Genomic DNA, 56,423 nt, shown 5'->3' with positions numbered 1-56,423 from the left:
AGTCTGGCATCGAGCACAATCAATTGACCGTCGACCCAGGCCGTCTGTGAAACTGCATATCGCTGTGTGACGGTGACGCTTTGTCGATCAAAATCTGCGCCTTCTCCCGCGTCGAGCGTCCAAGTGCGGTCAGGTTGATCGAGCGGCACCAGGGCAACTCGGTCTTCCAAAACCCCGACACGCGTGGCACCCGACAGTTGACGCACGGTAAATCGCGTACCCAGCGCCTGTATCCGGCCATGACGTGTCTCAACATACAGGGGGATGTCTGGACTTCGTTTTCCGCTGTGGATAAGTACTTCGCCCTGGCGAAGGCGGATCAAGCGCTCACGCGCGTCGAACATCACATCGATGGCTGTGTTGGTGTTGAGATCAACCTGAGTGCCATCCGCCAGTTCGATCCGTCGTCGTTTACCCACAGGCGTACGGTAGTCGGCCCATACGTTACCCACAGACGTATGTTGTTGAATATTCCAACCCAGATACCCGGTGCCGCCCAGTACCAGCATCCACTTGAGTACCTGGCGACGCTTTTGCGTGCTGGTTAATGCGCGGCGTGTGAAGTCCTGGGGCATGGCGCCGAGGCTGCGCTGCAATTGCTCCAACTGGTTCCACGCCGCCTGATGAGAGGGGTCGCCATTAAGCCATTGCTGCCAGGCCAGTCGGTCAGCGGGCGTCGGTGATTGCGCCTGGAACTGCACATACCAACGGGCGGCTGCCTCGAATGTCTTGCGATCGGGGGCGGGCATTACAGGCCGGCCATGATCAGTGAGCACTCGGTCAAGGCACGGATCATGTGCTTCTTCACGGTAGTCAATGACACCCGCATTTGATCGGCGATCTGTTGATAAGTCAGTCCTTCAATCTGCGAGAGCATGAAAATCCGTCGAGCACGTTCGCCCAAGCCGGATAACGCTTTATCCACAGCGATCAGAGTTTCGATAATGATCGCTTTGTCTTCTTCACTGATGGCAGTGGCTTCAGGACGCTCGGCCAGGGCTTGCCTATAAGCCTGCTCAATGGCGTGCCGGCGATAGCGATCAATCACCAAGCCTCTTGCGATGGTCGCCAGGTAATCCCGTGGTTCGAGGATTTGCACGGCATCGCGTCCGGCCAGAATACGCACGAACGTATCGTGGGCAACGTCGGCCGCATCGCAGGCGTTATGTAATTTTCCTTTGAGCCACCCGTGCAACCAAGAATGGTGTTGCTCATATATGTGCTGCACTGCTGCCGTGTGTGAAGAAGGGGACATAGGCGCGACGAAGTGGGTTAATGATAATCGCTATTATTAACTACCCCCGTGTCATCCCACAATAGATCTCTTGACGACCCATTTGAGCTCGCATTAAGCCTGACTCGGCGATTTTCTGTGGGTTAAGCCCTGTGAATAACTGTCCCTGTGCCCAGTTGATAACCACGCTTGAAACCTGAGTAAAAACCCGTCTGTGGATAACCAGCTGTTTAATCCACAGGCTTAAAGCACTTATCCAAGCCCCTCATCCGCACATGACCACAGACTTTTGAATCCGTGTACACGACGTATATAAAGGTCTGTAGCAATCTATCCACAGAAAAGCTACTCAGTAGAAATAAACATAAAAACAAAGATTTAATAAATTTCTCTCTTTTAATTTCTATTGTCCCTGATCCATCCACAGCTGGTTAAATTTTGTGCAAAGGGTTCTTTAGGAAGGGCTAAGTCCCTATACTTGCCGCCAAAGCTCTAAAACTCTTTCAACAAACAATTCCTGATTACCTACATAAGCAGGCACGAGGTGCGTGGTGGATTTCCCTTCCCGTTTTGAAGTGATCGTCATCGGCGGCGGTCATGCCGGTACCGAGGCAGCACTGGCGTCAGCACGCATGGGCGTAAAAACCCTGTTGCTGACGCATAACGTGGAAACCCTCGGCGCCATGAGTTGCAACCCTGCCATTGGTGGGATCGGCAAAAGCCACCTGGTCAAGGAAATCGATGCCCTGGGCGGCGTGATGGCCATGGCCACCGACAAGGGTGGTATCCAATTTCGGGTGCTCAACAGCCGTAAAGGCCCGGCCGTACGTGCCACTCGTGCACAAGCCGACCGTATTCTGTACAAGGCTGCCGTACGTGAAACCCTGGAAAACCAGCCGAACCTGTGGATATTTCAACAGGCCGCAGATGACCTGATCGTTGAACAGGACCAGGTACGCGGTGTTGTCACACAAATGGGCCTGCGCTTTTTCGCAGAATCCGTGGTGTTGACCACCGGCACCTTCCTTGGCGGACTTATCCACATCGGCATGCAGAACTATTCCGGCGGTCGCGCCGGGGACCCGCCGTCGATTGCCCTGGCACAACGTCTGCGTGAGTTGCCCCTGCGTGTCGGCCGTTTGAAAACCGGGACTCCGCCGCGAATCGACGGACGTTCCGTGGATTTCTCGGTGATGACAGAACAGGCCGGCGACACGCCGATTCCGATCATGTCCTTCATGGGTTCCAAGGAACAGCATCCGAAACAAGTCAGTTGCTGGATCACCCATACCAACGCCCGTACCCACGAAATCATTGCTGCGAACCTTGACCGTTCGCCGATGTATTCCGGGGTGATCGAAGGTATCGGTCCGCGTTATTGCCCCTCGATTGAAGACAAGATCCATCGCTTTGCCGACAAGGAAAGCCACCAGGTCTTCATCGAGCCGGAGGGGTTGACCACCCATGAGCTGTACCCGAACGGGATTTCCACTTCCCTGCCGTTCGACGTACAAATCCAGATCGTGCAATCGATTCGCGGTATGGAAAATGCCCACATCGTTCGCCCTGGCTACGCCATTGAGTACGATTACTTCGATCCACGTGACCTGAAATACAGCCTGGAAACCAAAGTGATCGGCGGCTTGTTCTTCGCCGGGCAAATCAATGGCACCACCGGTTACGAAGAAGCCGGCGCCCAGGGCTTGCTGGCCGGTACCAACGCCGCATTGCGCGCGCAGGGCAAAGACAGCTGGTGCCCGCGTCGCGATGAAGCGTACATCGGCGTGTTGGTCGATGACCTGATTACCCTGGGTACTCAGGAACCGTACCGGATGTTCACTTCCAGGGCGGAATACCGCCTGATCCTGCGCGAAGACAACGCCGATCTGCGCTTGACCGAAAAAGGTCGCGAGCTAGGTCTGGTCGATGACGCGCGTTGGGAAGCTTTCTGCAAAAAACGCGAGAGCATCACGCTCGAAGAGCAGCGTCTGAAAAGCACTTGGGTTCGCCCGGGCACTGAACAAGGTGACGCGATCGCCGAAAAATTCGGCACGCCGCTGACCCACGAATACAACTTGCTCAACCTGCTATCGCGTCCGGAAATCGATTACGCCGGCCTGGTCGAAGTGACGGGCCACGGCGCAGAAGATCCACAGGTCGCCGAGCAGGTCGAAATCAAGACCAAATACGCCGGTTACATTGACCGCCAGCAGGACGAGATCGCTCGCCTGCGCGCCAGTGAAAACACCAGGCTGCCTGCGGATATCGATTACACCGGGATCTCCGGCCTGTCGAAAGAAATTCAAAGCAAGCTGGGGATAACTCGGCCGGAAACCCTCGGGCAGGCTTCACGTATTCCCGGGGTCACTCCAGCGGCGATTTCGCTGTTGATGATTCATTTGAAAAAACGCGGCGCGGGCCGTCAGTTGGAGTAAAGCGCTTGAGTTCGTTGGTCACCTCGCAACACGCCGAAGAGTTATCCACAGGTGCGCGCCAGTTGGGCGTCGACCTGACCGAAGCCCAGCACGCGTTGCTGATGGGCTATCTTGCCCTGTTGATCAAATGGAACAAGGCTTACAACCTGACCGCAGTACGTGATCCAGACGAAATGGTTTCGCGTCATCTGCTCGACAGCTTGAGCGTGATGCCATTTATCGAAAACGGCCGCTGGTTGGATGTCGGCAGCGGCGGCGGCATGCCTGGCATTCCGCTGGCGATCCTGTTTCCGGAGTCGCAGGTGACCTGCCTGGACAGCAATGGCAAGAAAACCCGCTTCCTGACCCAGGTTAAACTTGAACTCAAGCTGGACAACCTCCAAGTTATCCACAGTCGCGTCGAAGCCTTCACGCCTGAGCAGCCCTTCAACGGAATTGTTTCCCGGGCGTTCAGCAGCATGGAGAACTTCAGTAACTGGACTCGCCACCTGGGCGACCACGACACCCGCTGGCTGGCAATGAAGGGCGTTCATCCAAGCGACGAGCTGTTAGCATTGCCGGCAGACTTCCACCTCGATAGCGAACACGCCTTGGCCGTACCTGGTTGCCAAGGCCAACGCCATCTGCTGATACTGCGCCGCACGGCATGATTGGGAACACAAGCAAGAATGGCTAAGGTATTCGCGATAGCGAACCAGAAAGGTGGCGTGGGTAAAACCACCACCTGCATCAACCTCGCAGCATCCCTGGTCGCGACCAAGCGCCGGGTGCTGTTGATCGATCTCGATCCACAGGGCAACGCCACCATGGGTAGCGGTGTGGATAAACACGGCCTGGAAAACTCGGTCTACGACTTGCTGATTGGCGAGTGCGACCTGGGCCAGGCCATGCACTACTCCGAGCACGGCGGTTATCAACTGTTGCCGGCCAACCGCGACCTGACTGCGGCGGAAGTGGTGCTGCTGGAAATGCAGATGAAGGAAAGCCGTCTGCGCAGCGCCCTGGCGCCCATTCGCGAGAATTACGATTACATCCTGATCGACTGCCCGCCGTCGCTGTCGATGCTCACGCTGAACGCCCTGGTTGCCGCCGATGGGGTGATTATCCCCATGCAGTGCGAGTATTTCGCGCTCGAAGGCTTGAGCGACCTTGTGGATAACATCAAGCGTATTGCCGAATTGCTCAACCCGAACCTCAAAGTCGAAGGCTTGCTGCGGACCATGTATGACCCGCGCCTGAGCCTGATGAACGATGTCTCTGCGCAACTCAAGGAGCATTTCGGCGACCAGCTTTACGACACGGTGATCCCACGCAACATCCGCCTGGCCGAAGCGCCAAGCTATGGCATGCCGGCGCTGGCCTACGACAAATCCTCCCGTGGCGCCATTGCCTACCTGGCGCTGGCCGGTGAGATGGTGCGTCGCCAACGTCGCAATTCACGCACCGCTGCAGCTCAGCCAACTTAAGGAATCCCCATGGCCGTCAAAAAAAGAGGTCTCGGACGTGGACTGGATGCACTTCTGAGTGGTCCGACCGTCACTTCGCTGGAAGAACAAGCGGTGCAGGCCGACGAGCGTGAGCTGCAGCACTTGCCGCTGGACCTGGTCCAGCGCGGCAAATACCAGCCGCGCCGGGACATGGACCCACAGGCACTGGAAGAGCTGGCCAACTCGATCAAGGCCCAGGGCGTGATGCAGCCGATCGTGGTGCGCCCGATTGGCGGTGGCCGCTTTGAAATCATCGCCGGCGAACGCCGCTGGCGCGCCAGTCAGCAGGCGGGCAAGGAAACCATCCCGGCGATGGTGCGCGACGTACCGGATGAAACTGCCATCGCCATGGCGCTGATCGAAAACATCCAGCGTGAAGACCTTAACCCGATCGAGGAAGCGATCGCGTTGCAACGCTTGCAGCAGGAATTTCAGCTGACCCAGCAGCAAGTGGCCGAGGCAGTGGGCAAGTCTCGCGTGACCGTGTCCAACTTGTTGCGCCTGATCGCGTTGCCGGAAGTCATCAAGACCATGTTGTCCCACGGCGACTTGGAAATGGGTCACGCCCGTGCCTTGCTCGGTTTGCCGGAAAATCAACAGGTTGAAGGGGCGCGACACGTTGTCGCACGCGGGCTTACCGTTCGTCAGACCGAAGCCCTGGTTCGCCAATGGTTAAGTGGCAAACCTGCGCCGGTCGAAACCGTCAAGGCTGATCCGGATATCGCACGCCTTGAGCAGCGCCTGGCCGAGCGCCTAGGCTCTGCGGTGCAAATTCGCCACGGCAAGAAAGGCAAAGGGCAATTGGTCATCGGATATAACTCCCTCGATGAGCTTCAAGGCGTCCTTGCCCACATCCGTTGAAACATTCGCAGAAACATTTGCTCATGTAGCGCGTGATCGGAAATCACTACCCGGCAGTTGAATAGGGGCTGAACCGCCCCTATACTCTGCGCGCATTTTGTCGGCACAAAGTATGCCAAGTTATTGATTTCCGGCAGCCGACCATTGAGGAGCAAGAGTGATGGAAACCCGCACGCCAAACACGTTGCCGTTCCATCGCTTGGCTGTTTTTCCGGTTTTATTGGCGCAACTTGTCGTTTTGCTGATCGCCGCATTGGCGCTTTGGTACTGGCATGGGGTCGTAGCCGGATATTCAGGACTCTGCGGAGGCCTGATAGCCTTGCTGCCCAATATGTATTTTGCTCACAGGGCCTTTCGGTTTTCCGGCGCCCGAGCAGCCCAGGCTATCGTCCGGTCCTTTTATGCCGGCGAGGCGGGGAAACTGATTTTGACGGCAGTGCTGTTCGCACTGACCTTTGCAGGTGTGAAGCCATTGGCGCCGCTGGCTGTATTCGGCGTCTTCGTGTTGACCCAATTGGTCAGCTGGTTCGCTCCCCTGCTAATGAAAACAAGACTTTCGAAACCTTAGGGCGTTTGAGGCAACCATGGCAGAAACAACCGCTTCGGGCTATATCCAGCACCACTTGCAGAACCTGACTTTCGGTCAGCTTCCCAACGGCGGCTGGGGCTTTGCCCACACCGCAGCAGAAGCCAAGGAAATGGGTTTCTGGGCCTTCCACCTGGATACTCTGGGATGGTCGGTCGCATTGGGTCTGATCTTCGTCCTGATTTTCCGCATGGCGGCAAAAAAGGCGACTTCCGGTCAGCCAGGTGCTTTGCAGAACTTCGTTGAAGTATTGGTCGAATTCGTCGATGGCAGCGTGAAAGACAGCTTCCATGGCCGTAGCCCGGTAATTGCACCGCTGGCACTGACCATCTTCGTCTGGGTGTTCCTGATGAACGCCGTCGACCTGATCCCGGTTGACTGGATTCCTCAGCTGGCCATCCTGATTTCCGGCGATGCGCACATCCCGTTCCGTGCCGTATCGACCACTGACCCGAACGCTACCCTGGGCATGGCCCTGTCCGTGTTCGCGTTGATCATTTTCTACAGCATCAAGGTCAAGGGCATCGGCGGTTTCATCGGCGAGCTCACCTTGCACCCGTTCGGCAGCAAGAACATCTTCGTTCAAGCCCTGCTGATCCCGGTGAACTTCCTGCTGGAATTCGTGACCCTGGTTGCCAAGCCGATTTCCCTGGCCTTGCGGCTGTTCGGCAACATGTATGCCGGCGAGCTGGTGTTCATTCTGATCGCTGTGATGTTCGGCAGCGGTCTGCTCTGGCTCAGCGGCCTGGGCATCGTTCTGCAGTGGGCGTGGGCTGTGTTCCACATCCTGATCATCACCCTGCAGGCCTTCATCTTCATGATGCTGACCATCGTCTATCTGTCGATGGCGCACGAAGAGAACCATTAAGACCAGTCTCGACTAGTCTGATGTCCTTCCCGGTCAAACGGGAAGGTGGCCCAACAGGGCTATGAAACGATTTGTTTTACCGCTTTAAAATCTAAAAAACCTAAACCATACGACGTAAAAGTCGGGAGGAAAGATGGAAACTGTAGTTGGTCTAACCGCTATCGCTGTTGCACTGTTGATCGGCCTGGGCGCCCTGGGTACTGCCATTGGTTTCGGCCTGCTGGGCGGCAAATTCCTGGAAGGCGCAGCGCGTCAGCCGGAAATGGTCCCAATGCTGCAAGTTAAAATGTTCATCGTTGCCGGCCTGCTCGACGCCGTGACCATGATCGGCGTTGGTATCGCACTGTTCTTCACCTTCGCGAACCCCTTCGTTGGTCAACTCGCTGGCTGATCACTCGACTTTTCGAGTGATTGGGGTGATGGACAACGAATGAGCGAGGTGTTGGCGTGAACATTAATGCAACCCTGATTGGCCAATCCGTTGCGTTCTTCATTTTTGTAGTGTTTTGCATGAAGTTCGTGTGGCCTCCGGTCATCGCGGCTTTGCACGAACGTCAGAAGAAGATCGCGGATGGTTTGGACGCTGCCAGCCGTGCAGCTCGCGACCTGGAGTTGGCCCACGAGAAAGTGGGTCAGCAACTGCGCGAAGCTAAAGCACAGGCAGCCGAGATCATTGAGCAAGCCAAGAAGCGCGGTAACCAGATCGTCGAAGAGGCTGTTGAAAAAGCCCGCGTCGAAGCTGACCGTGTGAAGGCTTCGGCTCATGCCGAGATCGAACAGGAACTGAACGGCGTCAAAGACGCGCTGCGTGCCCAACTGGGTGCTCTGGCGGTCGGCGGTGCTGAAAAGATCCTCGGTGCCACAATCGATCAAAACGCGCACGCGGAGCTGGTTAACAAACTGGCTGCTGAAATTTAAGCGAGGGCGATCATGGCAGAACTGACCACGTTGGCCCGACCTTACGCTAAGGCAGCCTTCGAGCACGCCCAGGCCCACCAGCAGCTGGCCTCTTGGTCAGCCATGCTCGGCCTGGCTGCAGCAGTGTCGCAAGACGACACCATGCAGCGCGTGCTCAAGGCCCCGCGCCTGACGAGCGCAGACAAGGCCGCCACTTTTATTGAAGTGTGCGGCGACAAGTTTGATGTGAAAGTGCAGAACTTCATTCACGTCATTGCCGAAAACGACCGTCTCCCGCTGTTGCCGGAGATTGCCGCTCTGTTCGACCTGTACAAGGCCGAAGCAGAGAAATCGGTAGACGTTGAAGTCACCAGTGCTTTTGCATTGAACCAAGAACAGCAAGACAAACTCGCCAAGGTTCTCAGTGCACGACTCAATCGGGAAGTGCGCCTGCAAGCTTCGGAGGACGCATCCCTGATTGGTGGTGTCGTTATCCGTGCCGGCGACCTGGTTATCGATGGCTCGATTCGCGGAAAAATCGCGAAACTTGCCGAAGCATTGAAATCTTGAGTTTGAAGGGGCAGCAGAGCAATGCAGCAACTCAATCCTTCCGAAATAAGTGAAATTATCAAGGGCCGCATCGACAAGCTCGATGTGACCTCCCAAGCCCGTAACGAAGGCACTGTCGTCAGCGTATCTGACGGCATCGTGCGGATTCACGGTCTGGCCGACGTCATGTACGGCGAGATGATCGAGTTTCCGGGCGGCGTCTACGGTATGGCCCTCAACCTGGAGCAAGACTCCGTAGGTGCCGTTGTATTGGGCGCATACACCAGTCTGGCCGAAGGCATGAGCGCCAAGTGCACCGGCCGCATCCTGGAGGTTCCGGTTGGTAAGGAACTGCTGGGTCGCGTAGTCGACGCACTGGGTAACCCTGTTGACGGTAAAGGTCCACTGGGCAACACCGAGACCGACGCGGTCGAGAAAGTTGCTCCAGGCGTGATCTGGCGTAAGTCGGTAGACCAGCCTGTACAGACTGGCTACAAGGCTGTCGATGCCATGATCCCAGTCGGCCGTGGCCAGCGTGAGCTGATCATCGGTGACCGTCAGATCGGTAAAACCGCTCTGGCCATCGACGCGATCATCAACCAGAAGAACAGCGGCATTTTCTGCGTCTACGTAGCCATTGGTCAGAAGCAATCGACCATCGCCAACGTGGTTCGCAAGCTGGAAGAAAACGGCGCCCTGGCCAACACGATCATCGTGGCTGCCAGTGCTTCGGAATCTCCTGCGCTGCAATTCCTGGCACCGTACTCCGGTTGCACCATGGGTGAATTCTTCCGCGACCGCGGTGAAGACGCGCTGATCGTTTATGACGATCTGTCCAAGCAAGCAGTGGCTTACCGCCAGATTTCCCTGCTGCTGCGCCGTCCACCAGGCCGTGAAGCCTACCCAGGCGACGTGTTCTATCTCCACTCCCGTCTGCTGGAGCGCGCATCCCGCGTTTCGGAAGAATACGTAGAGAAGTTCACCAATGGCGCAGTGACCGGCAAAACCGGTTCCCTGACCGCACTGCCGATCATCGAAACCCAGGCTGGCGACGTTTCCGCGTTCGTTCCGACCAACGTGATTTCCATCACCGACGGTCAGATCTTCCTGGAATCGGCCATGTTCAACTCCGGGATCCGTCCTGCTGTGAACGCCGGTGTTTCGGTATCCCGTGTGGGTGGTGCCGCTCAGACCAAGATCATCAAGAAGCTCTCCGGTGGTATCCGTACCGCTCTGGCTCAGTACCGTGAACTGGCGGCATTCGCCCAGTTCGCATCTGACCTGGACGAAGCGACCCGCAAGCAACTTGAGCATGGTCAGCGCGTTACCGAGCTGATGAAGCAGAAGCAATACGCCCCGATGTCGATCGCTGACATGGCGTTGTCGCTGTATGCCGCTGAGCGTGGGTTCCTGACCGACGTTGAAATCGCCAAGGTCGGCAGCTTTGAACAAGCGCTGATTGCTTACTTCAACCGCGATCACGCCGAATTGATGGCGAAGATCAACGTGAAGGGTGACTTCAATGACGATATCGACGCTGGCATGAAAGCCGGTATCGAGAAGTTCAAGGCCACCCAAACCTGGTAAGCCGCAGCGGGAGCCGCAAGGCTCCCGCTTGCTAACCTGATAGGTGTTACATGGCAGGCGCAAAAGAGATTCGCAGTAAGATTGCGAGCATCAAAAGCACGCAAAAGATTACCAGCGCCATGGAAAAAGTGGCGGTCAGCAAAATGCGCAAGGCACAAATGCGCATGGCTGCTAGCCGTCCTTATGCGGAGCGTATCCGCCAGGTAATTGGGCATCTGGCCAACGCCAACCCGGAATACCGCCACCCGTTCATGATCGAGCGCGCCGTCAAGCGTGTGGGTTATGTGGTAGTGAGCAGTGACCGTGGTTTGTGCGGTGGCCTGAATACCAACCTGTTCAAGGCCCTGGTCAAGGACATGGCGGTAAACCGCGAAAACGGCGTCGAGATCGATCTGTGTGTGGTGGGTAGCAAGGGTGCGGCCTTTTTCCGCAACTTCGGCGGTAACGTCGTAGCAGCTATCAGCCACCTGGGTGAAGAGCCGTCGATCAATGACTTGATCGGCAGTGTGAAGGTGATGCTGGATGCGTACCTGGAAGGCCGGATTGACCGCCTGTCCGTGGTATCCAACAAGTTCATCAACACCATGACCCAGCAGCCGACCGTGGAGCAATTGATTCCATTGGTGGCGACCCCGGATCAGGAACTCAAGCACCACTGGGACTACCTCTACGAACCAGACGCCAAAGAGCTGCTTGACGGCTTGATGGTGCGCTACGTGGAGTCGCAGGTGTACCAGGCGGTGGTCGAGAACAACGCAGCTGAACAAGCGGCGCGGATGATCGCGATGAAAAACGCTACCGATAACGCCGGTGATCTGATCAGCGATTTGCAGCTGATCTACAACAAGGCGCGTCAGGCTGCGATCACCCAAGAGATCTCGGAAATCGTCGGCGGCGCTGCCGCGGTTTAACGGTTCAAATATTCAGAGGATCCAGCTATGAGTAGCGGACGTATCGTTCAAATCATCGGCGCCGTTATCGACGTGGAATTTCCACGCGACAGCGTACCGAGCATCTACAACGCGCTGAAAGTACAAGGCGCGGACACTACCCTGGAAGTTCAGCAACAGCTGGGCGACGGCGTAGTTCGTACCATTGCGATGGGTTCCACCGAAGGCTTGAAGCGCGGTCTGGACGTTATCGACTCTGGCGCAGCCATCTCCGTACCGGTCGGTAAAGCGACCCTGGGCCGGATCATGGACGTACTGGGCAACCCGATCGACGAAGCTGGCCCGATCGATACCGAAGAGCGCTGGGGCATTCACCGCGCAGCACCTTCGTTCGCAGAACAAGCGGGCGGCAACGACCTGCTGGAAACCGGCATCAAGGTTATCGACCTGGTTTGCCCGTTCGCCAAGGGCGGTAAAGTCGGTCTGTTCGGTGGTGCCGGTGTAGGCAAGACCGTAAACATGATGGAACTGATCCGTAACATCGCCATCGAGCACAGCGGTTATTCCGTGTTCGCCGGTGTGGGTGAGCGTACCCGTGAGGGTAACGACTTCTACCACGAGATGAAGGACTCCAACGTTCTGGACAAAGTGGCACTGGTTTACGGTCAGATGAACGAGCCGCCGGGAAACCGTCTGCGCGTAGCTCTGACTGGCCTGACCATGGCCGAGAAGTTCCGTGACGAAGGTAACGACGTTCTGCTGTTCGTCGACAACATCTACCGTTACACCCTGGCCGGTACTGAAGTATCCGCACTGCTGGGCCGTATGCCTTCGGCAGTGGGTTACCAGCCGACCCTGGCTGAAGAGATGGGCGTTCTGCAGGAACGTATCACTTCCACCAAGGAAGGTTCGATCACCTCGATCCAAGCGGTATACGTACCTGCGGATGACTTGACCGACCCGTCGCCAGCCACCACCTTCGCCCACTTGGACGCCACCGTCGTTCTGTCCCGTGACATCGCTTCCCTGGGTATCTACCCGGCGGTCGATCCACTCGACTCGACGTCGCGCCAGCTGGACCCGAACGTGATCGGCCAGGAGCACTACGACACCGCTCGCGGCGTTCAGTACGTGCTGCAGCGTTACAAAGAACTGAAGGACATCATTGCGATCCTGGGTATGGACGAGCTGTCGGAAGCCGACAAGCAGTTGGTAAACCGTGCTCGTAAGATCCAGCGTTTCTTGTCGCAGCCGTTCTTCGTGGCTGAAGTCTTCACCGGTGCCTCGGGTAAATACGTTTCCCTGAAAGACACCATTGCTGGCTTCAAAGGCATCCTCAACGGTGACTACGACCACCTGCCAGAACAAGCGTTCTACATGGTCGGCGGCATCGAAGAAGCGATCGAGAAAGCCAAGAAACTGTAATCCTGGCGCCCGGAAACGGGCGCTCATCAGGTTGAGGCAATCAGATGGCTATGACAGTCCATTGCGATATCGTCAGCGCGGAAGGGGAAATCTTCTCCGGTCTGGTCGAGTTTGTAACAGCGCACGGTGATCTGGGTGATCTTGGTATCGCCATGGGTCACGCTCCGCTGATTACCAGCTTGAAGCCAGGTCCGATCACACTGACCAAGCAAGGCGGGGAACGTGAGGTGTTTTACATCTCCGGTGGTTTCCTCGAGGTTCAGCCGAACATGGTCAAGGTACTTGCCGACACCGTGCAACGTGCTGGCGACCTGGATGAAGCCTCCGCTCAGGAAGCCGTCAAGGCTGCCGAGAAGGCGCTGAACGAAAAAGGTGCAGACTTCGACTACAGCGCTGCTGCAGTCCGTCTGGCCGAAGCCGCAGCCCAGCTGCGCACGCTCCAGCAGATCCGCAAGAAGTAAGCGGCCTGGCCGTTACGCTTCACGCGTGATTGATTAAAAAGGGTAGCCTCGGCTACCCTTTTTCTTTTATTGCAAAATACTTCTTTGGTCTGAAGCCGGACCGCCCAGGATTGGTAGCCATTCATGTCTCTTGAAATCGTAATTCTCGCCGCAGGACAGGGCACCCGCATGCGTTCAGCCCTGCCCAAGGTGCTGCACCCGGTCGCCGGCAATTCCATGCTAGGTCATGTTATCCACAGCGCCCGGCAGTTGGACCCGCAACGCATTCACGTCGTCATCGGGCACGGTGCCGACGTGGTACGTGAACGTCTGGCTGCAGACGACCTGAATTTCGTATTGCAGGACAAGCAACTGGGCACCGGCCACGCCACTGCGCAGGCGGTGCCGTTTATTACCGCTGATACCGTGCTGATTCTGTACGGTGACGTGCCGCTGATCGAAGTGGAAACCCTGCAGCGCCTGCTCAAGCATGTGGTGCCAGGCCAGATGGGCCTGCTCACCGTTGAGCTGGACGACCCCACCGGCTACGGACGCATCGTGCGCAACGTCGACGGTAAGGTCGCCGCGATCGTCGAACACAAGGACGCCAGCGAAGCCCAGCGTGCCATTACCGAAGGCAATACCGGCATTCTCGCCGTGCCGGCCGACAAGCTGGGCGACTGGATGAGCCGCCTGTCCAACAACAACGCCCAAGGCGAGTACTACCTCACTGATGTCATCGAGATGGCGGTCAGTGATGGCCTGGCGGTCGCCACTGAGCAGCCCCACGACCCGATGGAAGTGCAGGGCGCCAACGACCGCAAGCAGCTGGCAGAGCTTGAGCGCCACTACCAACTGCGCGAAGGCCGCCGCCTGATGGCCCAGGGCGTTACCCTGCGTGATCCGGCGCGTTTCGACGTGCGGGGTGAAGTGACGGTGGGCCGTGACGTGCTGATCGATATCAACGTGATCCTGGAAGGTCGCGTGATCATTGAAGACGACGTGGTGATTGGTCCGAACTGCGTGATCAAGGACAGCACCTTGCGCAAAGGCGTAGTGGTCAAGGCCAACAGCCATATCGACGGTGCGGTGATGGGCGAGGGCAGCGATGCCGGGCCGTTTGCGCGGTTGCGTCCGGGAACGGTGATGGGCGCCCGGGCGCACGTCGGCAATTTCGTCGAGCTGAAAAACGCGAAAATGGGCGACGAGGCGAAGGCCGGCCACCTGGCTTACCTCGGTGATGCGGTGATCGGTGCTCGCAGCAACATTGGCGCCGGTGCAATTACCTGCAACTACGACGGCGCCAACAAATACCAGACGACGATTGGTGAAGACGTATTCATCGGCTCCAACAACTCGCTGGTTGCTCCTGTGACCATCGGTGATGGTTCCAATACCGCAGCGGGCTCAACCATCAACCAGGATGTGGATAAGTCGCAACTGGCCGTAGCCCGTGCGCGCCAGCGCAACATCGACGGCTGGAAACGCCCGCTCAAAATCAAAAAGACCTGATCTATCCACGCCCTTGGCAGCAACAAAACTCCAATGTGGGAGGGGGCTTGCCCCGATAGCGGTGGGTCAGTCAATAAAGGGCTGACTGATAAACCGCTATCGGGGGCAAGCCCCCTCCCACATTTGCCTGCGTTATTTCAAAAATAATGATCGTCACCGCTTGACGATCTTTCGCCAATAGGTTTTGATTGCCTTCGTTATCTTTCGAAACGAAACTTATCAACACCATGTCGAAACGAAATACCCCCCAACGTCGCCACAACATCCTTACCTTGCTCAATGAACAGGGCGAAGTGAGCGTGGACGAATTGGCCAAGCGTTTCGAAACCTCGGAAGTGACCATCCGCAAGGACTTGGCCGCCCTCGAAAGTAATGGCCTGCTGCTGCGCCGCTACGGTGGCGCGATCACCATGCCTCAGGAACTGGTGGGCGACGCGGCGCAACCGGTCTCGGCCTATAAGCGTGCGATTGCCCGCGCCGCCGTGGTGCGCCTGCGTGAACACGCGCGCATCATCATCGACAGCGGCAGCACCACCGCCGCGATGATCCCCGAACTGGGCCATCAACCCGGCCTGGTGGTCATGACCAATTCCCTGAACGTGGCCCGCGCCTTGAGCGAGCTGGAGCATGAACCGGTGCTGCTGATGACCGGCGGCACCTGGGATCCGCATTCGGACTCGTTCCAGGGCCAGGTCGCCGAGCAGGTGCTGCGTTCCTACGATTTTGATCAACTGTTCATCGGTGCCGACGGCATCGATTTGCAGCGCGGTACCACCACCTTCAACGAATTGCTGGGCCTGAGCCGTGTCATGGCCGAGGTCGCCCGTGAAGTCGTGGTGATGGTCGAATCCGACAAGATCGGCCGCAAAATTCCCAACCTGGAACTGCCCTGGAGCAGCGTCCATACCCTTATCACCGATGATCGCCTGCCGCCTGAGGCCCGCGACCAGATCCAAGCCCGCGGCATTACGCTGATATGCGCGGCAGTCATCTAGGAGAAACACCATGTGTGGAATTGTTGGCGCAGTCGCCGAACGTAACGTAACCGCCATCCTCATCGAAGGCCTCAAGCGCCTGGAATACCGTGGCTATGACAGCGCCGGTGTGGCGGTCTTCACCAACGCCGGGAAGCTGGAGCGTATGCGCCGTCCGGGCAAGGTCAGCGAGTTGGACCAGGCCCTGGCCGGTGAGCCATTGGTGGGCCGCCTGGGCATCGCCCACACCCGTTGGGCTACTCACGGTGCGCCGTGCGAGCGTAACGCTCACCCGCACTTTTCGGGCGACCTGGCCGTGGTGCACAACGGCATCATCGAAAACCACGAAGTGCTGCGCGAACAACTCAAGGGCCTGGGCTACGTGTTCACTTCGGACACCGACACCGAAGTCATCGCCCACTTGCTCAACCACAAGCTCAAGGACCACAGCGACCTGACCACCGCCCTCAAGGCCACGGTCAAGGAACTGCACGGCGCCTACGGCCTGGCCGTGATCAGCGCGAGCCAGCCTGACCGCCTGGTTGCCGCGCGCAGTGGCAGCCCGTTGGTGATCGGCCTGGGCCTGGGCGAGAACTTCCTCGCTTCCGACCAACTGGCCCTGCGCCAGGTGACCGACCGCTTCATGTACCTGGAAGAAGGCGATATCGCCGACATCCGCCGTGAAAGCGTGCAGATCTGGGACGTCAACGGTCAGTCCGTCGAGCGCGAGGCCGTGCAATACCGCGACGGCGCCGAAGCCGCCGACAAGGGCGAGTTCCGCCACTTCATGCTCAAGGAAATCCACGAGCAGCCTTCGGTGGTACAGCGCACCCTCGAAGGTCGCCTGAGCCAGAACCAGGTGCTGGTCAACGCCTTCGGCCCACAAGCCGCCGAGCTGTTCGCCAAAGTGCGCAACGTGCAGATCGTCGCCTGCGGCACCAGCTACCACGCCGGCATGGTTGCGCGTTACTGGCTCGAAGAACTGGCCGGCATCCCGTGCCAGGTCGAAGTCGCCAGCGAGTTCCGCTACCGCAAGGTGGTGGTGCAGCCCGACACCCTGTTCGTGACCATCTCCCAGTCCGGCGAAACCGCCGACACCCTGGCCGCCCTGCGCAACGCCAAGGAGCTGGGCTTCCTCGGCAGCCTGGCGATCTGCAACGTCAGCATCAGCTCCCTGGTACGTGAATCGGACCTCACCCTGCTGACCCAGGCCGGTCGTGAAATCGGCGTCGCCTCGACCAAAGCCTTCACCACCCAACTGGTCGGCCTGTTGCTGCTGACCCTGTCCCTCGGTCAAGTACGCGGCACCCTCGCCGAAGGCGTTGAGGCCACCCTGGTGGAAGAACTGCGCCGCCTGCCGACCCGCCTGGGCGAAGCCCTGGCCATGGACGGCACCGTGGAAAAAGTCGCCGAACTGTTCGCCGACAAGAACCACACCCTGTTCCTCGGCCGTGGCGCGCAATACCCGGTGGCGATGGAAGGTTCGCTGAAACTCAAGGAAATCTCGTACATCCACGCCGAAGCCTACCCGGCCGGGGAGCTGAAACACGGCCCATTGGCCCTGGTGGATGACGACATGCCCGTGGTCACCGTGGCGCCGAACAACGAACTGCTGGAGAAGCTCAAGTCCAACCTGCAGGAAGTGCGCGCCCGTGGCGGCCAACTGATCGTGTTTGCCGACGAAAAGGCCGGCATGACCAACGGTGAAGGCACTCACGTGATCAACATGCCGCACATCCATGACACGCTGTCGCCGATCCTCTACACCATCCCGCTGCAATTGTTGTCCTACTACGTCGCCGTGCTCAAGGGCACCGACGTTGACCAGCCGCGCAACCTGGCGAAGTCGGTGACGGTGGAGTAAGCCTGACTGGCGTACCCAAAAGGGGCTGTTTTCAACAGCCCCTTTTTACGTTTCGTGGATGATCGCTCCCACGCGGAGCGTGGGAACGATCAAAGGAAGCTGGCTGATGCAAAATCCCACTGTCTACGCACGTCTGCACAATCGTCGGTTTGTGGTCGCCAACAACACTCAAGGGCTGTCAGGCACCGGCACCGTGTTTCACTACCTGGTCGAAGGTGACGCGATTTCGAGCACTTATCAGGGCGGCCGGATTCGCCTGGGCACTCAAGTCGGACGGGTGACCGGTCCAGATACCATCGAGCTGCTGTATCAGTGCATGACCCTGGAAGGGGAACTGCTTGCTGGCTGGTCACGTGGGACGGTAGGCGTGGATCACGCTGGGCGCACGACGTTGAGTTTCGTCTGGGGCTGGCTATCGGGTGCGACAGGAGGCGGAGAGTCTAGCTATGTCGAAATCACTGCTTAAAGAGCCCGTAGTTCAGGGCTAGGCTGCACCGCATTTACTGTAGGAGCGAGCTTGCTCGCGAAAAACCTGAGAACGCCACCTGGCAACAATCTTTGCGCGTTACGCCCTCGCCAGCAAGCGCGCTCCTACGACGCTATGCGCCCACGTCTGCTGAAGCAATGCAGTTCAACGACCGGTCTACCATCACCTTCGCCATTTCAACCAGATAACCGGCTGCCTGCCGGGAATCGAGTAACTGCTCAGCGCAGTGAAGCAGATCGGAGGCGTAGGCCAAGGCATCCTCGAAGCTGAGTTCAGGATGGGTGATGAAAAAGGATGCGGTGGAGCGGGAAGTAACTATTTGCTCCAACTTTAGAAAAAAGAACTGGTAGCATTGCGGCCTCTATTTACAGCGGCTCGAATTTAATTGCCACGGGCCCAGGCTATCAGCATATGACCAAGGGCGGTTTAGGACCACGGACAAATGCCAGCCGTAAGCTTCTTGTCGCGAAGCTCGGCCGCACTTTGACGGGGAAGTATACCCTGGGGCGCTGCAAATCAGAATCATGCCAAACTCGACACCTTAGCGTGGCGATTTATGTGTTGGTTTAACAGCAGACCTATGCCGCTTAAGACGATGAAACTCAGTGCCAGGGTAATTTGCAAGTTGTTGGTGCTGAGGTTGACTAGGGCACTGATCAATCCGCCTGAGATAAAAATTAGAGTATTGCCTGCCGAGGCCGAGGCACCAGCGTTATCCGGGAATAGCTCCATAGCTTTGGACGTGGCTGCAGGCCGCGTTATGGTAGTGCCTGCTGTACAGATAATCATTGGGACCAGCATGGTGAAGACGGACAGGCCAAATTGGCTCCGTAATAGAAGCATCACTAACCCCGCAACGAAAATCAGTAATAGTCCTATAACAATTTGTGTACCCGCCTCCAGATGCTTATTCATTACGCCTGCAAGGACACCGCCAGTCACATAGGCTGCTCCGTACAATAACAGCGTCTGAGAAAACTCATAGCTACTTAGTTGCAACTGCTCCATGAATATTAGGGGCGATATGACGATGAATGAGAAATGGCAAGCAAAAACAATTGCAGCGATTAGCCAGTAGGCCACGAAACTGAAGTTACTGCAGATTCGTCGGTAGGCTCTCAAGATACTGATACGCGGCCCCGTGTTATTGATAGGCAGGTTTTCCAACGATACTAGAGCCTTCACGAATACCAAAGCGGCAATCACTGCGAAGACATAGAAACTACCTTGCCAATCCATCAGCTCCTGCAACAGGCTTCCGGCCAGGGGGGAGACCGAAATGAAGATTCCACTGGCCGTTACCATGAGAATTCGTAAACGATCCCGCTCTTTGCCGATAAATAGATCCTGAACCAATGCCTGGGACAGTACGAAACAGCCACACCCTACTGCCTGGATCACACGGAATAGCAAAAAATACTCATAGTTCGTGGCCCATACGCAACCCAAGGCGCCAGCCATGGATACTGCCATGCCAGCCAGTAACAACGTTTTACGGCCGAGTATGTCCGACAAAGGGCCAATCAGTAGCTGAGATAACGAGATACCGATGGCAAAGAAGCTGATCGACAAGGCAATCTCGGACGTTGTGGTGCTGAAGTGCTGCGATAACGAAGGAAACGAAGGCAGAAGCACGTCCACCGGAAACACGCCCAGCATGACCATCGCCATCAATAGTACGATGGCACCGACTTTCCTGGCCTTGACAACGGAATGATCCTTTATTTCAAGCATCAATGAGTCCTGATTGGCTGAATAATTCCCGATGAGCTTGCAACTCAAAGAAACCGGCGCGCGTCATCGCTTGAAGCGTGCCCATGGCAATAGAGCGTGCTCGCTGTGTGCGTACATCCAGTGCCTGTAGTGCTTGGACTATCCTGGTGGCTTCGAACAAAGGGATGCCGACGCTCGTTAGGCTAGCGCTCAACCAAGGCTCGTCCACTTCAGCAAAGATAAAAATAATTTTAATCAATAGGCTTGCGGAGTGTTCTTGCTGGACAAGGGATAACTTCGGCCATAGGTAATGGAACACTTCGGAAAAATAGCGACTATGTCGGGCTTCATCTTCCAGATGCTCTCGAAACATCTGATATACCGTAGAGATTAGCGTGTCACCGGTTATGCTCAATAACTCCTTGGCGATGATAGTTTCAGAGACAAAGCCGAAAAAAAACCAAGCCAGTGGACGATGTTCGTCCAAAGTCGCGTCCATCAACTCGAGTAGCAGAGTGATACGTTTAGGTGGATCCTCCCAGGTTGGCATGTCATAAAAATGCGCCACCTGTTCCGCGATCTTAAAGGAGAAAAGGGCGTGATAACCCTCGTCAGTGTAAAGCTGCAAGGCCGTGAGTTTCATCGCTTGAGGCAAATCAATTCCCAGCTCTTCATGAATCAGAGTCTCAACCGAGCGGTTAACGATCTTATGCTCCAGGATCGTCGTATATCGGAGAAAATAGACTAGATGATTCGCAGCCAATCGATGCTGGATATGCTCACCCGACTTCTGGATAGTGTTGTCGTTGAAGTATGGAATAAAGGCTGGAGGAAACCATTTCCTGGTCTGTAATTGCAGAAGAATCTCCGCATCAGCTGGAAGCAAGAAGGTACTATTCTTACTGCGTACGGCCGAACGGTTGTCCCAATCACCCAGTGTATATTGGCGGATCTCGTTAGATGCAAAGACGAATGTATTTGTAACTGACATTATTACCCTCGCTCTCGACTCTCTATCAAGGCCCTGAGTTCCTTGCATTGCACCTGCCCATCGCCATAACCGCCGCCTACGAAGAACAGCGGTTGTTCTGCAGACTCTTCCAAGCCTAATAACAGCTCAACTCGCTCATCACTCAACGCGCCAGTCAACCAGGTAGCCAACCCTAGCGCAGTTGCAACGAGCTGAAAGGTTTGAGAGATATGTCCGGCTTCGACGTAAGCCATGCGGTAGGCACGCGAGTGCTCGTATTTCCACCATAATTTGTCAAAACGTGACGTTATGAACAGTCCCATAGGAAGTTCGTTGATAAAGTGTTGTCCGGCGAGCAGTAATCCCAAAGGCTCGTTGGGAAGCGGGTGAACTTGCCTTAAAGCATGAAGGTCTGGGTGGTAGTAATAGATACCGGGCTCCAGCCCCAATATCCTGGCAGCATAGACGTAGCCTTCGCATGCATTCAGCCCGCCACCGGAAGGGCTGCTGCGTCTCGCCCTGAGTGTTTCAGGAATTGTGTCGTCGGCTCCGGCTTCGCGCTCTTTGAGGTAACCTAAGGACAGGTAGAGCAGTGAGCTTAAGTCGTCCAGAGTAACGGCCTGGTCTGAAAACGAACGCGACGTTTTTCGGTCGAGCAGAGAGGTTGTAAGGGGCTAGTTTGCTTTTCCGAATTGGGTGCCGGTAGCGAGATCAACCCCTCATGGGAGTGCTTGGCAAAACGGTCTATCGGTGCAGGGGTATCAAGGACTTGTTCACAGTGATCTAAGTATAGAGAAGCCCACTCGTGAATATCGTTCGGTAGTTGTTCGATGGGCAGATTTTTAGTCCCAATATGAAAAATTTTCGAAAGATCGTCCCACCCCCATTCATTCTGCGGGGATATATCTGTGAGTAACAGTCCGGCGGCGAGAAATGCCGCATCCATTTCGCTTGTACTATCGAATCTAGAAGGGTCTTCAACAAGCTGTATAAAACGAGTGGAATACGCTAAGTCAAGTTCAAACTGAGTGTGATTTTTGTAATCCCAAATGACGATGAACGGTGTGCGAGCCAGCATGAAAACATTCGGATTTATTAGCATTTTTTAACTCTGCGCCAAGTTAATGATGAGACTGGGTAGCCGGCACTCCCCAGCTCATCAACTACTCAGCTCAGCAATCAGCGGGATTTGGCCGCTGCGAGGCAAGCCAAGTTAGCGATTTTTTTCGATTCCAGAGAAATAGATTTCATAGGTATTACTCCTAATTTTGAGTGAGTGTCACTTTTCTAAGTGACGTTGAAAGGCTAGCCCAAAAGAAAAACAAGTAAAATTAAAAAATCAAGATCAAATGTAAGACATCGTTTCTGGCATGTAGGAGATTACCGATTATCTATATTTTGCCGTGGCCGATGAGCACATCAACTTGCTCTGCCATGCCGCAAAAGTGAAGGGTCAGAAACGGAGAATCCCGCTGCTAGGCGGATTCTCCGCTTTCAATTGCATGCGTTCGACGGGGCAGGACGCTGTTACCTGACACAGGGCCATCTGACGTTCATCAGGAGCGGGGGCGATCCGACACCCCTGTAACCACCCTGTGGTTCACGTCTAGGCACAGATGAACAGTAGTCAGTCCATATGTTGAGGCCGGTGCCGAATTGCCCCATGTGCCGACGCAAGACTGATCCACCTCCAAATCGGCACAAACCCACCATATGCAATCCTCGGTGAGGTAGGCCTCACGTTAACTGCGCTGCTCACGCTGGCCGTAACGCTACAGCTGTGAAAGAAATCCCATGAGCGGTTCATCCATGTTCTTGTCGATGCAACCTAAGGCGTGTGAGTTTTTCGCGAGCAAGAGCTAGGCGCCCCCTCGCTCCTACAAAAAGCCTTAACTGAACTGGCATTAGGGCAAGCCCCCTCCCACAGTTTGATCTTCATTGGTTTTGAGAAAGGGGAAGGCTCAGGTCCACCAGTAGCGCACGAGGTGGAAGAAAATCGGCGCCGCAAAGCATACCGAGTCCAGCCTATCCAGCATGCCGCCGTGCCCTTCGATCATGTGTCCCCAGTCTTTCACCCCGCGATCTCGCTTGATCGCAGACATCACGATGCCGCCGGCAAAGCCCAGCAGGTTGATCAGCAGCGCGATCAGGAACGACTGCCACGGGTTGAACGGCGTGGTCCACCACAGCGCCGCACCGATCAGGGATGACAGCAGGATCCCGCCGACAAAGCCTTCCACGGTTTTCGACGGCGACAGGTTGGGCGCGATCTTGTGTTTGCCGAACAGCTTGCCGCACACGTATTGCAGCACGTCCGACAGTTGCACCACGATCACCAGGTAGGCGATCAGCAGCAGGTTGCGGCCTTCATAGCCGGGGATGTCCAGCGTCAGCAGCGCCGGAACGAACGACACGCAGAACACCGCGATCATCAGGCCCCATTGCACCTTCGATGCGCGCTCCAGGAAGTGGGTACTGTCGCCGCCCAGGGAGGCGAGGATCGGCAGCAGCAGGAACACGTAGACCGGAATGAAGATCGAGAACAGTCCATACCAATCGGCATAGATCAGCACGTATTGCAGCGGCAAGGCCAGGTAGAACGCCGCTACCAGGGCCGGGTAGTCGCTGCGCCGGGTCGGGGTGAGGGTGAGGAATTCGCGCAGGGCGTAGAACGACACCGCGTAAAACAGCAGGATCACAGCGCCAGTGCCGAGCCAGAAAGCGATACCGATCACGACCACCATCACCCACCAGGCGTTGATGCGGGCGTTGAGGTTATCGATCACCGCGTTGGGACTGCCACGGGTGCGCAGCTTGAGGGTCAGGCCGATCAGTGAGGCGGTGACCAGGATCGCGCCGATCCCGCCGAATAACATCAGGGTTTGGCTATCCATCTCAGGAGTGCTCCGGGGCGAGGGCGAGCAGGGCGTTGCGAGTGCGGGCAAGGAACGCGGTTTTGTCTTCGCCTTCTTCCAATTGCAAGGGAGCGCCGAAGCTGGTTGTGCATAAGAGTGGTAGCGGCAGCACACGCCCCTTGGGCATGACGCGGTTGAGATTGGCTATCCACACCGGAATCAGTTCGGCCTGTGGATAACTGTTTGCCAAGTGATACAAGCCGCTTTTGAACGGCAGCAAGCCGTCTTCCAGATTGCGCGTCCCTTCGGGAAAGATAATCAGCGAGTCGCCGCCTTCCAGCGCGGCGAGCATTGGCTGCAAAGGGTTATCCACAGGCTCCTTGCGCTCGCGGTCGATCAGCACGCCGTTGAACACGCGGTTGATGATGTAGCGACGCAGTGCGCTTTTATTCCAGTAATCGCTGCCGGCCACAGGGCGCGTGAATTTACGCAGGTTCTGCGGCAGCGACGCCCACACCAGCACGAAGTCGCCGTGGCTGCTGTGATTGGCGAAATAGATGCGTTGCACCGGCACCGGCGCGCAACCCAGCCACAGGCTGCGGGCGCCAGTGACGGTGCGGGCCATGGAGGTAATCAGCGTGGCGACCACGGGTTCGAACATGGGAATTCCTTATCCGGCGAAAGGTAGCCAGGGGCTGGCGAGGATGACGCCCAGGGTCAGCAGCGCTTGCGCGCCGAGCAACCAGGCCTGTTTGCGCAACAGTTTAAGGGCGCCGCGACGGCGTTCGACCCAAGGCCGGCCTGCGCGCCTGGCCGATTGCAGGCCAAGGGTTTGCAGGGCCTGGTCAAGGTCCGGGGTGCGCTGGGTGTCGCGGGCCAGCAGGGCGAACAAATCGGCATCGAATGCTACGCGCAGTGCCCAGTATTTTTGTAACAGGCCCAGAATGATCATCCACAACGCCAGCAGCAGACAGATCGTCGAAACACTCGCCATCAGCAACTGGGCCAGGCCGAACAGCACACCGACCAGTGTCAGGCCTGTGGATAACTGGTCCAGCGAACGGCCACGCCGCAGCAGGCTGGCGACCACTTGCAGTTCCATGTCAGCGGGCATGGGACAAACCCTCCAAAGCCAAGCGATGCGCGGGATGCAGGACCACGCGTGTCCGTGCTGTACGAATAATAGCCAGCGCTTGATCGACCGTCGCCGCGCGCCCGCTGTGCAACAGCCAGGCTGCGATGGCCGTTGCGCTGCGCGAATAGCCCAGGGCGCAGCACACCAGCACCGGGCCGTCTGCGCGCAAGCGCTCGATGGCCTGGGCCGCTTGCAGGCATTCGGCGGAGGTTGGCGTGATCAAGTCCAGAACAGGAATGCAGTGATAACGGCGGCCCTGTGGATCAATCGGCAATTCGGCGCAGAGATCGACGATCGCTTTGAATGATTGTTGCTCCCTGGCCGCAGGAATGCGCCCCAGCCAGACGTTATCCACAATCCGGTCGGGTTGTGGATGGCCGCATGTCCACAGCCGCGAATTGATCCAGGCGGCGGCCAGATAGGGTGCGTACAGCCAACGCGCTGCAGGCGTCAGCTGGCCATCGTTGCGTTTCTGAAAGCCCTCCGCACCCAGCAGCCAGTAGTTGGTCGCGACCAGACCAAGGGATACCGCCGACCATAGCAGCCATAACCCCCAACCGCCCAAGGCAAGCGCCAGGGTCAGCAGCGCCAGCGCGCCGAGGCCGTAGCGCGCACCCAGCCAGCCGCGTTTCGCGTCGTGCGTCAGTCGGGCACTGAGCAGTGGGCTGGCGTGTTCCACCGGCCATAACCACACACACAACCAGCCGGCGAGGGCGCCTGTGGGTAAGTCGATAAAGTGATGTTGATAAGTGGTCAGTACGGAAATGCCGATCAGCGCAAACCAGCCGTGCACTGCCCAGCGCCAGAAACCCTGGGTATGTCGCTGGTACATGACCCACAGGATCACCAGCAGCGCGATATGCAGTGAGGGCGCCTGGTTGAAGGGCTTGTCGAAGCCGGCCAATACCGCAAACAACCAGCCGAACACGCCGTCCAGTTCCGGCCGTTCGAAAGTGAAGCGCAGTGGCCAGATCAGGAAGCAACTGACGGCAATCACTTGGGCCGTCAGCAGGCGCAGGGCGTGCTGCCTGAGTTCGTGGCGGGTGCTCGGCAGCAGCAGGGAAAAACCGTAGAGCAGGTCGATGGACCAATAAGGCACGATGGTCCAGGCCCAGAACGGCATATGGGTTTCCCAGCCGAACACCAGCGTGCCCACATCGCTGCGCTGGGTGGTGACCCAAGTGGCGAGGCCGTAGGTGCTGAAAAACAGCGGCGCCAACAGCAGCAGCCAAAGCAGCGCTGGTTTGAATAAGCCGGGTTCGCGCATGCTCAGATCTTCTGCGCCAGGGACACGGTGAAAATGCCCCACTCATCCACACGCTGAGTGATCTTGCGAAAGCCCGCAGCCGCCACCAGTTGGTCCATTTCCGCCTGGCTGCGCCGACGCATCACCCAGGCCTGGCCCTGGCGGTGGCTGGTCAAGGCGCGGGCGATCAGTTCCAGCTGCGGGTGCCACGGTTGGCCGGTGTAGACCAGATAACCACCGGGCTCCACCGCTTCGGCCAGACCCGCCAACGAACCGCCGACCATGGCGTTATCGGCAAACAATTCATAGAGCCCGGACACCACCGCCAGCGTTGGCTTGGGCTCCAGCGCCGCCAGGCTCGCCCGGTCAAACGCATCGCCTTTGATGAACTGGGCGATATCTCCCAGGCCTTTTTCACGGATCAATGCAGCACCGTCGCGCACGTTGATGTCGCTGTAGTCGCGCAGCAGGATCGATTCCGGCAGCGGCGAGACACCCTGCAAGGCTTCGAGAATGTAACGGCCGTGGCCGGCGGCGATATCGACGATACGCACGTCGCGGTCGTCCGCGCGCAACCGGGCCATGGCCAGGCGCAGCAGTTCTTCGACGTTCAGTTTGCGCTGACGAATGCCGCGCCAGCCGATGGAATTCAGGTAGTTGGTGTCGATCATCCGCCCCAGCGCGCCTTTGCCGGTAGGGGTATTGCGGTACACGTAATCCAGGGTGCTGCCGGAATCGAAACCGGTGTCGAAGCCCAGTTTCACCCCGTCGGACAGGTTCTTGCCCAGACCCATGCTGGCGCGCGTCATGCGCCAGTACAGATCGCGCAGGGAATTGCGCGGCAGGGGTGCGGCGAGAGCTTCGGATTCGGCGCAGGTGGCGCCCAGTTTGTCGGCGTCCAGCAGGCTGGCGCGGTCCAGCGGCTGCGCGAAGTTCTGCAGGATAAAGCGCCTGGCGCTGCTGACGGCCACGGCGCGGTCACGTTCGCCGAGGGTGTCATGGAAGAAACCGGGGAGCACATGCAGCTCTTTTTTCAGGCTGCCGAGACGCTCGAAAAACTGCTGCTGGGGTTTACGGTGCACCACGAAGTCGGAGCCGGAGATCAGCAATTGGGTCGGCACCTGAATGGCCTGGGCGTCGGCTACAACCCGGTCGGCCGCTTCGTACAGGCCCAGCAGCACATTCACCGAAATGGCCTTGGTGATCAGCGGATCGCTGTCGTAGGACGCCACGCGCTCCGGGTCATGGCTGAGGAACTTGGCCTTGACGTAGCTGTTGACGAAAAAGTTGCCGCGAAACTTTTGCATCAGGGCCAGGCCCGGGCGTGCGAAAGGCACGTAAAGCTTGACCTTGAAGGCCGGGGAGGCGAGTACCAGGGCACGGATCTTCGGTGCGTAATCATGCACCCAGGTGGCCGCGATCACCGCGCCGACGCTTTGGGCGATAACGGCGAGGTTTTCCTCTTCGATAGCGTAGGTGGCGCCTATGTGGTCGCAGAAGGTCTGCACGTCGCGGGCGCTGGTGGCAAAGCTGGGGCTGTCGCCGCGCTCGCCGGGGGACTGGCCGTGGCCACGGGCGTCCCAGGCGAAGTAGTCGAAGTCGGGCAGGCCCAGTTCATCCACCAAGTGCGCGATTCGCCCTGAGTGCTCATGACCGCGATGGAACAACACAATGGCCTTGCGCGGCTCGGCGTCTGCCGTGGCCGGCCAGTGCCGGTAAAAAAGCTCGACGCCGTCATGGGTGCTGAAGGTGTGCTGTTGCTGTTCGCGCATCGCAAAAATCCTTATGCAATCGGTGAGGTTGCTGATTGTTCCTTGAGACCCTGACGTACCCGGTTGACCAGGGTGTAGGCGAGCAGGGCGGCGACCAGCCACATCGCGCCTTCAACCCACCCGGCGCCGAGCCAGCCCAGCGCCACGCCGGTGGCCAGCACGCCGAGTACGAACGCCCGGTCACTCTTGCCCATCGGCCCGTCATAGCGGCGCGATGCGCCCACCATCGGCCCCAGCACGCCGGCGTATTCGCTGAATACCGCGAGCAACGTCACCAGCAGCACGGGCGCCAGGCTCACGCCGGGGATCAGCGCAAACGGCAGGATCAACGCGCTGTCGGCGATCACATCGCACAGCTCGTTGAGGTAGGCGCCCAGGCGTGATTGCTGGCCGAATTCCCGCGCGAGCATGCCGTCGATGGCGTTGAGGGCCATGCGCACGATCATCCACAGCGGGATCAGTGCAAACAGCCACAGATGCTGGGCGAAGCTGGCGATCAGCAGGCCCACCAGCACGGAAATGACGCCGGCCAGCACGGTGATCTGGTTGGCGGTGGTGCCGTTGTCATACAGGCGTTGCACGAGGGGGCGCAGCAGGTTCTGGAAACGCGGTTTGAGCTGATAAATGGAGATCATGGGGGGTGATGCTTCCTTGTCCGTGGACCCGCGAAAAACTGTACTGGAGTGTGCCGATTAATTGCAGGGCGCACCAGTGATGTCACGTGTTTATGGGGGTTTAGTCACGGTCTCGAGAAAGCGCAGATTCAAATGTGGGAGGGGGCTTGCCCCCGATAGCGGTGTGTCAGTCAACACATGTATTACAGATGCATGGCCATCGGGGGCAAGCCCCCTCCCACAAGGATTGGCGGCGTGGCCAAAAGCGAACAAAAATTTCACGCCGTGTGTTATATCGTAACGAATTATGTACAAGCGAGCGTTGAGTGGATGCAAGTGGATCTAGAAACTGACGGCGCTTCGGTTGAAGGGCTGCCGCGTTTTCAGCAGGGGTTGTTCCATGCCCGTCGTTTGAGGCAAGCCGGTATCAGCCTGACAGCCCTGGCGGTCACCGGTTGGGTATTGGCGCTATTTGTCGCGCTGTTTGCACCGGTATCGATCTGGCCGGTGGTGCTGATCAATTGCTCATCGGCCCTGTTCGTGCTGGTTGCCGGGTTGCAGTCGGCGTGGTGGGTTGCCGATTGGCGTGCCCAGGCACTGGAAGAGCCGGCAGTTGATGCGCCGGTCGCAGAGACGGGCCGCTACGCTCGCCTTGTCGAGCGCATAAGCGATCAGATTGGCGCGCCGGTGTTGTGGTTGTGCGGCTGGTCACTGTTGGCGCTGATCAGCATCATCGAGTTCTGGAACCTGACGCTACCCGCCGCAGCTGTCGGTCAGTCCGCCAGCATCGGCGCGGCGCTGGGACTGGCGCTGGCGTTCGGTTTGCTGGTGTTCGAGCGGCGCCTGGCCCAGCAAACGCCTGCGCAGTGGCCTGAAGCCTCGCCCCTGGCGCAGTTGTGCCGCGTGGCGATCGGTTGCCTGCTGATCAGCTCGATATGCCTGCTGTTCGCCGGTGCCGAGTCGGTGTGGCCGTTGCGTCTGGCAGTGCTGATCGGCCTGCTGCCCGCGCTGGTGGCGCTGGAGTTTCTGCTGCGCGGCGTGCTGTCGCTGTTCAGCCCGCGCCAGCCGCTTCTGGAACCGCGCCTGATCGCGCAAAGCTTTGTCGCCGGCCTGCTGCGCTGGCCACCGCAACCCTTGCTGGCCTTGCAGCATGAACTGCATAACCGCTTCGGCATCGACCTGCGCCAGATTTGGGCGTTTACCTACATGCGTCGCGCATTCCTGCCGGTGCTGCTGGTGGTGCTGGCGGTCGGCTGGGCGCTGACGGGCGTGCATGAAGTGCCGCTGCACGGCCGTGGAATTTATGAACGTTTCGGCAAACCGGTAGAGGTGTTCGGCCCGGGCCTGCACGCCGGGTTGCCCTGGCCGCTGGGCCGCGTGTTGAACGTGGAGAACGGCGTGGTGCATGAGCTGGCGACCAGCGTCAGCGAAACGGCCGCACCTGAGTCGGCCAGCGCCGAAGGCCCGGCGCCGCTGATCGCCAATCGCTTGTGGGACGCCAGCCATGTGAACGACAAATCCCAGGTCATCGCCAGCAGCAGCGGCGACAAGCAGAGCTTCCAGATCGTCAATATGGACGTGCGGTTCGTCTATCGCATCGGCCTGACGGACCAGGCCGCGCTGGCCGCCACCTACCACAGCGCCGATGTGCCGAGCCTGATTCGCAGCACCGCCAGCCGTATCCTGGTGCATGAGTTCGCCTCGCGCACCCTCGACGAATTGCTCGGCGAACAACGCACCAGCCTCGCCGACGAGATCGGTCGCACCGTACAAGCGGACCTGAATGCACTCGACAGCGGTGTGGAAATCCTCGCCACCGTCGTTGAAGCGATCCACCCGCCGGCCGGCGCCGCCAACGCCTACCACGGCGTGCAGGCCGCGCAGATCGGTGCGCAGGCATTGATCGCGCGCGAGCGCGGCGCGGCCAGTGAGCAGACCAACCAGGCGTTGCTGCAGGCCAGCACGGCCCGCGACCAGGCCCAGGCCACCGCCCGCGAAGTGAATGCCGGTGCCCAGGCGGCGAACCTGCGCTTTGTTGCCGAGCAAAAAGCCTATGCCACGGCAGGCCGAGCCTTCGTGCTGGAGCAGTACCTGGGCCAGCTCAGCCAGGGCCTGGCCCACGCCAAACTGCTTATTCTGGATCATCGCTTGGGCGCCGACAGTGCGCCGACGATCGATCTGCGTTCTTTTACCTTGCCGGCCGATCCCTCGACGCCGCGTAAAGCCGTTCAATAAGGAGTCTGTCTGTTGAGCGCTCATTCTCACGATCACGGTCATCATCATCACGGCCATCACCACCATCACGGCGATGAACAGGCGGCCGGGCCTTTCCCCTGGCGGCGCATGGCCTGGGCTGTACTGCTTGTGCTGTTCGCCATCGCGGCGGCGAGCCTGGTGCAGGTGCGTTCCGGCGAGGCCACGGTGATAACCCGGTTCGGCAACCCGGTGCGGGTGCTGCTGGAGCCGGGCCTGGGCTGGCGCTGGCCGGCGCCGTTCGAAGCGGCGATTCCGGTGGACCTGCGCCTGCGCACCACCTCCAGCGGGTTGCAGGATGTGGGCACCCGCGATGGCCTGCGCATCATCGTGCAGGCCTACGTGGCGTGGCAGGTGCAGGGCGATACCGACAATGTGCAGCGCTTCATGCGCGCGGTGCAGAACCAGCCGGATGAAGCGGCGCGGCAGATCCGTACCTTCGTCGGCTCGGCGCTGGAGACCACGGCGGCCAGTTTTGACCTGTCCAGCCTGATAAACACCGACGCCAGCCAGGTGCGCATCGCCGAGTTCGAAGCCCAACTGCGCCGGCAGATCGATCAACAATTGCTCGCCACCTATGGCGTACGCGTGGCCCAGGTCGGCATCGAACGGCTGACGTTGCCGTCGGTAACCCTCACCGCCACGGTCGACCGCATGCGTGCCGAACGTGAAACCATCGCCACCGAGCGCACTGCCGTGGGCAAGCGCGAGGCGGCGCAGATCCGCTCGGCGGCCGAGCGTGATGCGCGAATCGTACAAGCCGAGGCCACGGTCAAGGCCGCTGATATCGAAGCGCAATCGCGGGTCGAGGCGGCGCAGATCTACGGACGTGCCTACGCGGGCAACCCGCAGCTGTACAACCTGCTGCGCTCGCTGGATACCCTGGGTACCGTGGTGACGCCAAGTACCAGGATCATCCTGCGCACCGATGCCGCCCCGTTCCGCGCGCTGGTGGATGGACCGAAGGATGTTCAGCCATGAGTGAGCGTGACAGCCCGGACAGCCCCTGGATCCAGGCCGGGCGCCTGACGTTCCTGGCGCTGTACGCAGTCACCGTCTTGGCGGCGTTGGCCTGGGCGTTTTCCAACGTGCGCCAGATCGACCCGCAGAACCGCGCCATGGTGCTGCACTTCGGCGCCCTGGACCGCATTCAGAATGCCGGGCTGCTGCTGGCATGGCCGCAACCGTTCGAGCAGGTGGTGTTGTTGCCGGCGGCGGACCGGGTGATCGAGCGTCGGGTGGAGAACCTGTTGCGTTCGGATGTGGCGGTGCAGGCGGACCGCGTGGCCAGTTTCGCCACACCCTTGAGCGATACGCTGGCCGGCTCCGGCTATCTGCTGACCGGTGATGCCGGGATCGTGCAACTGGATGTGCGAGCCTTCTACAAGGTCACCGAACCCTATGCCTTTGTATTGCAGGGCGAGCATGTGCTGCCCGCGCTGGACCGCCTGGTGACGCGCAGCGCGGTTGCCCTGGCGGCGGCGCGGGACCTGGACACTATCTTAGTGGCGCGCCCTGAATTGATCGGCACTGACAACGGCGCCGCCGAGCGCCGCGAACGGCTGCGTGGTGATTTGGTGCAAGGCATCAATCAGCGTCTGGCGCAGTTGACCGCCAGCGGCCTGGGGCTGGGCATCGAAGTGACCCGGGTCGATGTGCAATCGAGCCTGCCGGGCCCGGCGGTGAACGCGTTCAACGCGGTACTCACCGCCAGCCAGCAAGCCGACAAAGCGGTGGCCAACGCGCGCACCGATGCGCAAAAGCTCACCCAGACCGCCAACCAGGAAGCCGACCGCCAGGTGCAGGTCGCCCATGCCCAGGCCAGTGAGCGTCTGGCCAATGCCCAGGCGCAGACCGCCACCGTCGCCGGCCTGGCGCAAGTGAAAGACCCGGGCCTGTTGCTGCGTCTGTACCGTGAGCGCCTGCCGAAGATTCTGGGCCAGGCCGGCTCGGTGACCACGGTCGATCCCAAAGACGACGCCCGTTTGATTCTCCAGGGAGCCGAGCAATGAGCGCACCCATGCTGACCACCGCCGAACAGCGCAGCGCCGCCCGGCAATTGACCTTGGCCATGCTGGCCCTGGGCTTGCTTCTACTGGGCCTGGTGTGGCGCTGGCTGGCGGCGGACCAGAGCGGGGTCAGCCAGTTGCTGCTCGGCGTCGCCTCGCTGCTGGTGGCCGTGCCGGTGATGCGTTCGGCCTGGTACAGCCTGCGCTATCCGAGCCTGCATGGCATCACCGACCAATTGATCGCGCTGGCGATGATGGGCGCCTGGGCCACGGGCGATCTGCTGACCGCGGCCTTGCTGCCGATCATCATGATCTTCGGGCATGTGCTTGAAGAGCGCAGTGTCATCGGTTCACAGGAAGCGATCCATGCGCTGGGCAAGCTCACCCGCAGCCATGCGCGCCGGGTGCAGGCTGACGGCAGCATAGTGGAAGTGGATAACGGCACCCTGAACACCGGTGATGTAGTCGAAGTGCGCGCCGGCGACCGCGTGCCGGCCGATGGCGTGGTGCTGTCGGGCCAGGCCAGCCTGGACACCGCGCCGATCACCGGTGAGTCGGTGCCCCTGGAGGCCAGTGTGGGCGTACAGGTATTCGGCGGTGCGATCAACCTGGACGGCCTGCTGCGCCTTGAAGTGACGCGCACGGGCAATGAGTCGACCCTGGGCAAGGTCATTGCGCTGATGCAGAACGCCGAGCGTGCCAAACCGCCGATCACACGGTTGCTGGAGCGCTACGCCGGTAGCTATATGGTGCTGGTGCTGTTGCTGGCGGCGGTCACTTGGTTTGTCACTCATGACGCCCAGGCGATGCTTGCCGTGCTGGTGGCGGCGTGTCCGTGTGCGTTGGTGTTGTCGGCGCCGGCGACCGCGATTGCCGGAATCGCGGTCGCCGCGCGCCATGGCATCCTGATTCGCAGCTCGGCGTTTCTGGAAGAGTTGGCGGACCTCACCTCGCTGGTTGTCGACAAGACCGGCACCCTGACCTTCGGTACCTTGCGTCTGCAGTCCATCCAAACCGCTTCGACCGATCGCCAGGCGTTGCTCAACCTGGCGGCCAGCCTCGGATCGGCCAGCAGCCATCCGGTCAGTCGCGCACTGGCGGGGTTGGCGACACAGGAACAGTTGCTGGCGCTGAGCGATATTCGCGAGCGCCAGGGGCTCGGTGTGGTTGCGCACACGCAGCAGGGCGAAGCGGCGCTGGGCCGTCCCGAACTGTTCGAGCAACTGAATATCGGCACCACCTCTGTACCTGACCACGACGGCCCGATTGCCGGGCTGGCGCTGGACGGGCAATTCCTGGCCTGGTTGCTGCTGGCCGATAGCGTCAAGCCGGAAGCGCGTCAGGCCCTGCAGGAGCTGCGCGATCTGGGGCTGGGACGCCAACTGCTGCTTACCGGCGACCGCCAAAGCGTGGCCGACAGCCTGGCCGAGAATGTAGGCATCGGTGAGGTCCAGGCCCAGGCGCTGCCGGAAGACAAACTCAACCGTGTGCTGGGGGAGATCGGCAGCGGTTTCCGGCCGATGGTGGTGGGGGATGGGATCAACGATTCTCTGGCACTCAAAGCCGGCGTGGTCGGCGTGGCGATGGGCGCGGGCGGTGCCGATATCGCGCTGGCCTCGGCCGATGTGGTGCTGATCGGCAGCGACCTGCGTCGCCTGGGTACGTGCGTGCGCTTGAGTCGCCAATGCCGGCGCACCTTGCAGGTCAACGTGGTCATCGGCCTGGGCTGGACGCTGGCCATCGTGGTGTTTGCCGCCTTCGGCTGGCTGGGCGCCGCCGGGGCCATGATTGCCGCAGTGCTGCATAACCTCAGCACCTTACTGGTACTCGGTAACGCCGGGCGCCTGCTGCGCTTTCAGGAGCCGCTGTTAAAGCTTGACGAATAATTCCAGAAATTTTTGTAGAAGGCTGTAACGCGAAAAGGGCGCCTCACTCTAGTGGTGTGTCGAGACTGGGCAATCCGTCCAGACCGACACCACCACTTGAGGACTACACAATGAATATCAAAAACGCCGTTTCCGGTGCTGCCCTGGCGATTGCTGCCGCTTCCCTGTTTGCCGGCGTCGCCACCCAGGTACAGGCCGCCGACGCGCCGGTTCATTGCTACGGCGTCACCTCCTGCAAAGGCATGAACGACTGCAAAACCGCTGAAAACGCCTGCAAAGGCCAGGCGGTCTGCAAGGGGCACGGCTTCAAGGCCATGACCAAGGCTGAGTGCGACAAGGCCGGTGGCAAAGTCGGCGAGTAACCGACACGTGAGAGCAGCCCGCAGCGGCCATCGCGCCGCTGCGGACACTCCCAGGAGCGCATGATGACCCGTTCTTTCCCCTCCCTGGGTTACGGCCTGGGTTTACGCAACGAATACTATGAGCAGATCCTTGCCCAATCCCCTGCGGTGGATTGGTTCGAAGTGATCTCCGAGAACTATCTGGTGCAGGGCGGCAAAGCCTTGTACTACCTGGACGCGATAGCCGAACGCTACCCTCTGGTGATGCACGGTGTGTCGCTGTCGATCGGCGGCCCCCATGCCATCGATACCGATTACCTCAAGCACATCCGGCAGCTTGCCGCGCGCATCCAGCCGGCATGGATTTCCGATCACCTGTGCTGGAGCCGTGGCAGCGCACACCAGCTGCATGACCTGCTGCCCCTGCCTTACACCGAGGAAAGCCTGTACCACGTGGCCAGTCGCGTGCGTCAGGTACAAGACGTACTGCAACGCCCGCTGGTGCTGGAAAACGTTTCCAGCTACGTACGCTCCAAGGCGGATGAATTCACCGAGTGGCAGTTTCTCAATGCGTTGACGCACCTGACGGGATGCCAGCTGCTGCTCGACGTGAACAATGTCTACGTCAGCTCGCGCAACCACGGGTTCGATGCCTGGGAGTTCATTCGCAACCTGCCGCCTGAGAGCATTCGCCAGCTGCATCTGGCGGGGCACGTGGATTACGGCGACTACGTGGTCGATACCCATGATCACCCGGTGTGCGACCCGGTGTGGGCGCTCTATCAGCGCACGCTGGAACATCTGGGGCCGGTGTCGACGTTGCTGGAACGCGACGATCACTTTCCGCCATTCGAAGAGCTGCTGGCCGAATTGAGCAAGGCCCGGGAACTGGGTGCCGCTGCGTTGGCCGGGAGGTCGCAATGCGCCTGATCGATTGGCAACTGGCCTTCGAGGCACATCTGTTGTCTGAAACGCTCACCGCCGCCGATGGTTTTGCCGCGACCTTGCTCGGCGGTCCGACGCTGGGTGTGGAAACGGGCCTGGCGATCTATCACAACGCTTATCTTTCCCGCTTGCAGGAAGTGCTGCGCCATGACTTCGCCGCCATCCGCTATTGGTTGGGTGACGAAGAATTTGCCGCGTTGAGCCAGGCCTATATCCGTCGTTACCCATCGGACCATTACAGCCTGCGTTGGCTGGGTGAGCGTTTTGCGGTGTTTATCCTCGAGTATCTGGAAGCCGCACAAAGTGCTCCGCTGGTTGAACTGGCGCAATTGGAGTGGGCGTTCACCCTGGCATTCGACGCGCCCGCGGGCGAGCCGTTGACCCTTGATCACATGGCGCAACTGGCGCCTGAGCACTGGCCGCAGTTGCGCGTGTCGCTGGCACCTTCGGCGCAACATGTGCTGTGCCGTTTCAATACCGTGGATATCTGGCGGTCCAGCAAGGATGAATCGAACTTTCCCGGCAGCCAGACGCTGGATGTGGCGCGAGTCTGTCTGGTGTGGCGCCATCAGAACCTATGCCAGTACCGCAGCCTCGAACCGGATGAGGCACGTGCCCTGTCAGGCATGACGACCACCGGCTGGAACTTTTCAGAACTGTGCCTCAAGTTGGCAGTCACTTATGGAGAGGGTGCGCCACTGCAAGCGGCCACATGGTTGAAACAGTGGATCCAGGACGGGTTGCTCGAGCGTCGGGCTTGATGGCAGGCAGTTATTTAATCGATAGCTTCCTACTTTATTTGGGATGATCTACCCTCGCACCAGACGTCTGAAATAAGGGGGGACTACTCATGCTCGCGCAACTTCCACCGGCCTTACAGAATCTTCAGCTACCGCTGCGTCTGCGACTCTGGGACGGCCATGAATTCAACCTGGGCCCTGAGCCCAGTGTGACCATTGTGGTGAAGGACCCCACGGTCGTCACACAGCTGACCCATCCCACGCTCGATTCACTGGGCGAAGCCTTCGTCGAGGGCAAGCTGGAGCTGGAGGGCTCCATTGCCGAGGTGATCAGGGTATGTGACGAGTTGAGTCACGCTTTGATCGAAGACGACGACGGACCTCGTCCGGTGCGCTCGATCCACGACAAGGCGACCGACGCGGCGGCCATCTCCTACCATTACGACCTGTCCAACGAGTTCTACCAGCTATGGCTGGACCAGGACATGGCCTATTCCTGCGGCTATTTCGAAACCGGCAGCGAGTCCATCGACCAGGCCCAGCAAGACAAATTTCGCCACCTGTGCCGCAAATTGCGGCTGCAGCCCGGTGAGTACCTGCTCGATGTAGGCTGCGGCTGGGGCGGGCTTGCGCGGTTTGCGGCGCGGGAGTTCGGGGTCAGGGTGTTCGGGATTACCCTGAGCAAGGAACAACTGGCCCTGGCCAAGGAGCGGGTCAGAGCCGAAGGTCTGGAAGAGCAGGTCGACCTGCAACTGCTCGACTATCGCGACCTGCCCCAGGACGGCCGTTTCGACAAGGTGGTGAGCGTGGGCATGTTTGAACATGTCGGCCACGCCAACCTGGCGCAATACTGCCGGATTCTGTTTGGCGCCGTGCGCGAAGGCGGCTTGGTGATGAACCATGGCATTACCGCCAAACATACCGACGGTCGTCCGGTGGGCCGTGGCGCCGGGGAATTTATCGAGCGCTATGTCTTCCCCAACGGTGAGCTGCCGCACCTGGCGATGATGACGGCGCAAATCAGCGAAGCCGGGTTGGAAGTGGTGGATGTCGAAAGCCTGCGCCTGCACTACGCCCGCACGCTGGACCACTGGAGCGAGCGCCTGGAGGACAACCTCGAAGCGGCCGCGAAGATGGTACCGGAGCACGCGTTGCGTATCTGGCGCCTGTACCTGGCCGGTTGCGCCTATGCGTTCGCCCGGGGCTGGATCAACCTGCACCAGATCCTGGCGGTGAAAGCCCATGCCGATGGCAGCCATGAACTGCCGTGGACGCGGGAAGATATCTACCGCTAAGAACACCGCAGATCAAAATGTGGGAGGGGGCTTGCCCCCGATAGCGGTGTATCAGTAACCCATTGGTTGGCTGACACACCGTAATCGGGGGCAAGCCCCCTCCCACATTTTAAAGAATGGGTGAAATCAAGCGTGCCACCCGCATGCCCAGTTGTTGCAGGCGCCGGGTTTCGCGGCTTTCTTCCTGGCTGACTTCATGGGCCTGGGCGAAGTCGTCCAGCAGCATTTGCTCCACCTCTTTGGCGAAGGCTTCGTCGACCGTCAGCAACATCACTTCGAAATTCAGCCGGAACGAACGGTTGTCCATATTCGCGCTGCCGATGGCGCTGATTTCGCTGTCAACCAATACCACCTTTTGGTGCAGGAACCCTGGGGTGTAGCGAAACACCCGCACGCCGGCGCGTACCGCTTCGATGGCATAGAGGCTGGAGGCGGCGTACACGATGCGGTGGTCGGGTCGCGAGGGCAGCAGCACGCGCACATCCACGCCGCGCAGGACGGCCAGGCGCAGGGCGGCGAACACCGCTTCGTCAGGGATGAAATACGGGCTGGTGATCCACACGCGTTCGGTCGCGGCGTGAATGGCCTCGACGAAAAACAGCGAGCAGGTTTCATACGGGTCCGCCGGCCCGCTGGCGAGCAACTGGCAGAGCACGCCGTCTTCCGGATAAGCGTCCGGCAGGATCAGCGGCGGCAATGCCCGCGCGGCCCAGAACCAGTCCTCGGCGAAGGATTCCTGCAAGCACGCTACCACCGGGCCGGTGACCTGCACGTGAGTATCGCGCCAGGGTGACAACGGCGGCTTTTTGCCCAAGTACTCATCGCCCACATTGTGCCCGCCGACAAACCCGGTGACGCCGTCCACCACCACGATTTTGCGATGATTACGAAAGTTGACCTGGAAGCGGTTCAACCAGCCACTGCGGGTGGCGAAGGCCTTGACCTTCACCCCGGCGTCGCGCAGCGATTGCACGTAGCCATGGGGCAGGGCGTGGCTGCCGATGCGGTCGTAGAGCACGTAGATGTCCACACCTTCGGCTGCTTTTGCCGTGATTAACCGGTGCAATTGGCGCCCGAGGTCATCGTCATGAATGATGAAAAACTGGAACAGCACGGCGGTTTTCGCGTTGCCGATGGCCTCGAAGATGGCGCTGAAGGTGGCGTCGCCATTGACCAGCAACTGCACCTGGTTATTGGCCAGGCAAGGCATGCGGCCTAATTTGGGCATGGCGCGCAAGGAGGCATAGGCACTTGAGTTGCGCGCGGCGAGCGCTTCCTCCACCCACGGGCGCCAGTTCAGCTCGGCGATTGCCCGGTGCATTTCCTGGTTGGCCTGGCGGCGCGCCTGGATGTAGGCGTCGAAGGTGCTGCGCCCGAAAATCAGGTAGGGAATCAGCGTGAGATAGGGCATGAACATCAGCGACAAGGCCCAGGCAATCGAGCCTTGGGCGGTCCTGACGGTCAGTACCGCGTGGATCGCGGCGAGGCTCCCGAAAAAATGCAGCGTGGCAATGAAGTAGGCGAGCAGGTGCGGGCCAAAAAAATCCATGAACGACATCACTCCGGGCAGTCCAGTGCGTAACAGACCATGTTCCACAACGAATGTCGCTATTTTATTTGCCGTGCAACACTGGCGCCTTTGCGGCGTCTAACGCCGACAATTGCCCAGGAGTTACCCGATGAATGCTCGTCTGCTGTGTTTGTCCATGGTTGTTGGTTTGTCGCTGCCGGTGGCGGCGCAGGCGCAGATGCTGGCGCCGGGTTTGTGGGAATTGACCACCAGCAATATGAAAGTCGATAACCAGGACCTGCCCGACCTGTCGCTGATCCTCGGTCAGCTCAAGCAACAGATGACCCCTGAACAGCGCGCCATGCTCGAAAAGCAGGGCATCACCATGGCCGGTAAAGGCGTGCAGGTGTGCCTGACGCCGGCCCAAGTCGCTTCCGATTCCATCCCCCTGACCGACCCGCAATCGGGCTGCAAACAGCAAGTGACCGACAAGACCGGCAACCAGTGGAAATTCCGTTTCAGTTGCCCTAAAGCCCAAGGCACGGGCGTGGCGACGTTCCAGAGCCAGAAAGAATTCACCACCACCGTCAACGGTACATTCAATGCCACCGGCATCCAGCAAAAGGGCAGCCTGGATACTCACGCCCAGTGGCTGGGTAACGATTGCGGCACCGTCAAACCTCGCGCCTGACCCAGCCGGGCATTGCCAATCAACACCCGGCTCCTGCTTCAGAACTCGTTTTGCAGGGCTTTGTAACCGCGCACCAGGTCGACATTGGTGCGCGCCACGTCTTCGGAAAACTCCGAGGCGCTGACGCTCACCGGTGGGAATTGCGACAGGTCGGTAGTGGGCCCGATGCGGGTGGTGGAGGGTACATAGAAGGCAGCGGGCAGGTCGCGGCCGTCCACCACCGAGTTATGCCGCACCACGCAACCGTCGCCCACGGCGCAGTTGAACAGCACGCTGTTGAAACCGATGAACACGCGGTCGCCGACGGTGCAGGGGCCATGGACGATGGAGCGGTGCGCAATCGAGGTGAACTCGCCGATGGTCACGGCGGCACCGGATTTGGAGTGAATCACCACGCCGTCCTGGATATTGGAATTGGCGCCGATGGTGATCGGGTCCATGGCGCCGCAGGCGTCGACTTCGTCGGCGCGGATCACGGCGTAGGGACCCACAAACACGTTTTCGCCGATGATGACCTTGCCGCAGATGATCGCGGTTTTGTCGACGTAGGCCGATTCGGCAATCACCGGCAGGTCGCCGGAAGGGTTCTTGCGAATCATGGTTTGCTCAGCGCCGCGCACAAGGTGTTGAGGTTGTATTCGAACAGCCCGATAAAGGTACTGGCCGGCCCTTCTGTGGCGAGGGCGTCGGAGTACAGCGTGCCGCCGATCTGTGCGCCGCTTTCGTCGGCAATCTGCTTGAGCAGGCGTGAGTCCTTGATGTTTTCCATGAACACGGCCTTGACCTTGTCCTTGCGGATCTGGGTGATCAACGCGGCCACTTCGGCGGCCGATGGTTCACGCTCGGTGGACAGGCCCTGGGGCGCGAGGAACTGGATACCGTAGGCCTGGCCCAGGTAACCGAAGGCGTCATGGGAGGTGACGATACGGCGGTTACCGGCAGGCAGTGCGCCGAACTTGACCTTGGCTTCGGCCAGCAGGCGGTGGATGTCCTTCAGGTAGGCCTGGCTGTTGCGCAGGTAGTCAGCCTGGTTGGCCGGGTCGGCGGCTACCAGCGCTTTGGTGATGTTGTTGACGTAGATTTCGGCGTTGGCCAGGTTGTGCCAGGCGTGCGGGTCGGGGATGGTTTCGCCGTCCTCGTCCATGGTGTGGGAAATCACGCCCTTGCTGGCGGTGACTACCGTGGCCTGGGTTTCAGTGCTGGCCACCAGGCGGTCCAGCCATGGCTCGAAGCCCAGGCCGTTCTTGATGATGAGCTTGGCCTTGAGCAGCGCCTTGGCATCGTCCGGCGTGGGTTCGTAGGTGTGGGCGTCGGCGTCCGGGCCGACCATGTTGCTGATCTGAATATGGTCGCCACCGATCTGATGGGTGATGTCATCCAGGATACTGAAGCTGGTGACCACCTGGAGTTTGTCGGCGGCCTGGGCCATCGAGAGCGGCAGCAGCAGACTGAACAGCACGAGTAGAGCGCGCATCGGAAAACACCTCATTGGGAGGACAGCAAGGGCGGGCGGCGCAGCAAGCCGTGCACCGGACCGAAGACCACGGACAACAAATACCCGCCGCCCGCCACCAGCACGATGGCCGGGCCGCTGGGCAGTGAGTAGTAGAACGACAACAGCAGACCCAGCCACACCGACAGGCATCCCAGCACGGCCGATACCGCAATCAACACCGGCAGGCGCCGGCTCCAGAAGCGTGAAGCGATGGCCGGCAGCATCATCAAACCCACCACCATCAAGGCGCCGATGGCCTGGAAACCGATCACCAGGTTCAGCACTACCAGGGTCAGGAACAATCCGTGGGCAAGCGGGCCCAGGCGGCTGACGGTTTGCAGGAACAGCGGGTCGAGGGTATCGAGCAGCAGCGGTTTGTAGATCAGCGCCATGGCAATCAGGCTGAAGCCGGTGACCCACAGCATGCCGGTGAGGGTGGTTTCATCCACCGCCAGCGCCGAGCCGAACAGCAGGTGCAGCAGGTCCAGGCGCTTGCCGGCGATACCAAGGATCAACACCCCGGCGGCAAGGGAGATGGGGTAGATGGCCGCGAGGCTGGCGTCTTCGCGCAAGCCGGTACGGCGGGTGATCCACGCGGACAGCCCCGCCATGCTCAGCCCTGCGCCGAGGCCGCCGATGGTCAGCGCGGGCAGGCTCAGCCCGGCGAACCAGAAGCCAAGGGCGGCGCCGGGCAGAATGCCGTGGGCCACCGCATCACCGATCAGGCTCATGCGCCGCAGGATCAGGAACACCCCGAGCGGCGCGGTGCTGCAGGCCAGCACCAGGCCCCCGATCAGCGCGCGGCGCATGAATACGAAATCGACAAAGGGCATCCACAAGTGGGCGGCAAAATGCATCAGGCCACCTGCAACTGCGGTTGTGGGCGGATCAACGTTTTACTCGATCCCAGCGCGCAGCCCGTGCTTTTGATGTGCAGCACCTGTTGTGTGTGATGGCGCACCGACGCCAAGTCATGACAGACCACCATCAGCGTGCAGCCTTCGTCATGCCAGGCATGGATGTGTTTCCAGCACAGCGCCTGGCCTTCTTCGTCGAGGGCGGCGTGGGGTTCGTCGAGCAGCAACACCGGCGAGTCGGTCAGGCTCATGCGGGCGAGCAGGGCGCGTTGCAGTTGCCCGCCAGACAAGGCCATTAACGGGCGTTGCTCCAGGCCGCCGAGGCACCAGTCTTCCAGCACAGCGTGCAGGCGCTCGCTGCGTTGCGGCGGCGTGAGCCGAGTGCCCCACAGACCTGCGGCGACCAGTTCTTGCAGGCTGATAGGAAACTGACGGTCCAAATGTTGCTGCTGGGGCAGGAAGGCCAGGCCGCCACGCCGTGCAACATCCACGCTGACGTTACCCGCCAGCGGCTTCTGCAAGCCGGCGATGACCTTGAGCAGGCTGCTTTTGCCACAGCCATTGGGGCCGATTACGCCGGTGAGGCTGCCTTTTTCCAGGGTGAAATCCACGGCGGGGGTCAGCGGTTGGCCCGGAGCGCCCCAGCGCAACGCGTTGCAGGTGATCATGTGGAAGGTCTCGTCCAGCGGCTTTCAGCCACGGCATCGTGCGCGTGCAGGCTTTCGGCGTGGACCACTTTGAGGTGAAAGGCTTTGACCGCATCCGAGCGTTTCAAGGCGAGATTAAGGCGGCGCGCGGCGTCCTCGCAGAACATCAGGTTTTGCCCATTGGCCAGAGCGAAGGCTTGCTCGTCGGCACGTTTCACTGCCGTTTGCACGGCGGTGCCGAGGGCGGCTTCGGCACTGTTGATCAAATCGACAATCGCCAGTTGTTCGCCTTGCAGATGCACGTGCAACTGCGCGCTGCTGCGCTGGCTGTGGGGCGTGGCGACAATGCCGTTGACGCTGCCGAGCCAGGTCAGTACGTCCGCGTGTTGCAATGGCGTGTTGGCGAAATCATTCATAAATTGCTGTTGAATCAACTGCCTGGCGAGCGCGGCTGAGCATGGACAAGTTGATGAATAGGTAACGTCAATTTTTAGTTCCACGTGGAACATCTGGTTTTCCAGACGCGCCTCGATGCTTACCGGATAGCTCTTCCAACCGTCTAAAGGGCTGACCAGGGCAGGGCGTTTTAACAGCAAGTCTGTGTGAATACGCAGGTAGGCGTTATTAGATAAATCTTCATGTGTGTCGAGAAAGCGCTCCAGTACATTACGCAAAAGTGCGGGCGTTAGTGGCTGCTGGTCGAACATCTCCAGGGCCAGGTACAGGCGTGACATATGAATGCCACGCGCCAGACCATCATCCAGGCTCACACCTGCATCGGCGGTGGCGGGCAGGCGTTGGCCATCGAACAGGACAGGCAAGGCAACGCCGCACATGCCCACCCAGTCGAGTGGCAAGGCTTGGCGTGAAGCCTGCGCGGCGATATCCGGCAGAGTCAGCGCATTCATAAGCAGGTCCATCGTTGGAAATAATTCGACATGTTATAGTATAACAATAAGATCCACGATGAATTTTCTGCTCCAGCCTTTCTTCAGTCACGTCGAGCAGGGACGCTCCCTTATTCGCGGTATCGGTCATGCACAGACGTCAGCTCCTCAACCTGCTGCTGCTCAGCCCCCTGCTCGCCTTTCCTGCGGGGGCGTTCGCCACGCAGATCCGCAATGCGCGCCTGTGGCGTTCGGACGATAAGCTGCGGCTGGTCTTCGACCTCAGCGGCCCGGTGCAGTACAAGACTTTTTCACTGACCGCCCCGGAACGCTTGATCATCGACCTGAGCGGTGCCGGGCTCAGTGGTGACTTCTCCCAGCTGGCGCTGAAAAACAGCGGAATTACCTCGATCCGTTCCGGGCATTTCGGCGCGAACGACACCCGCATCGTGCTGGACCTGGCCGCGCCGATGCAGCTCAACAGTTTCCTGTTGCCGCCCCAGGAGGGCCAGGGCCATCGCCTGGTGCTCGACCTGACCCGCGCCACGTCGGCGCCTCGTCAAATCGCCGCTGAGCCTGTGCCCTTGATCGCGCCGGTGGATAAAACCCATCCCCGGCGCGACATCATCGTGGTGGTCGACCCGGGTCACGGCGGCAAGGACCCCGGCGCCATCGGCTCCAGGGGCCAGCGCGAAAAAGACGTGGTGCTGTCGATCGCTCAGTTGCTGGCCAGACGCTTGAAGCGCGAAAAGGGTTTCGACGTGAAACTGGTGCGCAACGACGACTTTTTCGTGCCTTTGCGCAAGCGCGTGGACATCGCCCGTCAGCACAAAGCCGATATGTTCATTTCCGTGCATGCCGACGCCGCCCCCCGGCTCACCGCCTCGGGCGCCTCGGTGTACGCGTTGTCCGAAGGCGGCGCCACCTCCGCGACCGCACGCTTCATGGCACAGCGCGAAAACGGCGCGGACCTGCTGGGCGCCACGACATTGCTGAATCTCAAGGACAAGGACCCGATGCTCGCGGGAGTAATCCTCGACATGTCGATGAACGCCACCATCGCTTCCAGCCTGCAACTGGGCAGCTCGGTGCTGGGTAGCCTGCAAAACATCACCAGCCTGCACCAGAAGCGGGTGGAGCAGGCCGGATTCGCGGTCCTCAAATCACCGGACGTGCCATCGATCCTGGTCGAGACCGGCTTTATCTCCAATGCCCAGGACGCCCAGCGGCTGGTGACGGCGCGCCATCAACAGGCGGTTGCCGATGGTCTGTTCGACGGGCTTAAAAAATACTTCGAGAAGAACCCACCGATGAACAGCTACATGGCGTGGATGCAGGAGCAGAAGAAAGGCCAGGTCTAACAGCCGGTGATTCGGCTGCAGGTGAAGGCGGCGCTGGCGCCACCGGAACTGGAGAAGCGGTTAAGGGTGGTCCAGCCCACGCGCCGCGTGTAGCCGACCCACGTCTCACCGTCCGAGGCCAACCCGGTAAAGAACGTCAATTGCCCATAGCGGCTGTTGGTTTGTGCCCAGTAGCGTTTGCCGATCACCTCGAAACCGCGCAAATACGTGGTGCTGCCAACGGTCGCCACGCTGTAGGCATTGCCCAGCGGGTCCACGCAGGCCAGCAGGGTGGCGCTGCGCGTGCAGTGGGCCAACAGGCTGGGGGATTGGGCACAGGCAGGTCCCGCCGCTGCCAATAGCAGGATGTACCACAGGCGTTTCATTGGGTTTCTCAGGATTGGAGGGTGATCAAGCTTCGCGCCCTTTGTCACGCGGAGCAAGGAAGGTTGGCTTGTTTCTATTGTTATACTATAACATAAAACAAAGCCTGGCTTGACCGGGCAGCCTGATGAGAGCGACCTGATGCCCAATCGTCTACCCGTTACCGTGTTGTCCGGCTTTCTCGGCGCCGGTAAGAGCACGCTGCTCAACCATGTACTGCGCAACCGCGAAAACCTGCGCGTGGCGGTGATCGTCAACGACATGAGCGAAATCAATATCGATGGCAGCGAGGTCCAGCGCGACGTCACCCTCAATCGCGCTGAAGAAAAGCTGGTGGAGATGAGCAACGGCTGCATCTGCTGCACCTTGCGCGAAGACTTGCTTGAAGAAGTCGGCAAGCTCGCCGCGGAAGGTCGGTTCGATTACCTGCTGATCGAATCCACCGGCATTTCCGAACCCATGCCTGTGGCCGAAACCTTCACCTTTCGCGATGAAAACGGGCAAAGCCTGGCGGACATCGCGCGCCTGGACACCATGGTCACCGTGGTCGACGGCATGAATTTCCTGCTCGACTATCAAGCCGCAGAAAGCCTGGCCTCACGCGGCGAAACCCTGGGCGACGAAGATGAGCGCTCGATCACCGACCTGCTGATCGAACAGATCGAATTTGCCGACGTGATACTGATCAGCAAGATCGACCTGATCGGCAGCCACGAGCGCGAAGAGTTGATGGCAATCCTCGAGCGCCTCAACGCCCAGGCGCAGATCATTCCGATGGTCATGGGCCAAGTGCCGCTGAACAAGATCCTCAACACCGGCCGCTTTGATTTCGAACGGGCCGCCCAGGCACCGGGCTGGTTGCAGGAATTGCGCGGTGAACACGTGCCGGAAACCCAAGAGTACGGAATTGCCTCCACCGCTTACCGCGCGCGCCGGCCCTTCCATCCGCAGCGGTTTTTCGACTTCATCGACCGCCCCTGGGTGAACGGCAAGCTGTTGCGTTCCAAAGGTTTCTTCTGGTTGGCCAGCAAACATCAGGACGCCGGCAGCTGGTCTCAGGCCGGTGGCTTGATGCGCCATGGTTTTGCCGGGCGCTGGTGGCGCTTCGTGCCGAAAAGCCAATGGCCGCAGGACGAAGAAAGTGTCGCGGCAATCATGGGCAATTGGCAGCCGAGCACTGGCGATTGCCGTCAGGAACTGGTGTTTATCGGGCAGAACATCGACTTTGCGCAGATGCGCGTCGAACTGGGCCAGTGCTTGCTCACTGATGAAGAAATGGCCCTGGGCGTGGAAGGCTGGCGCCAGTTGGCTGATCCCTTCGGCCCCTGGTATGAGGAGGCAGCCGCCTGATGCTGGCCCCGGTCATTCCCCTGCGCCCCGTGATCCGCCAGGCCTGCGGCGATACCCCGCTGGCGCTGTCCGGCATCCTGGAAGATGGCGTGAACCTGGCGCTGTGGCAGCGCCAATTACCGTTGCATATCGCTGACTTTGGCGCGCTGGTGGTGGCGCTTGATGAGCCGTTGGGCGAAGCATTGGTCGTTGAATTAAACAATGAAGACTCCGCGCCGAACTTGCACGGCTTTGCGTCCTGTTGCCGTGACCTTGAAGGCTATGACGGCTTTATCGCCGATGTCTCCTGGCTGATCAGCGCATTCGCCTGCCTGCTTGGCGCCAGGCGTATCGGCGTACGTTTGCGCTTGCTGGACAAGGCCATGTGCCCGCGTTTTCATGTCGACCATGTGCCCGTGCGGCTGATCACCACCTACGCCGGCGTCGGCAGCCAATGGCTGCGCGAAGGCGTCATGGATCGCCGCCGGTTGAGCCAGCCCGACGCTGAGCCCACCGAACGCATCGAGCACATCCACTGCGGTGAAGTGGCGCTGCTCAAGGGTACAAAATGGCATGGCAATGAACACCATGGCTTGATTCACCGCTCGCCCGCACTGAAGGCGAATGAGCGTCGCTTGATTCTGACCCTGGATTGGCTCGCATAAACGCGTAGGATCAAGCGCTCTACACGGTCTGAATGATGCCACCCATGCTGCAGAACATTCCCACCCATGTGATTGCCGGGCCCTTGGGCGCCGGCAAGACCAGCCTGATCAAACACCTGCTTTCCCAGCGTCCGGCCAACGAGCGCTGGGCAGTGTTGATCAATGAATTCGGGCAGATCGGGCTGGACGCGGCCTTGCTCACTCAAGACGACGATGGCATTGCCCTGGGCGAGGTGGCGGGTGGCTGCCTGTGTTGTGTGAATGGTGCGCCGTTCCAGGTAGGCCTGGGTCGGTTGTTGCGTAGGGCCAAGCCGGATCGGCTGTTTATCGAGCCCTCGGGCCTGGGCCATCCGGCGCAGTTACTCAAACAACTGAGCCAGGCGCCATGGCAGGACGTGCTGGCGGTCCAACCCTGCGTACTGGTGCTGGACGCGCAGGCCCTGGCTGCGGGCAAACCCTTGCCACCAGCGCAGCAAGAGGCGCTGGCCAGTGCCGGCCTGCTGGTGTTGAACAAGGATGAGGCGCTGGATGCGGTGCAGCGCCAAGCCATTGAACAACGGTTACCCGGCAGTGCGCTTTATTGGACGCGTCAGGCGCAGTTGCCGATTGAGCAATTGCCCGGTGTGAGGGCACAGGCTGGCGGCGCTGTGGATAACTTCGCGGTCCCCAATGGCTTGGTGCACATGCAGGCGGTCTGGAGCGATCCCACGCTGCCGATCTGCCTGAGCCAGGCCCAGGAGGAAGGCTGGAGCATCGGCTGGCGCTGGCATCCGAGCCAGCAATTTGACCTGGTGCGTTTGAATCAATGGCTGACAAGTCTGGCGTGGCGTCGCGCCAAGCTGGTTATCCACAGTCGTGACGCCTGGGTGTCCGCCAATGCTGTGGATAACAGCCCGCTGGCCTGGCAGCCCAGCGAATGGCGCCGCGATTCGCGCATCGAGCTGATCTTCATTGCCCCTCAGGACGTGACCGCATTGCAGGCCGCGCTGGCGGCCTGCCGTTACTGACGGTTCTTGGTGGCGTGGTCCTGGCGCCACTGGCTCAGTTCGATAACCTCGGCGCTGGGCAGTGGCTCCTTGGCTTCGAACGGGTAGGGCGCCAGTTCGATCTGTGCGCTGTGGGCGCCAAATTGGGTGATGGTCCCGCTGTGGCGAGCCTCGCCCGTCACGGTGAACTCGAAATTGTAGACGCGTGCCAGACGGCGCCGACCCTTGGCATCCTTCACGAAACCGATGCGTTTCAACGCCACCGCGCCGTCAAGCAGTTCGATGTCGAGCTTGGCGCAGTGCTGCTTGACGCGCTCCAGCGCGCGCTCGCGCAAGCCATGGTTGTGCCAGACCCAGGCGGCGCCGGTCGCCAGCAACATCAACACGAACATGTTTCCTAGGGTCAGCATTCCATGAACTCCAACAAAGTGAGCGCAGCTTAACTGTGTCGCCGGTCTGTCGTACAGGCTGCGTTTAGTCGCATACTGCGCGGCCAGAATTTCAACGGCTTTATGGAAATCTCCTGCATGAAACGTACACCCCATCTGCTTGCGATCCAGTCTCATGTGGTCTTTGGCCACGCCGGAAACAGCGCCGCCGTGTTCCCCATGCAGCGGGTCGGGGTGAATGTATGGCCGCTCAACACGGTGCAGTTCTCCAACCACACACAGTATGGCCACTGGGCGGGTGAAGTGCTGGCGCCGCAGCAAATTCCTGCGCTGGTGGAAGGTATCGCGGCGATCGGCGAACTGGGTAACTGTGATGCGGTGCTGTCCGGCTACCTCGGCAGTGCGGCTCAGGGGCGCGCCATTCTGAGTGGCGTGGCGCGTATCAAAGCGCTCAATCCCAAGGCGATGTACCTGTGCGACCCGGTGATGGGCCATCCGGAAAAGGGCTGCAGCGTGCCGCAGGAAGTCAGTGATTTCCTGCTGAACGAAGCTGCGGCCATGGCGGACTTCCTGTGTCCTAACCAGCTGGAGCTGGACAGTTTTGCCGGGCGCAAGCCGCAATCGCTGTTCGATTGCCTGGCGATGGCCAAGGCACTGCTGGCGCGCGGGCCGAAGGCAGTGCTGGTCAAGCATCTGGATTACCCGGGCAAGCTGCCGGACGGCTTCGAGATGTTGCTGGTGACGGCCGAGGGCAGTTGGCACTTGCGCAGACCGCTGCTGGCCTTCCCGCGCCAGCCGGTGGGCGTGGGTGACCTGACGTCGGGGCTGTTCCTGGCGCGGGTGCTGTTGGGCGATAGCCTGGTGGCGGCCTTCGAGTTCACGGCGGCGGCGGTGCATGAGGTGCTGCTGGAGACTCAGGCCTGCGCCAGTTACGAGCTGGAACTGGTGCGGGCGCAGGATCGAATCGCCCATCCCCGCGTACGCTTCGAGGCGACGCCGATCAGCCTGTAAGTACATAAAACCGAATGTGGGAGGGGGCAAGCCCCAGCAGCCTATGACTATCTTGCTGATGCTCCACAATCCAAATGTGGGAGGGGCTTGCCCCGATGGCGGCCTCTGGGCCGACCAGGATGTTGGATTGGGTTGAGTACATATCCGTTTCTGCGATAACGGCTGCTAATGGTTCCGCTTTTACAGCGGCTCACTTTTGAAAAGCGCAAAAGTAAGCAAAACGCTCTTGCCCCACCACTCGGCACCTCGCTTGGGCTCGGTGTGCCCTCTCTCCGGCTTGAATCCGTGGGCCGCCGCAATGGGCCATCCATGGCCCAGTGCGGCTAACCCGGCGTCCTGCCGGTTTGCCCACGGATTCAAGCCTGCGTTCGGCCAGCGTGGTTTGACGGGGCGCCTAAGATCAAGAGCGACTCGCTGCGCATCGTGGTTAGTGTTGTGTAGAAACTCATCGCTATCGGGGGCAAGCCCCCACCGCCCTCTGTAGGAGCGAGCTTGCTCGCGAAAAACGTCAACGATAACGCGTGCTTTCTGAATGAACGCGGTGCCTGTGAGTTTTTCGCGAGCAAGCTCGCTCCTACAAAAGCTTTAACTGACTGGCATCAGAGCAAGCCCCCACATTTGATTGGGTTCGCAGATCTGGACTCAGGGCGCGTCGGCCTTGATTTCCTGATAACGCCTTTCCAGTTCCTGGCGAATCTGCCGACGCTGCTGGGCCTGCACGAAGCGGCGTTTGTCTTCGCTGTTCTGCGGCTGCAAGGGGGGGACGGCGGCCGGTTTGCGCTGGTCGTCCACCGCCACCATGGTGAAGAAGCAGCTGTTGGTATGACGCACCGAGCGCTCACGAATGTTCTCGGTCACCACCTTGATGCCCACTTCCATCGAGGTGTTGCCGGTGTAGTTCACCGACGCAAGAAAGGTCACCAGTTCGCCGACATGGATCGGCTCGCGGAAAATCACCTGGTCCACCGACAGCGTGACCACATAACGGCCGGCATAACGGCTGGCGCATGCGTACGCCACTTCGTCGAGGTACTTGAGCAGGGTGCCGCCGTGGACATTGCCTGAGAAATTGGCCATGTCAGGGGTCATCAATACCGTCATCGACAGCTGGGCGTTTCCGGGTTCCATAGCACACTCACGGGTTGTAGGCATTGGTTGGGGGGCACCTCTGCGGGTGCTGGGTCTTTGCTGCCATCCCTAACGGGACGCTGGTGGGCGGCTTGCCGTCACGCCCTGGCCGATCTGTTTCCATATATTGCACCGGCTTTCCGGCGGAAGTCGCGGTGTTAACCTTCAAACGCGCCTCTATGGGCATTTCTTACAGTCACGGCAGACTTTTCTTTCACCGGCTGCGCGTGCGGGAAGTGAGAAAACGCCAGCAATTTCAAGGAGCCCCACGCCATGCACGCCATCAGTTTCATCCAGGATTTGGCGGTGATCATGCTGGTGGCGGGGGTTGTCACCATCCTGTTTCATCGCCTCAAGCAGCCGGTAGTACTGGGCTATATCGTGGCCGGCTTCATCATCGGCCCCCACACCCCGCCGTTCGGCCTGATTCACGATGAGGACACGATCAAGACCCTGGCCGAGCTCGGGGTGATCTTCCTGATGTTCTGCCTGGGCCTGGAGTTCAGCTTGCGCAAGCTGTTCAAGGTGGGCGCCACGGCGTTTATCGCGGCGTTCCTTGAGATCGTTCTGATGATCTGGATCGGCTACGAAATCGGCCAATGGTTCGATTGGAACACCATGGACTCGTTGTTTCTCGGCGCGATCCTGGCGATTTCCTCGACCACCATCATCGTCAAGGCGCTCAATGACCTGAAGATGAAGGACCAGCGCTTCGCTCAGTTGATATTCGGCGTGCTGATCGTCGAGGACATCCTGGGAATCGGCATCATCGCCTTGCTGTCGAGCATTGCCGTCAGTGGCACGGTCAGCTCCGGCGAGGTGTTTTCCACCGTGGGCAAGCTCTCGTTGTTCATGATTGTCGCGCTGGTGATCGGCATTTTGCTGGTACCGCGCCTGCTGGCGTATGTCGCCAAATTCGAAAGCAATGAAATGCTGCTGATCGCCGTATTAGGTCTGTGTTTCGGCTTCTGCCTGTTGGTGGTCAAGCTTGAATACAGCATGGTGCTGGGGGCTTTCCTGATCGGCGCGATCATGGCCGAATCACGCCAACTGATCAAAATCGAGCGCCTGATCGAACCGGTTCGCGACATGTTCAGTGCGATCTTCTTTGTTGCCATAGGCTTGATGATCGACCCGCAAATCCTGCTGCAGTACGCCTGGCCTATTGCAGTCATTACCGTGGCCGTGGTGCTGGGCAAGATGCTGTCTTGCGGGCTGGGCGCGTTTATCGCCGGCAACGATGGCCGCACCTCACTGCGGGTGGGCATGGGGCTGTCACAGATTGGCGAATTCTCTTTCATCATCGCGGCGCTGGGAATGACCCTGCAGGTCACCAGCGACTTTCTGTATCCGGTGGCGGTAGCGGTTTCGGCGATAACGACGTTGCTCACCCCTTACCTGATCCGTGGCGCCGACCCGCTGTCGTTGAAGATTGCCGCCGTGATGCCCCGGCGCATGAGCCGGGTATTCGCAATGTATGGCGAATGGCTGCGCAGTATCCAGCCGCAAGGCGAGGGCGCGATGCTGGCATCGATGATCCGCAAGATCATTCTGCAAGTGGGGGTGAACCTGGCGCTGGTGATCGCGATCTTCTTCGCCGGCAGCTTTTTCGCGGCGCGCATCGGCGGGTATCTGGAAGGCTGGATCAGCGATCAAAGCTGGCAGAAGGCGCTGATCTGGGGTGGGGCATTGCTGTTGTCGCTGCCGTTTTTGATCGCGGCGTATCGCAAGCTCAAGGCACTGTCGATGCTGTTGGCGGAGATGAGCGTGACGCCGGAAATGGCCGGGCGGCATACCCAGCGCGTGCGGCGGGTGATCGCGGAGCTGATCCCCATTCTGTCGCTGCTGGTGATTTTCCTGCTATTGGCAGCCTTGTCGGCGAGTATTCTGCCGACCAACAAGTTGCTGGTGCTGATTGCCGTAGTCACGGCGGCGGTGGCGGCCGTGCTCTGGCGCTGGTTCATCCGCGTGCATACGCGGATGCAGGTGGCCTTGCTGGAGACGCTGGATAACCACAAGGATACGGAGCATTAACTGACGTTGACGGGGGCTGCATCGCAGCCCAGCGGGAGCAAGCTCCCTCGCCACAACAGTCTTATGTGTCAGCTTTCCAGCCAGACGTCCCGTGCCCAGTGCCACACTGACTCCCAGGTTTCTTCGGTGACCAGTTCCTCCTCGCCGGACCACAACACCACGGTGCCGTCTTCTTCGACGCAATAGTAGTCGTCGCCGTCCTGGCAGATCGGGATCATGCTGCGATCAACCCCGGCATCCCAGGCGTTGGCGGCCACGTCCGGCAGATACGTGTGGGACTGCGGGTCGGTGACGGTCACCGGCTCGAGGCTGCCGTAGACCACGTCGCTGACGGTCAGCAGGAATTCGCGGAACACAAAGGGGATGTCGATGAACAGTTGTTCCTCGATTTCCACCAATTGGTCTTCGTCAGGCAGTTCCAAAGGAACCGGGACCGGTTCGTTGGCTTCACGCAGTTGTTCGATGATTTCTTCCACGGCCGGGATCCTCTTGCTAGAAGGCACGTCTTATAGGGGCGTTTTATACAGTAGCTCGCTATAAGTGCAACCGTGAAATAGAAAACCCCGGAACATGTCCGGGGTTTTTGTTACCACTTGCTCAAGCGTGCGGGTTTCAGCCGTTCTGGCGGATACCGGCGACCAGCCATGGCTGGTTGTCGCCCTGGGGACGTTCCATGTTCCAGCTTTCGCTGAACACTTCGCCCTGGTCGAAACGCGAGGTCTTCGACACGCCGCTGAAGGTCAGGGTGGCGATGGTCTTGTCGGCGCGATCATCCACACCGTCCAGCTGTACGCGCAGGTCGTCGATATAGGTCGACTGGAAGCCGTCACCCAGGTCGGCGCGCTCGCGTTTGAGGAACTCCAGCAGTTGCGGAGTCACGAACTCGGCGATCTTGTCCATTTCGTTGGCGTCCCAGTGCTGCTGCAGGGACTGGAAGTGACTGCGGGCCGCTTCGATGAAACGTTCTTCGTTGAACCAGGCCGGCGCGTTGATCACCGGACGGGCGGGCGCAGGAGCTGCCGATCCGCCGAAGATCGAACCCATGGCGGGTTTTTGCTCGAACACTTCACGCTGCATCGGCGCGCCGGCCGGAGCCAGGTGCTCCTGCTGCTTGCGGCGACGGGCGGCGATGAAGCGGAAGATCACGAAGGCAATGACCGCCAGGATCAGGATGTCGAAGATCTGCATGCCCTGGAAGCCGCCGCCCATGAACATGGACGCGAGCAGGCCACCGGCGGCGATGCCGGCCAATGGGCCCAACCAGCGCGAAGCACCGCCGGCCTTGGCTGCGGCGCCAGCGGCACCGGCTGCGCCTGCAGTAGCGGCGGCACCACCGGCACCGGCGGATGGAGCCATCTGGCTGGTCTGGTGAGTCGGGGCCGCGCCGGAACTTTTGCCGCCACCGAAGCGTTTGGCGTTGGCGTCGAGACTCATCGTCAAGCCGATGCACAACGCCATGGCGATGCTAAGAAAACGTTTCATAAAGGGAATTCCCATTTGTGGATTGCACGCGCGCCATGTTGCACAGGTGTCGTGACAGTGGCTAGCGACATAATGTTTCGGGCTTTTGCGTAGGACTGATTCGGAATGGTCTGTAGGAGTTATTACAGATATTGGCCCGCCCTTATTAAAAACAAGGGTGGGCCAAAAACCTTCATGTTGAACGGTTCCCCGTAGGAGCGAGCTTGCTCGCGAAAATCGTCAACGATAACGCGAGTATTCTGGATGAACGCGTTATCTGGACGTTCTTCGCGAGCAAGCTCGCTCCTATAGGAGGGAAGACTTCAGACAGCCTCAAGTTTTGCGTAGCCCATCATCAGCCACTTGCTGCCCTCGGCAAAGTTGACCTGCACCCGCGCCTGGGCACCGGCGCCTTCGAAGTTGAGGATCACGCCTTCGCCGAAGATTGCATGCTTGACCTGCTGGCCCAGGCTGAACGGGGTTTCCGGAATCTCGGAACCGGCAAACATGGTGCTGGAGTTCTGCTGCTGGCCACCGCCGAACGGGCGGCTGACGCTGTTGGACAGGCGCACTTCCTGAATCAGCCCCTTCGGCACTTCACGTACGAAGCGCGACACCTTGTTGTAGGTCTCACTGCCGTACAGGCGTCGGGTTTCGGCATAGGTCATCACCAGGTTCTGCATGGCCCGGGTAATGCCCACGTAAGCCAGGCGACGTTCTTCTTCAAGACGGCCAGGCTCTTCCAGGCTCATCTTGTGCGGGAACAAGCCTTCTTCCATGCCCACCAGGAACACGTACGGGAATTCCAGGCCCTTGGCACTGTGCAGGGTCATCAGCTGGACGCTGTCTTCATGTTCGTCAGCCTGGGCGTCCCCGGCCTCCAGCGAAGCATGGCCAAGGAAGGCGGCGAGCGGCGTCAGGTCCTCTTCGTTCTCGGCATTTTCGAACGCGCGGGCGGCGCTCACCAATTCCTCAAGGTTTTCTACCCTGGCCTGGCCTTTCTCGCCTTTTTCGGCCTCGTGGTAGGCGATCAGCCCGGACTGTTCGATCACGGTCTGGGTCATCAAATGCAAAGGCATTTCCGCGCATTTGGCCCCAAGGTTCTCGATCAGCTCGACGAACACTCCCAGTGCGCCGGCTGCACGGCCCGTCAGGCCTTTATTGGCGATGAGCAGGCGCATGGCCTCCCACATCGACACATCGGCATGGCGAGCGTGTTCGCGAATGGCCTCGACGGTTTTTTCGCCGATGCCACGGGCCGGGATGTTGATCACCCGCTCCAGCGCCGCATCGTTGCCGCGACCTTCCAGCAAGCGCAGGTAGGCCATGGCGTTCTTGATTTCTGCACGCTCGAAGAAGCGCTGGCCGCCATAGATGCGATACGGGATGCGCTCGCGCAACAAGGCTTCCTCCAATACCCGCGATTGGGCATTGGAGCGGTAGAGAATGGCGATATCGCTGCGTGAAAGACCGGTTTTCAGCGCACCTTCGATGGTTTCCACCACGTAGCGCGCTTCATCGTGCTCGTTGAAGGCGGCGTACAGGTTGATCGCTTCGCCTTCGCCGCCGTCGGTCCACAGCTCTTTGCCCAGACGCCCGGTGTTGTTGGCGATCAAGGCGTTGGCGGCCTTGAGAATCCCGGCGGTAGAGCGGTAGTTTTGCTCGAGGCGGATGGTCACCGCGTCCGGGAAGTCCTCGGAGTACTGATAGATGTTCTCGATTTTCGCGCCGCGCCAGCC

General features: G+C 59.8%; 55 protein-coding genes and 1 pseudogene (2 of these 56 cut by a window edge). 32 read left to right on the top strand and 24 right to left on the bottom strand.

Going from position 1 to position 56,423, the window contains the following annotated elements; all coding sequences use genetic code 11:
- Both MRY17_RS26120 and MRY17_RS26115 read right to left on the bottom strand, forming a co-directional pair.
- Positions 1-749: the 5' portion of a FecR domain-containing protein gene (locus MRY17_RS26120; protein ID WP_243353077.1), read on the bottom strand. The gene continues 196 nt to the left of window position 1, outside the view; only the first 749 of its 945 coding nucleotides appear in the window; its start codon is at positions 747-749; its stop codon lies off the left edge, out of view.
- Positions 749-1,255, bottom strand: coding sequence for a sigma-70 family RNA polymerase sigma factor (locus MRY17_RS26115; protein WP_243353076.1), 507 nt, complete (start codon positions 1,253-1,255; stop codon positions 749-751). The genes MRY17_RS26120 and MRY17_RS26115 overlap by 1 nt, the downstream gene beginning before the upstream one ends.
- 530 nt (positions 1,256-1,785) lie before the next feature.
- Here MRY17_RS26115 and mnmG point away from each other — a divergent pair.
- From mnmG to MRY17_RS26030, 17 genes are all read left to right on the top strand, one after another.
- Positions 1,786-3,669, top strand: coding sequence for a tRNA uridine-5-carboxymethylaminomethyl(34) synthesis enzyme MnmG (gene mnmG, locus MRY17_RS26110; protein ID WP_243353075.1), 1,884 nt, complete (start codon positions 1,786-1,788; stop codon positions 3,667-3,669).
- A 5-nt stretch (positions 3,670-3,674) separates the two neighbouring features.
- On the top strand, positions 3,675-4,319 hold the full coding sequence (gene rsmG, locus MRY17_RS26105) for a 16S rRNA (guanine(527)-N(7))-methyltransferase RsmG (RefSeq protein WP_122483624.1): 645 nt from the start codon (positions 3,675-3,677) through the stop codon (positions 4,317-4,319).
- An 18-nt stretch (positions 4,320-4,337) separates the two neighbouring features.
- Positions 4,338-5,135, top strand: coding sequence for a ParA family protein (locus tag MRY17_RS26100; RefSeq protein ID WP_057725767.1), 798 nt, complete (start codon positions 4,338-4,340; stop codon positions 5,133-5,135).
- Positions 5,136-5,144: 9 nt separating this feature from the next.
- On the top strand, positions 5,145-6,017 hold the full coding sequence (locus MRY17_RS26095; RefSeq protein ID WP_181284425.1) for a ParB/RepB/Spo0J family partition protein: 873 nt from the start codon (positions 5,145-5,147) through the stop codon (positions 6,015-6,017).
- Between the two features lie 160 nt (positions 6,018-6,177).
- The gene (locus MRY17_RS26090) at positions 6,178-6,585 is read left to right on the top strand and encodes a F0F1 ATP synthase subunit I (protein ID WP_065886693.1); all 408 of its coding nucleotides are present in this window, start codon (positions 6,178-6,180) and stop codon (positions 6,583-6,585) included.
- Between the two features lie 16 nt (positions 6,586-6,601).
- Positions 6,602-7,471 (top strand): F0F1 ATP synthase subunit A, encoded by an 870-nt coding sequence (atpB, locus tag MRY17_RS26085; RefSeq protein ID WP_057725770.1) that lies wholly within the window; start codon positions 6,602-6,604, stop codon positions 7,469-7,471.
- Between the two features lie 133 nt (positions 7,472-7,604).
- Positions 7,605-7,862 carry a F0F1 ATP synthase subunit C gene (atpE, locus tag MRY17_RS26080; protein ID WP_002555987.1) on the top strand — a complete coding sequence of 86 codons (258 nt, stop codon included), beginning with the start codon at positions 7,605-7,607 and terminating at the stop codon, positions 7,860-7,862.
- 56 nt (positions 7,863-7,918) lie between these two features.
- The gene (locus MRY17_RS26075) at positions 7,919-8,389 is read left to right on the top strand and encodes a F0F1 ATP synthase subunit B (protein ID WP_003195835.1); all 471 of its coding nucleotides are present in this window, start codon (positions 7,919-7,921) and stop codon (positions 8,387-8,389) included.
- 12 nt (positions 8,390-8,401) lie between these two features.
- Complete coding sequence (locus MRY17_RS26070; RefSeq protein ID WP_003195833.1) at positions 8,402-8,938, top strand: F0F1 ATP synthase subunit delta; 537 nt, start codon at positions 8,402-8,404, stop codon at positions 8,936-8,938.
- Positions 8,939-8,959: 21 nt separating this feature from the next.
- Positions 8,960-10,504, top strand: a complete 1,545-nt coding sequence (gene atpA, locus MRY17_RS26065; RefSeq protein ID WP_003177064.1) for a F0F1 ATP synthase subunit alpha — start codon at positions 8,960-8,962, stop codon at positions 10,502-10,504.
- Positions 10,505-10,554: 50 nt separating this feature from the next.
- Positions 10,555-11,415 (top strand): F0F1 ATP synthase subunit gamma, encoded by an 861-nt coding sequence (gene atpG / locus MRY17_RS26060; RefSeq protein ID WP_003195829.1) that lies wholly within the window; start codon positions 10,555-10,557, stop codon positions 11,413-11,415.
- A gap of 27 nt (positions 11,416-11,442) precedes the next feature.
- Positions 11,443-12,819 carry a F0F1 ATP synthase subunit beta gene (atpD, locus tag MRY17_RS26055; protein ID WP_065953331.1) on the top strand — a complete coding sequence of 459 codons (1,377 nt, stop codon included), beginning with the start codon at positions 11,443-11,445 and terminating at the stop codon, positions 12,817-12,819.
- A gap of 44 nt (positions 12,820-12,863) precedes the next feature.
- Complete coding sequence (locus tag MRY17_RS26050; protein ID WP_003195825.1) at positions 12,864-13,280, top strand: F0F1 ATP synthase subunit epsilon; 417 nt, start codon at positions 12,864-12,866, stop codon at positions 13,278-13,280.
- Between the two features lie 123 nt (positions 13,281-13,403).
- Positions 13,404-14,771: a bifunctional UDP-N-acetylglucosamine diphosphorylase/glucosamine-1-phosphate N-acetyltransferase GlmU gene (gene glmU, locus MRY17_RS26045; RefSeq protein ID WP_191952453.1), complete on the top strand. Its 1,368-nt coding sequence runs from the start codon at positions 13,404-13,406 to the stop codon at positions 14,769-14,771.
- Between the two features lie 227 nt (positions 14,772-14,998).
- The gene (locus MRY17_RS26040; protein ID WP_124360433.1) at positions 14,999-15,766 is read left to right on the top strand and encodes a DeoR/GlpR family DNA-binding transcription regulator; all 768 of its coding nucleotides are present in this window, start codon (positions 14,999-15,001) and stop codon (positions 15,764-15,766) included.
- Between the two features lie 10 nt (positions 15,767-15,776).
- Entirely contained in the window at positions 15,777-17,609 is a 1,833-nt protein-coding gene (gene glmS, locus MRY17_RS26035; RefSeq protein ID WP_057011543.1) for a glutamine--fructose-6-phosphate transaminase (isomerizing), read from the top strand.
- 106 nt (positions 17,610-17,715) lie between these two features.
- Positions 17,716-18,075 carry a hypothetical protein gene (locus MRY17_RS26030; protein ID WP_243353074.1) on the top strand — a complete coding sequence of 120 codons (360 nt, stop codon included), beginning with the start codon at positions 17,716-17,718 and terminating at the stop codon, positions 18,073-18,075.
- 133 nt (positions 18,076-18,208) lie between these two features.
- On the opposite strand, the gene MRY17_RS26025 is transcribed toward MRY17_RS26030, so the two are convergent.
- The 10 genes and pseudogenes from MRY17_RS26025 to MRY17_RS25980 form a co-directional block, all read right to left on the bottom strand.
- Positions 18,209-18,424: a DUF3077 domain-containing protein gene (locus tag MRY17_RS26025; RefSeq protein ID WP_279308379.1), complete on the bottom strand. Its 216-nt coding sequence runs from the start codon at positions 18,422-18,424 to the stop codon at positions 18,209-18,211.
- A gap of 194 nt (positions 18,425-18,618) precedes the next feature.
- Positions 18,619-19,830, bottom strand: a complete 1,212-nt coding sequence (locus MRY17_RS26020) for a multidrug effflux MFS transporter (RefSeq protein WP_181284430.1) — start codon at positions 19,828-19,830, stop codon at positions 18,619-18,621.
- A complete protein-coding gene (locus MRY17_RS26015; protein ID WP_191952454.1) occupies positions 19,823-20,800 on the bottom strand; it encodes a diiron oxygenase in 978 nt (325 codons plus the stop codon). The genes MRY17_RS26020 and MRY17_RS26015 overlap by 8 nt, the downstream gene beginning before the upstream one ends.
- Before the next feature lie 2 nt (positions 20,801-20,802).
- Positions 20,803-21,881 (bottom strand): annotated as a pseudogene (locus MRY17_RS26010) (SagB/ThcOx family dehydrogenase).
- An 859-nt stretch (positions 21,882-22,740) separates the two neighbouring features.
- Positions 22,741-23,673, bottom strand: a complete 933-nt coding sequence (locus tag MRY17_RS26005; RefSeq protein ID WP_243353073.1) for a phosphatidate cytidylyltransferase — start codon at positions 23,671-23,673, stop codon at positions 22,741-22,743.
- Between the two features lies 1 nt (position 23,674).
- Complete coding sequence (locus MRY17_RS26000) at positions 23,675-24,295, bottom strand: lysophospholipid acyltransferase family protein (RefSeq protein ID WP_243353072.1); 621 nt, start codon at positions 24,293-24,295, stop codon at positions 23,675-23,677.
- A gap of 9 nt (positions 24,296-24,304) precedes the next feature.
- The gene (locus MRY17_RS25995; RefSeq protein WP_181284433.1) at positions 24,305-24,748 is read right to left on the bottom strand and encodes a hypothetical protein; all 444 of its coding nucleotides are present in this window, start codon (positions 24,746-24,748) and stop codon (positions 24,305-24,307) included.
- On the bottom strand, positions 24,738-26,036 hold the full coding sequence (locus MRY17_RS25990) for a phosphatase PAP2/dual specificity phosphatase family protein (RefSeq protein ID WP_243353071.1): 1,299 nt from the start codon (positions 26,034-26,036) through the stop codon (positions 24,738-24,740). Before MRY17_RS25990 ends, MRY17_RS25995 begins: the two co-directional genes overlap by 11 nt.
- Before the next feature lie 2 nt (positions 26,037-26,038).
- Complete coding sequence (locus tag MRY17_RS25985; RefSeq protein ID WP_243353070.1) at positions 26,039-27,787, bottom strand: bifunctional alpha/beta hydrolase/class I SAM-dependent methyltransferase; 1,749 nt, start codon at positions 27,785-27,787, stop codon at positions 26,039-26,041.
- An 11-nt stretch (positions 27,788-27,798) separates the two neighbouring features.
- The gene (locus MRY17_RS25980) at positions 27,799-28,422 is read right to left on the bottom strand and encodes a CDP-alcohol phosphatidyltransferase family protein (RefSeq protein ID WP_243353069.1); all 624 of its coding nucleotides are present in this window, start codon (positions 28,420-28,422) and stop codon (positions 27,799-27,801) included.
- Between the two features lie 309 nt (positions 28,423-28,731).
- Between MRY17_RS25980 and hflK (MRY17_RS25975) the strand changes: the two genes are divergently transcribed.
- The 8 genes from hflK (MRY17_RS25975) (at position 28,732) to cfaB (ending at position 37,870) form a co-directional block, all read left to right on the top strand.
- Positions 28,732-30,636 carry a protease modulator HflK gene (hflK, locus tag MRY17_RS25975; protein WP_243353068.1) on the top strand — a complete coding sequence of 635 codons (1,905 nt, stop codon included), beginning with the start codon at positions 28,732-28,734 and terminating at the stop codon, positions 30,634-30,636.
- 9 nt (positions 30,637-30,645) lie between these two features.
- A complete protein-coding gene (hflC, locus tag MRY17_RS25970; RefSeq protein WP_181284454.1) occupies positions 30,646-31,635 on the top strand; it encodes a protease modulator HflC in 990 nt (329 codons plus the stop codon).
- Positions 31,632-32,666: a protease modulator HflK gene (gene hflK, locus MRY17_RS25965; RefSeq protein ID WP_243353067.1), complete on the top strand. Its 1,035-nt coding sequence runs from the start codon at positions 31,632-31,634 to the stop codon at positions 32,664-32,666. The genes hflC and hflK (MRY17_RS25965) overlap by 4 nt, the downstream gene beginning before the upstream one ends.
- Positions 32,663-34,549 carry a cation-translocating P-type ATPase gene (locus MRY17_RS25960; RefSeq protein ID WP_243353066.1) on the top strand — a complete coding sequence of 629 codons (1,887 nt, stop codon included), beginning with the start codon at positions 32,663-32,665 and terminating at the stop codon, positions 34,547-34,549. Before hflK (MRY17_RS25965) ends, MRY17_RS25960 begins: the two co-directional genes overlap by 4 nt.
- A 110-nt stretch (positions 34,550-34,659) precedes the next feature.
- Complete coding sequence (bufA2, locus tag MRY17_RS25955; protein WP_104505206.1) at positions 34,660-34,911, top strand: BufA2 family periplasmic bufferin-type metallophore; 252 nt, start codon at positions 34,660-34,662, stop codon at positions 34,909-34,911.
- A gap of 63 nt (positions 34,912-34,974) precedes the next feature.
- Positions 34,975-35,820, top strand: a complete 846-nt coding sequence (gene bufB, locus MRY17_RS25950) for an MNIO family bufferin maturase (protein ID WP_181284441.1) — start codon at positions 34,975-34,977, stop codon at positions 35,818-35,820.
- Complete coding sequence (locus MRY17_RS25945; protein WP_191952463.1) at positions 35,811-36,596, top strand: HvfC/BufC N-terminal domain-containing protein; 786 nt, start codon at positions 35,811-35,813, stop codon at positions 36,594-36,596. The genes bufB and MRY17_RS25945 overlap by 10 nt, the downstream gene beginning before the upstream one ends.
- An 89-nt stretch (positions 36,597-36,685) precedes the next feature.
- Positions 36,686-37,870 (top strand): C17 cyclopropane fatty acid synthase CfaB, encoded by a 1,185-nt coding sequence (gene cfaB, locus MRY17_RS25940; RefSeq protein WP_191956277.1) that lies wholly within the window; start codon positions 36,686-36,688, stop codon positions 37,868-37,870.
- Positions 37,871-37,979: 109 nt separating this feature from the next.
- Here cfaB and cls read toward each other — a convergent pair whose 3' ends face one another.
- Positions 37,980-39,419 carry a cardiolipin synthase gene (cls, locus tag MRY17_RS25935; protein WP_243353065.1) on the bottom strand — a complete coding sequence of 480 codons (1,440 nt, stop codon included), beginning with the start codon at positions 39,417-39,419 and terminating at the stop codon, positions 37,980-37,982.
- Positions 39,420-39,549: 130 nt separating this feature from the next.
- On the opposite strand from cls, the gene MRY17_RS25930 reads away from it, so the two are divergent.
- Positions 39,550-40,071 carry a DUF3617 domain-containing protein gene (locus MRY17_RS25930; protein WP_065886672.1) on the top strand — a complete coding sequence of 174 codons (522 nt, stop codon included), beginning with the start codon at positions 39,550-39,552 and terminating at the stop codon, positions 40,069-40,071.
- Between the two features lie 38 nt (positions 40,072-40,109).
- On the opposite strand, the gene MRY17_RS25925 is transcribed toward MRY17_RS25930, so the two are convergent.
- The 5 genes from MRY17_RS25925 to folE2 are packed head-to-tail and all read right to left on the bottom strand — an operon-like array spanning position 40,110 to position 43,978.
- Positions 40,110-40,670: a DapH/DapD/GlmU-related protein gene (locus MRY17_RS25925; RefSeq protein ID WP_124434557.1), complete on the bottom strand. Its 561-nt coding sequence runs from the start codon at positions 40,668-40,670 to the stop codon at positions 40,110-40,112.
- Positions 40,667-41,545 (bottom strand): metal ABC transporter substrate-binding protein, encoded by an 879-nt coding sequence (locus tag MRY17_RS25920; RefSeq protein WP_181284445.1) that lies wholly within the window; start codon positions 41,543-41,545, stop codon positions 40,667-40,669. The genes MRY17_RS25925 and MRY17_RS25920 overlap by 4 nt, the downstream gene beginning before the upstream one ends.
- Before the next feature lie 11 nt (positions 41,546-41,556).
- Complete coding sequence (locus MRY17_RS25915) at positions 41,557-42,423, bottom strand: metal ABC transporter permease (protein ID WP_181284446.1); 867 nt, start codon at positions 42,421-42,423, stop codon at positions 41,557-41,559.
- Positions 42,423-43,091, bottom strand: a complete 669-nt coding sequence (locus MRY17_RS25910) for a metal ABC transporter ATP-binding protein (protein WP_243353064.1) — start codon at positions 43,089-43,091, stop codon at positions 42,423-42,425. The genes MRY17_RS25915 and MRY17_RS25910 overlap by 1 nt, the downstream gene beginning before the upstream one ends.
- The gene (gene folE2, locus MRY17_RS25905) at positions 43,088-43,978 is read right to left on the bottom strand and encodes a GTP cyclohydrolase FolE2 (RefSeq protein WP_191952467.1); all 891 of its coding nucleotides are present in this window, start codon (positions 43,976-43,978) and stop codon (positions 43,088-43,090) included. Before folE2 ends, MRY17_RS25910 begins: the two co-directional genes overlap by 4 nt.
- 128 nt (positions 43,979-44,106) lie before the next feature.
- On the opposite strand from folE2, the gene MRY17_RS25900 reads away from it, so the two are divergent.
- Complete coding sequence (locus MRY17_RS25900) at positions 44,107-45,318, top strand: N-acetylmuramoyl-L-alanine amidase (RefSeq protein WP_181284449.1); 1,212 nt, start codon at positions 44,107-44,109, stop codon at positions 45,316-45,318.
- Here MRY17_RS25900 and MRY17_RS25895 read toward each other — a convergent pair.
- The gene (locus MRY17_RS25895; RefSeq protein WP_181284450.1) at positions 45,315-45,683 is read right to left on the bottom strand and encodes a glutamine synthetase; all 369 of its coding nucleotides are present in this window, start codon (positions 45,681-45,683) and stop codon (positions 45,315-45,317) included. The genes MRY17_RS25900 and MRY17_RS25895 overlap by 4 nt on opposite strands.
- Before the next feature lie 139 nt (positions 45,684-45,822).
- Between MRY17_RS25895 and zigA the strand changes: the two genes are divergently transcribed.
- Genes zigA through MRY17_RS25880 form a run of 3 tightly spaced genes read left to right on the top strand, consistent with a single transcriptional unit; the run spans position 45,823 to position 48,682 of the window.
- Positions 45,823-47,031 carry a zinc metallochaperone GTPase ZigA gene (gene zigA / locus MRY17_RS25890; RefSeq protein WP_243353063.1) on the top strand — a complete coding sequence of 403 codons (1,209 nt, stop codon included), beginning with the start codon at positions 45,823-45,825 and terminating at the stop codon, positions 47,029-47,031.
- Positions 47,031-47,675 (top strand): DUF1826 domain-containing protein, encoded by a 645-nt coding sequence (locus MRY17_RS25885; protein ID WP_243353062.1) that lies wholly within the window; start codon positions 47,031-47,033, stop codon positions 47,673-47,675. Before zigA ends, MRY17_RS25885 begins: the two co-directional genes overlap by 1 nt.
- 44 nt (positions 47,676-47,719) lie before the next feature.
- The gene (locus MRY17_RS25880; RefSeq protein ID WP_191956273.1) at positions 47,720-48,682 is read left to right on the top strand and encodes a CobW family GTP-binding protein; all 963 of its coding nucleotides are present in this window, start codon (positions 47,720-47,722) and stop codon (positions 48,680-48,682) included.
- On the opposite strand, the gene MRY17_RS25875 is transcribed toward MRY17_RS25880, so the two are convergent.
- Positions 48,676-49,071 (bottom strand): DUF3301 domain-containing protein, encoded by a 396-nt coding sequence (locus MRY17_RS25875; RefSeq protein ID WP_124360405.1) that lies wholly within the window; start codon positions 49,069-49,071, stop codon positions 48,676-48,678. The two genes, MRY17_RS25880 and MRY17_RS25875, sit on opposite strands and share 7 nt — an antisense overlap.
- Positions 49,072-49,188: 117 nt before the next feature.
- Between MRY17_RS25875 and pdxY the strand changes: the two genes are divergently transcribed.
- On the top strand, positions 49,189-50,061 hold the full coding sequence (gene pdxY, locus MRY17_RS25870) for a pyridoxal kinase PdxY (RefSeq protein ID WP_124425519.1): 873 nt from the start codon (positions 49,189-49,191) through the stop codon (positions 50,059-50,061).
- 642 nt (positions 50,062-50,703) lie between these two features.
- On the opposite strand, the gene MRY17_RS25865 is transcribed toward pdxY, so the two are convergent.
- A complete protein-coding gene (locus MRY17_RS25865; protein ID WP_065885124.1) occupies positions 50,704-51,189 on the bottom strand; it encodes an acyl-CoA thioesterase in 486 nt (161 codons plus the stop codon).
- Between the two features lie 273 nt (positions 51,190-51,462).
- Here MRY17_RS25865 and MRY17_RS25860 point away from each other — a divergent pair, with 273 nt between their 5' ends.
- Complete coding sequence (locus tag MRY17_RS25860; protein ID WP_191952469.1) at positions 51,463-53,223, top strand: cation:proton antiporter; 1,761 nt, start codon at positions 51,463-51,465, stop codon at positions 53,221-53,223.
- A 68-nt stretch (positions 53,224-53,291) separates the two neighbouring features.
- On the opposite strand, the gene MRY17_RS25855 is transcribed toward MRY17_RS25860, so the two are convergent.
- The 3 genes from MRY17_RS25855 to uvrD form a co-directional block, all read right to left on the bottom strand.
- Complete coding sequence (locus MRY17_RS25855) at positions 53,292-53,699, bottom strand: SMI1/KNR4 family protein (protein WP_017739032.1); 408 nt, start codon at positions 53,697-53,699, stop codon at positions 53,292-53,294.
- A 136-nt stretch (positions 53,700-53,835) separates the two neighbouring features.
- Positions 53,836-54,705 carry a Tim44 domain-containing protein gene (locus MRY17_RS25850; RefSeq protein ID WP_181285746.1) on the bottom strand — a complete coding sequence of 290 codons (870 nt, stop codon included), beginning with the start codon at positions 54,703-54,705 and terminating at the stop codon, positions 53,836-53,838.
- A gap of 302 nt (positions 54,706-55,007) precedes the next feature.
- Positions 55,008-56,423, bottom strand: partial view of a DNA helicase II gene (uvrD, locus tag MRY17_RS25845; RefSeq protein WP_243353061.1) — the 3' portion only. The gene runs 768 nt beyond the window's last position; 1,416 of the gene's 2,184 nt are visible here — the last part of the coding sequence; its start codon lies beyond the right edge, outside the window — the gene reads right to left on this strand; it ends in the stop codon at positions 55,008-55,010.

This window comes from Pseudomonas orientalis (genome assembly GCF_022807995.1).
Classification (GTDB): Bacteria; Pseudomonadota; Gammaproteobacteria; order Pseudomonadales; family Pseudomonadaceae; genus Aquipseudomonas; species Aquipseudomonas orientalis_B.
This window is presented reverse-complemented; position numbering and strand designations above follow the sequence as displayed.

Bases quoted from the DNA above. Each gene is read 5' to 3' on its own strand.
- MRY17_RS25880 (WP_191956273.1), top strand. From the start codon at position 47,720: ATGCTGCAGAACATTCCCACCCATGTGATTGCCGGGCCCTTGGGCGCC.
- MRY17_RS25985 (WP_243353070.1), bottom strand. From the start codon at position 27,787: ATGCGCGAACAGCAACAGCACACCTTCAGCACCCATGACGGCGTCGAG.
- MRY17_RS25885 (WP_243353062.1), top strand. From the start codon at position 47,031: ATGCTGGCCCCGGTCATTCCCCTGCGCCCCGTGATCCGCCAGGCCTGC.
- MRY17_RS25960 (WP_243353066.1), top strand. From the start codon at position 32,663: ATGAGCGCACCCATGCTGACCACCGCCGAACAGCGCAGCGCCGCCCGG.
- MRY17_RS26040 (WP_124360433.1), top strand. From the start codon at position 14,999: ATGTCGAAACGAAATACCCCCCAACGTCGCCACAACATCCTTACCTTG.
- hflK (WP_243353067.1), top strand. From the start codon at position 31,632: ATGAGTGAGCGTGACAGCCCGGACAGCCCCTGGATCCAGGCCGGGCGC.
- glmU (WP_191952453.1), top strand. From the start codon at position 13,404: ATGTCTCTTGAAATCGTAATTCTCGCCGCAGGACAGGGCACCCGCATG.
- zigA (WP_243353063.1), top strand. From the start codon at position 45,823: ATGCCCAATCGTCTACCCGTTACCGTGTTGTCCGGCTTTCTCGGCGCC.
- MRY17_RS25910 (WP_243353064.1), bottom strand. From the start codon at position 43,091: ATGATCACCTGCAACGCGTTGCGCTGGGGCGCTCCGGGCCAACCGCTG.
- atpE (WP_002555987.1), top strand. From the start codon at position 7,605: ATGGAAACTGTAGTTGGTCTAACCGCTATCGCTGTTGCACTGTTGATC.
- glmS (WP_057011543.1), top strand. From the start codon at position 15,777: ATGTGTGGAATTGTTGGCGCAGTCGCCGAACGTAACGTAACCGCCATC.
- MRY17_RS25990 (WP_243353071.1), bottom strand. From the start codon at position 26,036: ATGCGCGAACCCGGCTTATTCAAACCAGCGCTGCTTTGGCTGCTGCTG.
- folE2 (WP_191952467.1), bottom strand. From the start codon at position 43,978: ATGAATGCGCTGACTCTGCCGGATATCGCCGCGCAGGCTTCACGCCAA.
- atpB (WP_057725770.1), top strand. From the start codon at position 6,602: ATGGCAGAAACAACCGCTTCGGGCTATATCCAGCACCACTTGCAGAAC.
- MRY17_RS25860 (WP_191952469.1), top strand. From the start codon at position 51,463: ATGCACGCCATCAGTTTCATCCAGGATTTGGCGGTGATCATGCTGGTG.
- cls (WP_243353065.1), bottom strand. From the start codon at position 39,419: ATGGATTTTTTTGGCCCGCACCTGCTCGCCTACTTCATTGCCACGCTG.
- MRY17_RS26000 (WP_243353072.1), bottom strand. From the start codon at position 24,295: ATGTTCGAACCCGTGGTCGCCACGCTGATTACCTCCATGGCCCGCACC.
- MRY17_RS25925 (WP_124434557.1), bottom strand. From the start codon at position 40,670: ATGATTCGCAAGAACCCTTCCGGCGACCTGCCGGTGATTGCCGAATCG.
- MRY17_RS26100 (WP_057725767.1), top strand. From the start codon at position 4,338: ATGGCTAAGGTATTCGCGATAGCGAACCAGAAAGGTGGCGTGGGTAAA.
- MRY17_RS26095 (WP_181284425.1), top strand. From the start codon at position 5,145: ATGGCCGTCAAAAAAAGAGGTCTCGGACGTGGACTGGATGCACTTCTG.
- pdxY (WP_124425519.1), top strand. From the start codon at position 49,189: ATGAAACGTACACCCCATCTGCTTGCGATCCAGTCTCATGTGGTCTTT.
- cfaB (WP_191956277.1), top strand. From the start codon at position 36,686: ATGCTCGCGCAACTTCCACCGGCCTTACAGAATCTTCAGCTACCGCTG.
- MRY17_RS25945 (WP_191952463.1), top strand. From the start codon at position 35,811: ATGCGCCTGATCGATTGGCAACTGGCCTTCGAGGCACATCTGTTGTCT.
- MRY17_RS26115 (WP_243353076.1), bottom strand. From the start codon at position 1,255: ATGTCCCCTTCTTCACACACGGCAGCAGTGCAGCACATATATGAGCAA.
- MRY17_RS26070 (WP_003195833.1), top strand. From the start codon at position 8,402: ATGGCAGAACTGACCACGTTGGCCCGACCTTACGCTAAGGCAGCCTTC.
- atpA (WP_003177064.1), top strand. From the start codon at position 8,960: ATGCAGCAACTCAATCCTTCCGAAATAAGTGAAATTATCAAGGGCCGC.
- MRY17_RS25895 (WP_181284450.1), bottom strand. From the start codon at position 45,683: ATGAAACGCCTGTGGTACATCCTGCTATTGGCAGCGGCGGGACCTGCC.
- MRY17_RS25865 (WP_065885124.1), bottom strand. From the start codon at position 51,189: ATGGAACCCGGAAACGCCCAGCTGTCGATGACGGTATTGATGACCCCT.
- MRY17_RS26030 (WP_243353074.1), top strand. From the start codon at position 17,716: ATGCAAAATCCCACTGTCTACGCACGTCTGCACAATCGTCGGTTTGTG.
- MRY17_RS25995 (WP_181284433.1), bottom strand. From the start codon at position 24,748: ATGCCCGCTGACATGGAACTGCAAGTGGTCGCCAGCCTGCTGCGGCGT.
- bufB (WP_181284441.1), top strand. From the start codon at position 34,975: ATGACCCGTTCTTTCCCCTCCCTGGGTTACGGCCTGGGTTTACGCAAC.
- MRY17_RS25980 (WP_243353069.1), bottom strand. From the start codon at position 28,422: ATGATCTCCATTTATCAGCTCAAACCGCGTTTCCAGAACCTGCTGCGC.
- MRY17_RS26090 (WP_065886693.1), top strand. From the start codon at position 6,178: ATGGAAACCCGCACGCCAAACACGTTGCCGTTCCATCGCTTGGCTGTT.
- MRY17_RS26015 (WP_191952454.1), bottom strand. From the start codon at position 20,800: ATGTCAGTTACAAATACATTCGTCTTTGCATCTAACGAGATCCGCCAA.
- MRY17_RS25915 (WP_181284446.1), bottom strand. From the start codon at position 42,423: ATGCATTTTGCCGCCCACTTGTGGATGCCCTTTGTCGATTTCGTATTC.
- MRY17_RS25875 (WP_124360405.1), bottom strand. From the start codon at position 49,071: ATGCTGACCCTAGGAAACATGTTCGTGTTGATGTTGCTGGCGACCGGC.
- MRY17_RS25920 (WP_181284445.1), bottom strand. From the start codon at position 41,545: ATGCGCGCTCTACTCGTGCTGTTCAGTCTGCTGCTGCCGCTCTCGATG.
- MRY17_RS26020 (WP_181284430.1), bottom strand. From the start codon at position 19,830: ATGCTTGAAATAAAGGATCATTCCGTTGTCAAGGCCAGGAAAGTCGGT.
- bufA2 (WP_104505206.1), top strand. From the start codon at position 34,660: ATGAATATCAAAAACGCCGTTTCCGGTGCTGCCCTGGCGATTGCTGCC.
- atpG (WP_003195829.1), top strand. From the start codon at position 10,555: ATGGCAGGCGCAAAAGAGATTCGCAGTAAGATTGCGAGCATCAAAAGC.
- MRY17_RS26050 (WP_003195825.1), top strand. From the start codon at position 12,864: ATGGCTATGACAGTCCATTGCGATATCGTCAGCGCGGAAGGGGAAATC.
- MRY17_RS25900 (WP_181284449.1), top strand. From the start codon at position 44,107: ATGCACAGACGTCAGCTCCTCAACCTGCTGCTGCTCAGCCCCCTGCTC.
- MRY17_RS26005 (WP_243353073.1), bottom strand. From the start codon at position 23,673: ATGGATAGCCAAACCCTGATGTTATTCGGCGGGATCGGCGCGATCCTG.
- MRY17_RS25930 (WP_065886672.1), top strand. From the start codon at position 39,550: ATGAATGCTCGTCTGCTGTGTTTGTCCATGGTTGTTGGTTTGTCGCTG.
- atpD (WP_065953331.1), top strand. From the start codon at position 11,443: ATGAGTAGCGGACGTATCGTTCAAATCATCGGCGCCGTTATCGACGTG.
- hflK (WP_243353068.1), top strand. From the start codon at position 28,732: ATGCAAGTGGATCTAGAAACTGACGGCGCTTCGGTTGAAGGGCTGCCG.
- MRY17_RS25850 (WP_181285746.1), bottom strand. From the start codon at position 54,705: ATGAAACGTTTTCTTAGCATCGCCATGGCGTTGTGCATCGGCTTGACG.